48 protein-coding genes (1 of these 48 running past the window's edge) are annotated in these 57,671 nt (G+C 43.8%); 11 read left to right on the top strand and 37 right to left on the bottom strand.

Features of this window, described 5'->3' with window-relative positions; translation table 11 throughout:
* Both rne and AC4MRV_RS08000 read left to right on the top strand, forming a co-directional pair.
* A protein-coding gene (gene rne / locus AC4MRV_RS08005; protein ID WP_491186907.1) for a ribonuclease E crosses the window boundary here: on the top strand, positions 1–14 show its 3' end. Its footprint begins 2,959 nt before the window's first position; only the last 14 of its 2,973 coding nucleotides appear in the window; the start codon falls outside the window, past its left edge; the stop codon is at positions 12–14.
* 307 nt (positions 15–321) lie between these two features.
* On the top strand, positions 322–1,878 hold the full coding sequence (locus AC4MRV_RS08000; protein WP_491186906.1) for a SulP family inorganic anion transporter: 1,557 nt from the start codon (positions 322–324) through the stop codon (positions 1,876–1,878).
* A 59-nt stretch (positions 1,879–1,937) separates the two neighbouring features.
* On the opposite strand, the gene AC4MRV_RS07995 is transcribed toward AC4MRV_RS08000, so the two are convergent.
* The 14 genes from AC4MRV_RS07995 to AC4MRV_RS07930 all read right to left on the bottom strand — a co-directional run bounded on the left by AC4MRV_RS07995 (position 1,938) and on the right by AC4MRV_RS07930 (position 18,845).
* Complete coding sequence (locus tag AC4MRV_RS07995; RefSeq protein WP_491186905.1) at positions 1,938–3,017, bottom strand: ABC transporter ATP-binding protein; 1,080 nt, start codon at positions 3,015–3,017, stop codon at positions 1,938–1,940.
* Between the two features lie 15 nt (positions 3,018–3,032).
* Positions 3,033–4,781, bottom strand: coding sequence for an ABC transporter permease (locus AC4MRV_RS07990; RefSeq protein WP_491186904.1), 1,749 nt, complete (start codon positions 4,779–4,781; stop codon positions 3,033–3,035).
* An 83-nt stretch (positions 4,782–4,864) separates the two neighbouring features.
* Entirely contained in the window at positions 4,865–6,205 is a 1,341-nt protein-coding gene (locus AC4MRV_RS07985) for an ABC transporter substrate-binding protein (RefSeq protein ID WP_491186903.1), read from the bottom strand.
* Between the two features lie 178 nt (positions 6,206–6,383).
* Complete coding sequence (locus tag AC4MRV_RS07980) at positions 6,384–7,736, bottom strand: sigma-54-dependent transcriptional regulator (protein WP_491186902.1); 1,353 nt, start codon at positions 7,734–7,736, stop codon at positions 6,384–6,386.
* Positions 7,715–9,712: an ATP-binding protein gene (locus tag AC4MRV_RS07975; RefSeq protein ID WP_491186901.1), complete on the bottom strand. Its 1,998-nt coding sequence runs from the start codon at positions 9,710–9,712 to the stop codon at positions 7,715–7,717. Before AC4MRV_RS07975 ends, AC4MRV_RS07980 begins: the two co-directional genes overlap by 22 nt.
* Positions 9,709–10,908, bottom strand: coding sequence for an ABC transporter substrate-binding protein (locus AC4MRV_RS07970; RefSeq protein ID WP_491186900.1), 1,200 nt, complete (start codon positions 10,906–10,908; stop codon positions 9,709–9,711). Before AC4MRV_RS07970 ends, AC4MRV_RS07975 begins: the two co-directional genes overlap by 4 nt.
* A gap of 138 nt (positions 10,909–11,046) precedes the next feature.
* On the bottom strand, positions 11,047–12,162 hold the full coding sequence (rnd, locus tag AC4MRV_RS07965; protein ID WP_491186899.1) for a ribonuclease D: 1,116 nt from the start codon (positions 12,160–12,162) through the stop codon (positions 11,047–11,049).
* A 154-nt stretch (positions 12,163–12,316) separates the two neighbouring features.
* Positions 12,317–14,011, bottom strand: a complete 1,695-nt coding sequence (fadD, locus tag AC4MRV_RS07960; protein ID WP_491186898.1) for a long-chain-fatty-acid--CoA ligase FadD — start codon at positions 14,009–14,011, stop codon at positions 12,317–12,319.
* 111 nt (positions 14,012–14,122) lie between these two features.
* On the bottom strand, positions 14,123–14,980 hold the full coding sequence (locus AC4MRV_RS07955) for an alpha/beta fold hydrolase (protein WP_491186897.1): 858 nt from the start codon (positions 14,978–14,980) through the stop codon (positions 14,123–14,125).
* Complete coding sequence (locus AC4MRV_RS07950) at positions 14,977–15,531, bottom strand: Slp family lipoprotein (RefSeq protein WP_491186896.1); 555 nt, start codon at positions 15,529–15,531, stop codon at positions 14,977–14,979. The genes AC4MRV_RS07955 and AC4MRV_RS07950 overlap by 4 nt, the downstream gene beginning before the upstream one ends.
* 21 nt (positions 15,532–15,552) lie before the next feature.
* Positions 15,553–15,855 carry a chromosome partitioning protein ParA gene (locus AC4MRV_RS07945; RefSeq protein WP_491186895.1) on the bottom strand — a complete coding sequence of 101 codons (303 nt, stop codon included), beginning with the start codon at positions 15,853–15,855 and terminating at the stop codon, positions 15,553–15,555.
* A 37-nt stretch (positions 15,856–15,892) separates the two neighbouring features.
* The gene (tsaB, locus tag AC4MRV_RS07940) at positions 15,893–16,594 is read right to left on the bottom strand and encodes a tRNA (adenosine(37)-N6)-threonylcarbamoyltransferase complex dimerization subunit type 1 TsaB (RefSeq protein ID WP_491186894.1); all 702 of its coding nucleotides are present in this window, start codon (positions 16,592–16,594) and stop codon (positions 15,893–15,895) included.
* A 12-nt stretch (positions 16,595–16,606) separates the two neighbouring features.
* Entirely contained in the window at positions 16,607–18,535 is a 1,929-nt protein-coding gene (yoaA, locus tag AC4MRV_RS07935) for a DNA repair helicase YoaA (protein ID WP_491186893.1), read from the bottom strand.
* Positions 18,536–18,644: 109 nt separating this feature from the next.
* Positions 18,645–18,845, bottom strand: coding sequence for a hypothetical protein (locus AC4MRV_RS07930; RefSeq protein WP_491186892.1), 201 nt, complete (start codon positions 18,843–18,845; stop codon positions 18,645–18,647).
* Between the two features lie 253 nt (positions 18,846–19,098).
* Here AC4MRV_RS07930 and purU point away from each other — a divergent pair, with 253 nt between their 5' ends.
* The gene (gene purU / locus AC4MRV_RS07925; RefSeq protein ID WP_491186891.1) at positions 19,099–19,932 is read left to right on the top strand and encodes a formyltetrahydrofolate deformylase; all 834 of its coding nucleotides are present in this window, start codon (positions 19,099–19,101) and stop codon (positions 19,930–19,932) included.
* A gap of 53 nt (positions 19,933–19,985) precedes the next feature.
* Here the strand turns inward: purU and AC4MRV_RS07920 are convergent, their stop codons facing one another.
* The gene (locus AC4MRV_RS07920; RefSeq protein WP_491186890.1) at positions 19,986–21,998 is read right to left on the bottom strand and encodes an FAD-dependent oxidoreductase; all 2,013 of its coding nucleotides are present in this window, start codon (positions 21,996–21,998) and stop codon (positions 19,986–19,988) included.
* Between the two features lie 197 nt (positions 21,999–22,195).
* On the opposite strand from AC4MRV_RS07920, the gene sppA reads away from it, so the two are divergent.
* The 4 genes from sppA (at position 22,196) to AC4MRV_RS07900 (ending at position 27,569) form a co-directional block, all read left to right on the top strand.
* Positions 22,196–24,046, top strand: a complete 1,851-nt coding sequence (gene sppA / locus AC4MRV_RS07915; protein WP_491186889.1) for a signal peptide peptidase SppA — start codon at positions 22,196–22,198, stop codon at positions 24,044–24,046.
* Positions 24,047–24,203: 157 nt separating this feature from the next.
* A complete protein-coding gene (gene ansA / locus AC4MRV_RS07910) occupies positions 24,204–25,220 on the top strand; it encodes an asparaginase (RefSeq protein WP_491186888.1) in 1,017 nt (338 codons plus the stop codon).
* Between the two features lie 232 nt (positions 25,221–25,452).
* On the top strand, positions 25,453–27,120 hold the full coding sequence (locus AC4MRV_RS07905) for an LruC domain-containing protein (RefSeq protein ID WP_491186957.1): 1,668 nt from the start codon (positions 25,453–25,455) through the stop codon (positions 27,118–27,120).
* Positions 27,121–27,131: 11 nt separating this feature from the next.
* Positions 27,132–27,569, top strand: a complete 438-nt coding sequence (locus AC4MRV_RS07900) for a hypothetical protein (RefSeq protein WP_491186887.1) — start codon at positions 27,132–27,134, stop codon at positions 27,567–27,569.
* A gap of 60 nt (positions 27,570–27,629) precedes the next feature.
* On the opposite strand, the gene serS is transcribed toward AC4MRV_RS07900, so the two are convergent.
* The 4 genes from serS to AC4MRV_RS07880 all read right to left on the bottom strand — a co-directional run bounded on the left by serS (position 27,630) and on the right by AC4MRV_RS07880 (position 31,817).
* Complete coding sequence (serS, locus tag AC4MRV_RS07895; protein WP_491186886.1) at positions 27,630–28,937, bottom strand: serine--tRNA ligase; 1,308 nt, start codon at positions 28,935–28,937, stop codon at positions 27,630–27,632.
* A gap of 235 nt (positions 28,938–29,172) precedes the next feature.
* On the bottom strand, positions 29,173–30,519 hold the full coding sequence (locus tag AC4MRV_RS07890) for a replication-associated recombination protein A (RefSeq protein ID WP_491186885.1): 1,347 nt from the start codon (positions 30,517–30,519) through the stop codon (positions 29,173–29,175).
* A 2-nt stretch (positions 30,520–30,521) separates the two neighbouring features.
* A complete protein-coding gene (gene lolA, locus AC4MRV_RS07885) occupies positions 30,522–31,118 on the bottom strand; it encodes an outer membrane lipoprotein periplasmic chaperone LolA (protein ID WP_491186884.1) in 597 nt (198 codons plus the stop codon).
* Between the two features lie 84 nt (positions 31,119–31,202).
* Positions 31,203–31,817 carry an SEC-C metal-binding domain-containing protein gene (locus AC4MRV_RS07880; protein WP_491186883.1) on the bottom strand — a complete coding sequence of 205 codons (615 nt, stop codon included), beginning with the start codon at positions 31,815–31,817 and terminating at the stop codon, positions 31,203–31,205.
* Positions 31,818–32,101: 284 nt separating this feature from the next.
* On the opposite strand from AC4MRV_RS07880, the gene AC4MRV_RS07875 reads away from it, so the two are divergent.
* On the top strand, positions 32,102–32,641 hold the full coding sequence (locus tag AC4MRV_RS07875) for a prepilin-type N-terminal cleavage/methylation domain-containing protein (RefSeq protein WP_491186882.1): 540 nt from the start codon (positions 32,102–32,104) through the stop codon (positions 32,639–32,641).
* An 81-nt stretch (positions 32,642–32,722) separates the two neighbouring features.
* Positions 32,723–33,676, top strand: coding sequence for a tRNA dihydrouridine(16) synthase DusC (gene dusC / locus AC4MRV_RS07870; RefSeq protein ID WP_491186881.1), 954 nt, complete (start codon positions 32,723–32,725; stop codon positions 33,674–33,676).
* Here the strand turns inward: dusC and AC4MRV_RS07865 are convergent.
* The 6 genes from AC4MRV_RS07865 to cysB form a co-directional block, all read right to left on the bottom strand.
* Positions 33,673–35,133, bottom strand: coding sequence for a sensor domain-containing diguanylate cyclase (locus tag AC4MRV_RS07865; protein WP_491186880.1), 1,461 nt, complete (start codon positions 35,131–35,133; stop codon positions 33,673–33,675). The two genes, dusC and AC4MRV_RS07865, sit on opposite strands and share 4 nt — an antisense overlap.
* Before the next feature lie 133 nt (positions 35,134–35,266).
* Positions 35,267–36,061, bottom strand: coding sequence for an ABC transporter ATP-binding protein (locus AC4MRV_RS07860; protein ID WP_491186879.1), 795 nt, complete (start codon positions 36,059–36,061; stop codon positions 35,267–35,269).
* A complete protein-coding gene (locus AC4MRV_RS07855) occupies positions 36,058–37,002 on the bottom strand; it encodes an ABC transporter permease (RefSeq protein ID WP_491186878.1) in 945 nt (314 codons plus the stop codon). Before AC4MRV_RS07855 ends, AC4MRV_RS07860 begins: the two co-directional genes overlap by 4 nt.
* Before the next feature lie 62 nt (positions 37,003–37,064).
* A complete protein-coding gene (locus AC4MRV_RS07850) occupies positions 37,065–38,030 on the bottom strand; it encodes an ABC transporter substrate-binding protein (protein ID WP_491186877.1) in 966 nt (321 codons plus the stop codon).
* A gap of 166 nt (positions 38,031–38,196) precedes the next feature.
* A complete protein-coding gene (locus AC4MRV_RS07845; protein WP_491186876.1) occupies positions 38,197–39,390 on the bottom strand; it encodes a methyltransferase in 1,194 nt (397 codons plus the stop codon).
* A gap of 55 nt (positions 39,391–39,445) precedes the next feature.
* On the bottom strand, positions 39,446–40,420 hold the full coding sequence (cysB, locus tag AC4MRV_RS07840; protein WP_491186875.1) for an HTH-type transcriptional regulator CysB: 975 nt from the start codon (positions 40,418–40,420) through the stop codon (positions 39,446–39,448).
* A gap of 298 nt (positions 40,421–40,718) precedes the next feature.
* On the opposite strand from cysB, the gene AC4MRV_RS07835 reads away from it, so the two are divergent.
* Both AC4MRV_RS07835 and miaE read left to right on the top strand, forming a co-directional pair.
* Positions 40,719–41,483 (top strand): DNA repair protein, encoded by a 765-nt coding sequence (locus AC4MRV_RS07835; protein WP_491186874.1) that lies wholly within the window; start codon positions 40,719–40,721, stop codon positions 41,481–41,483.
* A 63-nt stretch (positions 41,484–41,546) separates the two neighbouring features.
* On the top strand, positions 41,547–42,320 hold the full coding sequence (gene miaE, locus AC4MRV_RS07830) for a tRNA isopentenyl-2-thiomethyl-A-37 hydroxylase MiaE (protein WP_491186873.1): 774 nt from the start codon (positions 41,547–41,549) through the stop codon (positions 42,318–42,320).
* An 82-nt stretch (positions 42,321–42,402) separates the two neighbouring features.
* On the opposite strand, the gene AC4MRV_RS07825 is transcribed toward miaE, so the two are convergent.
* The 12 genes from AC4MRV_RS07825 to rpsA form a co-directional block, all read right to left on the bottom strand.
* The gene (locus AC4MRV_RS07825) at positions 42,403–46,515 is read right to left on the bottom strand and encodes a zinc-dependent metalloprotease (protein WP_491186872.1); all 4,113 of its coding nucleotides are present in this window, start codon (positions 46,513–46,515) and stop codon (positions 42,403–42,405) included.
* A 22-nt stretch (positions 46,516–46,537) separates the two neighbouring features.
* Positions 46,538–47,371: a hypothetical protein gene (locus tag AC4MRV_RS07820; RefSeq protein ID WP_491186871.1), complete on the bottom strand. Its 834-nt coding sequence runs from the start codon at positions 47,369–47,371 to the stop codon at positions 46,538–46,540.
* A gap of 151 nt (positions 47,372–47,522) precedes the next feature.
* Positions 47,523–48,329, bottom strand: a complete 807-nt coding sequence (locus AC4MRV_RS07815; protein WP_491186870.1) for an ABC transporter ATP-binding protein — start codon at positions 48,327–48,329, stop codon at positions 47,523–47,525.
* Positions 48,330–48,338: 9 nt separating this feature from the next.
* Entirely contained in the window at positions 48,339–49,199 is an 861-nt protein-coding gene (locus tag AC4MRV_RS07810) for an ABC transporter ATP-binding protein (RefSeq protein ID WP_491186869.1), read from the bottom strand.
* A gap of 12 nt (positions 49,200–49,211) precedes the next feature.
* Positions 49,212–51,050, bottom strand: a complete 1,839-nt coding sequence (locus AC4MRV_RS07805) for an extracellular solute-binding protein (protein WP_491186868.1) — start codon at positions 51,048–51,050, stop codon at positions 49,212–49,214.
* Between the two features lie 26 nt (positions 51,051–51,076).
* Positions 51,077–52,120: an ABC transporter permease gene (locus tag AC4MRV_RS07800; protein ID WP_491186867.1), complete on the bottom strand. Its 1,044-nt coding sequence runs from the start codon at positions 52,118–52,120 to the stop codon at positions 51,077–51,079.
* Entirely contained in the window at positions 52,117–53,139 is a 1,023-nt protein-coding gene (locus tag AC4MRV_RS07795; protein WP_491186866.1) for an ABC transporter permease subunit, read from the bottom strand. The genes AC4MRV_RS07800 and AC4MRV_RS07795 overlap by 4 nt, the downstream gene beginning before the upstream one ends.
* 390 nt (positions 53,140–53,529) lie before the next feature.
* Positions 53,530–54,234 (bottom strand): orotidine-5'-phosphate decarboxylase, encoded by a 705-nt coding sequence (pyrF, locus tag AC4MRV_RS07790; protein WP_491186865.1) that lies wholly within the window; start codon positions 54,232–54,234, stop codon positions 53,530–53,532.
* 86 nt (positions 54,235–54,320) lie between these two features.
* Positions 54,321–55,490 (bottom strand): lipopolysaccharide assembly protein LapB, encoded by a 1,170-nt coding sequence (gene lapB, locus AC4MRV_RS07785; RefSeq protein ID WP_491186864.1) that lies wholly within the window; start codon positions 55,488–55,490, stop codon positions 54,321–54,323.
* A gap of 24 nt (positions 55,491–55,514) precedes the next feature.
* A complete protein-coding gene (locus AC4MRV_RS07780; RefSeq protein WP_491186863.1) occupies positions 55,515–55,796 on the bottom strand; it encodes a LapA family protein in 282 nt (93 codons plus the stop codon).
* A 138-nt stretch (positions 55,797–55,934) separates the two neighbouring features.
* Positions 55,935–56,216, bottom strand: a complete 282-nt coding sequence (ihfB, locus tag AC4MRV_RS07775) for an integration host factor subunit beta (protein ID WP_008078046.1) — start codon at positions 56,214–56,216, stop codon at positions 55,935–55,937.
* A gap of 211 nt (positions 56,217–56,427) precedes the next feature.
* Positions 56,428–57,671: 30S ribosomal protein S1 (rpsA, locus tag AC4MRV_RS07770; protein WP_491186862.1), on the bottom strand; the 1,244-nt coding region annotated here is incomplete at its 5' end.

Here is a 57,671-nt window from a genome sequence, read left to right as displayed (position 1 = left end):
CTCAAGGTTACTAACTAGTACTTGAATTGAAACAGCTCCTATTTAGGAGCTGTTTTTTTATGTCTCAAGATATCTTCTGGATTCGCATCTGTTATTTATCACAAATATTGGTCAATATATGGTTCATTCTTGAACTTAATCACACTTTTCGGTAGCATTCGCCGACTCGAACTGAATTCCGCTCAAACGGCTATTTTTTGTAGCTGCGACTATCGCTGAGCAATAGCTTTATACACTCTGCTCTTTTACATTGCATTTTACCTAGTGCTAACTAAAGCTTAATTCAGACTCCATCTAAATACTTAGCAAAACTGAGCAAGCATGTTTGAATTCCCACAATTTTCTAAGCACTCTGTAAAAAATGATGTGCTCTCTGGTCTAACAGTGGCCTTAGCACTGGTTCCTGAAGCCGTTGCATTTGCATTTGTTGCAGGCGTAGACCCAATGGTAGGCCTCTACGCTGCATTTATCGTTGGCTTAATCACTTCGATCTTTGGTGGTCGTCCAGGCATGATCTCTGGTGCAACAGGCGCCATGGCTGTTGTGATGGTATCTCTGGTTGCAACGCACGGCGTTCAGTACTTATTTGCAGCAATCTTGCTTGCTGGTATCCTTCAAGTTACAGCTGGATTATTCAAGCTTGGTAAGTTCATCCGAATTGTTCCACACCCGGTAATGATTGGTTTCGTAAACGGCTTGGCTATCGTTATTTTCCTTGCTCAGTTGGGCCAGTTTAAAGCACCAGATCTTACAGGCGCGTTAACGTGGCTACCATCCGACCAAATGATTCTAATGCTCGGTCTTGTGGCTTTAACAATGGCGATTATCCATTTCTTGCCTAAGTTCACAACTGCAGTACCTTCATCTCTAGTGGCTATTGTTACCGTAACCGCACTGGTTGTAGGTTTAGATCTTGAAACACGTACTGTTGTCGATTTCCTACGCACGATGTCAGGTGATGAAGCGGCAACACTTGCAGGCTCTCTACCAACCTTCTCGATCCCAGCAGTTCCGTTCACGTTCGAAACTCTGCAAATCATTCTTCCTTACGCAATCATTTTGGCGGCGATTGGTTTGATTGAGTCTCTACTGACACTCACCGTTCTTGATGAAATGACTAACACTCGTGGTCAATCTAATCGCGAATGTATCGGTCAAGGCATGGCAAACATGACCTGTTCAGTATTTGGCGCTATGGGTGGTTGTGCGATGATTGGTCAATCAATGATCAACGTAAACTCAGGTGGCCGCGGCCGTCTGTCTGGTATCGTAGCCGCCGTAGCATTACTCATGTTTATCTTGTTCGCATCTGCACTCATTGAGATGATCCCACTAGCAGCGCTGGTTGGTGTTATGTTTATGGTAGTGATCGGCACATTCGAATGGGCAACGTTCAAGCTAGCGCGTCGTGTACCAAAACAAGATTTCTTTGTCATCGTTCTAGTAACTGTTGTTACCGTACTAACTGACTTAGCTGTTGCTGTTTTCGTTGGCGTTATTGCCTCAGCACTTATGTTTGCTTGGCAACATGCAAAACACATTTACGCCGATACTTGTATCAATGAAGAAGGCTCTAAAGAGTACAAGATTCATGGTCCAGTATTCTTCGGCTCTGTCGCGAATTTCCTAGAGATCTTCGACGCCCATAATGACCCAGTAGATGTTATCGTTGATTTTGCGGACTCTCGCGTTACCGACCACTCAGCAATTGAAGCCATTGAAACGCTTGCTGAGCGCTACTCTGCTCAAGGTAAAACGTTACACCTTCGTCACCTGAGCCCAGACTGCCGTAAGCTTTTAGACAAAGCTGGTAGCCTAGTAGAGATCAATGTGAAAGAAGACCCTAGCTACAAAGTCGCAACGGACGTACTCGCTTAACAGAGAAAAAACTTTAAAGGGCTTCCGATTGGAAGCCCTTTTTGTATGTTGTCCGCAGATCAATGTGATAACGCCACAATCTCATCTGGCTTTAATGCAACACGAATCGTCGTACCGTTGGTTAAATGCTTAGCGCCTCGTAAATGTGGATCATCAACCATCAGCACTTCCCCCCCGACATCAATACCGTATCGAATCAGATGGCCTAAGAACTCTCGGTGAAGCACTTTACCCTCTAACTGAATCATTCCCTCCGCTACGCTACCGTGGCAGATCCCCAAGCTTTGAGGTCTGAAAATGAGTGATAAGTCTTGTTGAGGCTCAGCAGAATAAGGGAAATAGATACCGTTACTCGACACAAAATGACTTCCAGTTGGACTCTCCTCAACGTGTCCATGCAGCACATTGGCCGTGCCCAAAAAGTCGGCAACAAACTTATTCGATGGATTATCATAGAGATCCATTGGGGCTCCTACTTGCTGAATGACACCCTGATCTAAAACCGCGATTCGATCTGAGATAGTATTTGCCTCCTCTTGATCGTGAGTGACGAAAATGGTCGTTAAACCTAATTGGCGTTGTAACTCCAACAAGTCGCGGCGCATTTGCTCTCGTAGATTCGCATCTAGGTTAGACAGAGGCTCATCCAGCAATAGCACTCTTGGTTCAACCACTACAGTTCTTGCTATTGCAACCCGTTGCTGCTGACCACCAGACAGCTGCGATGGCCGACGGTCAGCCAAATGATGCAAACCAACTAAATTGAGAGCATCATCAACACGTCGTTTGATCTCAGCTTTTGCAACCTTACGCTCTTCTAAACCGTAGGCCACATTTTGCCTTACCGTCATATGTGGCCATAGAGCATAACTTTGGAAAACCATACCTACATTTCGCTTCCATGGTGGCTGTTCAATGACGTTCTCGTCACCCAACAGTATTTCACCTTGAGGAACAGGTCCAAACCCCGCAATTGCACGCAGTAGAGTCGATTTTCCAGATCCGGAAGGGCCAAGAAAAGCAAAGAACTCTCCCGGCTCAATTTGCAAATTAACTCCCTTCAATACCTCGGTTTCACCAAACGATAAAGTGAGATCTTTAATTGAAATACCAACTTGTTTTGTATTACCTAAACTCATGTTCAAATCCTTTTGTTAGTGGCCCTTCATACCATGTGCCTGTCGTGTACGTTCGACGATGGTGTGTGAGATGTATGTAGCCAATCCGACGATCAATACGGCAATAACACCAAGAGCGGCACCAGGCCCCCGACCAGCTGCACTTTGCATAAATAGATAAAGACCGTAAGCGAGAGGAGCATCAGACTCTTGCGAAACCAGCATGATGGTGGCGGATAACTCCACCGCTGCCGTAGCAAAAGCCGTGACAAAGCCGGCCAATATCCCTGCTGCCATTAGTGGCACGACAATGCGTCGGATGGTTGTGGCTCTGGTGGCACCAAGGTTTTCAGACGCCTCTTCTAAAGATGGGCTCACTTGCTGCAGTGCCGCCACACACGAACGCAACGCATAAGGTAATCTACGAACCGCTAGAGCAATGACTATGATGCCCCACCAAGTCGCCATAGAAGACCCGACAAAAGGCATATCTACATCGTAAAATGTTCTTAGGTAACCAATACCTAGTACGACGCCAGGCACTGCTAGAGCGGCCATTGCACCAAAATCTAACCATTTTCGGCCAACCATTTTTGTCCGCCATACTAGATATGCGATTGCAGTCCCCAGCACAATGTCTATCAACCCAGCCAACCCTGCATAAAGCAACGTGTTGGTGATAAAGTCCGAAGCTTGCGTAATTGCGGTCGAATAGTGATCCAATGTATAAGCATCCGGTAATGGGCTAAAAGACCAGATCGTGCCAAAAGACAGCAGCAATAATGCGAAGTGTGGTGCTAAGACGAGCATCAAGATGACACCTATCACGGCATAGCAACCCAATTTTTCCATTGGGCGAAGTTCTCTTTTCGATAAACCACCACCGCCTTTTTGTGTTGTTGAGTAATCCTTTCCACGCAAAGCTAAGAACGAAACCCATAACGCAAATACAGAGAACGCGACAAGAATAACCGAGATAACGTACCCCATAGGATCTGAAATGCCGACAGATGAAATCCGTAAATAAGCTTGAGGGGCAAGCATATTATTCACGTTTAGCAGCAACGGTGTTCCCAAGTCATCAAAGACTTTCACAAACACCAGAGAGGCTCCGGCCACATATCCAGGCATTGCTAGCGGGAACACAATACGACGAAACAGCTTAAGCCCTGATGAGCCTAATGATTGAGCGGACTCCTCCATCGAACGATCAATATTTTGTAGAGCTGCAGAAAGGTTGATCAATATGAAAGGAAAATAGTGGACACTTTGGACAAAAATAACCCCATTTAGACCTTCCATAATTGGAATTGTGAATCCTAAGTATTCATCCAGAATTAGATTCATTGTGCCATTTTCGCCGAACAACAATTGCATGGCTACTGCACCAATAAAAGGCGGCATGATCAAAGGGACAATTCCTAGAGTCTGGATTAGGACCGTTCCTTTAAACTGAAAACGACTGGTAAAGTAGGCCAATGGCATTGCAATAATCGAAGCAACCACCACAGACATAAACGCAACGTAAAACGAGTTAAAGAATGATTCTCGGAACAAACTCGAATTAAAGAAGTCTTGGAAATTAACCAATGAAAAACTGCCGTCACTGCCCTGAAAGGCAACAAATATGACTTTAATAACTGGTATAAAAAGGAACACCAATATAAACAGGCCAATGATGATAGCACTCAAATAGAGTCCCCAATCCTCACGGACTTTTTTCATCAAGCCACTATTTTCCTTTTTCTCGCTATTACTCGTTCGAGATAGAGATGCACTACTCATTTGAGTCTCCATTACTTGAATAAAAAGCCCCCCAGACACCGCAGGTAAGAGGTGTCTTCCTATGACGGGGGGAAACAGGAGGGTTAAAGAATATCTAGCGCTTTCTCGGCTAGTTGAGTTGCTTGCTCATAATTCGCCACGACTTTACTGTCCCAATCTTGCTCAATTTCAGCTTGACGAGCTCCAACCTTATCGGTCTGTTTTTTGCGTTTTTTGGTGAAAATCGCAGCAAATTCTGGATCACTAGCCTGCTCAGCGGTGATTGGCATCTGGTTGATCAGCAGCTTCGCTTGCTCAACCAAATGTAACGCTTCAGTGTTATTGGCTTGTTTCGCTGCAGCTTCTGCTTTCTGAACGCTTTTCGTTGCTTCTCGAAGTTCATCGAGTCGGTAGGTAATCATCACATCAAAGAGGCTGTTTACGACGTTGTAACGCGATTTAGAGAGTGAAAGGTCAAAATCAACACTACCTAATTGCTGTCCAGTAAACGGGTTGGGGAAACCTTCCGGTGTGCTGGCATATACTGCTGGATTAACAGGCAATCGCTGAATCTTTTTGTTCAACAGCAGTTGCTGACCTTGTTCAGACAAGAGGAAATCAATAAACGCGCTTGCAGCTTCTGAGTTAGGCGAATTCTTAATTTTACCAACATTCGCCGGCACAAGCGCGGTGACCGTAGGGTAATGGAAATCAACAGGGAAGCCCGTTGCTTTTGATGATAAACCGAAAAAGTCTATAACAATACCGACGCCAAAAGAGCCACTATTGACACCATCAGGCACACCAAAGCTACGTTCTGTCACTGTTTTAAAGTTACCGGATATCGCTTTAAGTGTCGTCCACCCCTGCTGCCATCCTTTACCTTGCAATATCGCTTCTACCGTTAAATGAGTCGTTCCCGATCGTGACGGCGCTGACATACCCACATGCTTGTGATAAACCGGATTAGAAAGGTCTTCCCATTCTTTAGGTACCGGTAACTTTTTCGCTTTCATATAGCGCTCATTCCACATCATACCATAGCCGGAAAGAGCAAACCCTTTGTAGAAGCCATCAGGATCATTGATCGGAAATGAACCGACCGACTCAGGTATGCCTTCAACCGAAGAACTGTATTTTTCTAAGAGCTGATTATCTTTGAGCACTTCAAAAGCGTCAGGGGCTGATGCCCAGAAAATATCAGACTTATTGTTTGAAGAGGTTTCTTGAAGATATTTTATCCCTGCGGTTGTTTTCTTAGATAAAATTTCGACTTTAACTTCAGGATATTTTTTTTCGAATGCGGTCTTGTAGACATCGGTAACATCGGTAGGGAAAGACGTTACGATAACTAGATTTTTATCAGACATTGCTAACGCAGAAAGCGGGCCCAGTGCAAAGCCAACAGCCATCGTCAAAGCAAGTACTTTAGTTCCATTTTTCATATTGCACTCCATGATTATTTATAGGGTAAAGAGACCAAGCTCTTCCCTATATAAGTCAAATGGCGTGCCAATGTTGCAAAAATGTAAAATTATGTATATTCAGTGAGTTATAGATTCACCTCGAACCACGATAGGTCGTTTCTCGGATATAAAGTAAAATTTGTAGGTCAAAAACAACCTACTCAGTGACACCTCCTTCAACCGTATAATCTTCGCGCTTCAAACCGTACTTCTTCATTCTCAAATATAAGTTCTTTCTGGGTATGTCTAGGTACTCAGCCGTATCACCAATATGGCCATTATGCTGTGTGAGCGCATGATGCAAAGTCCGAAGTTCAAATTGCGCGAGTTGATGTGAGAGACTAGTACACTCTGCTTTATGCTGTTGGGTAATAAGATCTGAAATACCCAGAACTATTCTATCGGCTTCATTCATTAGCTCTCGTACATTCCCAGGCCAATCATGACTAATCAACTGTTGGAAATGTACTGGGCTCAAAGGCTGTGCTTTTTTCTTCAAACGCTTTTCGGATTGGTGAATAAAGTGACTCAATAGTAACGGGATATCATCTTTTCTATCGCGCAAGGGAGGGATATCTAGTGCTGCCACATTTAAGCGATAGTAAAGATCTTGTCTAAACTCTCCAACCTGAGAGAGTTGCAATAAGTCTTCCTTAGACGCGGATAAAATCTTTAAATCCACTTTGACAGGTACATTGCTACCCACCCTCTCAAGTTCCCCTTCTTGAACCACGCGAAGTAAACGAATCTGCGCACTCAATGGCATGCTTTCTATCTCATCTAGAAATAAAGTACCACCGGATGCAAACTCAATTTTGCCAACCCTTTTTTTGCTCGCCCCAGTAAAACTTCCCTGTTCATGACCAAAAAGTTCAGACTCGATTAAGTTCTCAGGCATGGCGCCACAGTTGATTGCAACAAAAGGCGCATTTTTCCTTTCAGACTGAGTATGAAGCATCCGCGCAATCATCTCTTTACCGCTGCCTGTTTCGCCATTAATAACAATATTGACGTCAGCATTAGCAAGCGTCATCAAACGTTGCTTGAGTTTTATCATTGCCTCTGAGCGCCCAAGCAGAACTTCATCTAAAGATATTTGCCGCTGGTTATCCTGCTTCAAACGGCGGTTTTCCAGGATCAGTTGCCTATGTTGGATAGCCTTGGTGACCAGTCCAACTAAATGCTCAGGCCTAAGTGGCTTTTCAACAAAATCAAAAGCACCGTTTTTTATGCAAAGCAGGGCTGTCTCTATATCAGCATGACCAGAAATTAAAATGACCGGGATCTGAGGGTCAACTTGCTGGATATGTTCCATAAACGCTAACCCGTCCATTGAAGGCATTCTAATGTCAGACACGACAGCCAAACTGCAACCATAGGTAATACAAGGCAACGCTTTATCCGCTAACGAGAATGCACTAACCGTAAAGCCGTTCAACTCTAAAATCTCTGTTAAGCTTTCCCTAAGCTCTTTATCATCCTCGACAACTAATACGTGGTTTTGAGACATAACGTCACCTCCGTTCCTTGGTTAAGTGTTGATGTTAGTTGGATGCTGCCTCCAAAATCATGAATAATGTTGTGCGTGATAGACATCCCCAAGCCAAGCCCCTTGCCCACCTCTTTGGTGGTAAAGAATGGCTCAAACACTCTTTTAATTTGAGCATCACTCATACCGCACCCGTTATCACTAAGAACAACATAGGCATATTTACCTTGCTCTATTGCGCAAACCTTGATGAAAGGTGAGCGTCCATCATCAATCTTCTCCAATGCATCAATACTGTTGCTGATAAGATTGACGAACACTTGCTCTAAGCGAATATCATTCGCCATCACTCTCATATTTGTAGGTACATCAATATTGATAAACTCACGTGGCAAAGTTTCGCTAAACAAATCTAAAGCATTGTATATGGCAGATGTTAGACAGATAGACTGACAGTAATCGTCACTTTTTCTTGCAAAAGATTTTAAGTGTTGGCAAAGCTTGGTCGCTCGATCCGTCACCGCATTAATTTTGTCTATCTTGAGCTTTGCTTTTTCGTTCTCACCTGTCATCAAGTACTGCTCGGCCAGGTAAGTATTAGAGCGAATGGCAGCTAAAGGTTGACTAAACTCATGCACGATTCCGGTCGTTAGTTGACCTAACACCGCTAACTTCCCTGCTTGGATCAACTCTTCTTGGGTCTCTTTCAGTTCTTCTTCTGTGCGTTTTCTTTGCTGGACTTCTACCACCAACTGCTCATTTGTCTGTTCCAAAGATTGGGTGTAATCACGCAGTTGCTGAGATTGGTGATAGAACACATTGGTAGCGTCTGCCAACAAGGCTACTTCATCTTTCCCAGGCACATGAATCATCTGTTGAGGCTTGCCCTCTGCCAAATGACGCATGCTTTTTAATACATAAGCGAGCCGATTCAAAATATGTTTTTTTAAGAACCATGCCATTACCAAAGTCATTGCCAGGATAGCTGACAGAGCCATATTAAGTTGTTGCTTACTTTGATTAATTGTCTCTGTGAGGTCTTGCGTCATGGCCGTATTGACCCTTTCCGCATCTTCAATCGCTTGATCGATTATGACTTTAATTCTCAAGATCAAATCACGATTTTCTTCTAGCAGTGTTTCGTTTTGTTCATTTAACACCAATACTCTTAGGCTACGCTCGACAACGCTATTCGAACCATCAATGTGACGTTTCAAACCTTCCGCCATTTGCCGTAATGTGATGGTACTAGGTATTGCTCGTAACACTTCAATTTGTTGATCTATCGTGTGCAAGTTTTCATCGACCATGCTTTGCGCTGAAAGCACATCATTGCGTGAAGGTAATAATGGGATTCTCTGCAGTAGGTCGAGAACTAAGTTCACATCTGCTTCAAACTTCAATAACTGAGCTTGGACATACACCTCACTATTAAGTCGTTCCATTTCAGGATCAGATAAGCGCTGAGTCTGCTTAAGCGCGGCAACAAGTTGACTGAGATTGTATTGACTCTCTGTCGCCAAAGGCTCAACTTCATCAACAAAATCGACTTGCAACCAGTGAAGCTGCTGACTGATTTGGTTTTGTATTGCTCTAAGACGCAACTTCTCTTGGCTATTAACAAAGATCTTAGTGATATTGAGCTCAAGAGCGTTCACTAATGCGAGTAACTCAACCTGTCGCTGAGAAACAAGCCCTACATCAGCCAATTGGATTAATACAGGTAAACTCGCTTCGAGGTTGCGCTCTGCTTGAATTAACGACGCTACCGAGTCTGATGATGCGAGCTTGGAAGACTCTGTAATAATCATCCCGCCGGTGTGTGCAATCTTTGCCGCTGAAATCAGAGTGGGAAGTTGGCCATGAATAGTCGTTTCTACACTGTCTGCGACTTGCCTGAATGAGTAAAAATTGGTGAGGACAGCGGTACTCGCAATCCCACCAACAAGCGCAAATATCGCAAAGATTCGGGTAGCAATACTATGACGTTTTTTCATTCCACCCCACCCTGCTCTACGTGTAGAGCCAATAGCTCTAACTGTCGAGTTGCCTCAGAGAGTGTCGTAGCTAAATCTTTCTGCCAAGATGCTGTCAGACGCTTATAGAAATTCTCATAGCGATTAACTGGGCTTAGCTTTGAGTTCAAGACGGGGTCGATGGCTACCGACTCATCGATGGGTATAACTAATACTTTGCTTCGGATCTGATTCAGCTCTATGCGTTGCTCTTCCGAGAGCTGACTTAAGTTAGTCTTGTGCCAAAGCATCCAAAACGTTTGCCAATCGGCAAGGCGTTCCGTCACAAACAGGTCAAACATCCGATTGACTATATGGTATCGGGATGCCGACAACTGAGCATCAAACTGATAGGCCTGCTGAGACAGCTGCATCGCATTTCCTTGCTCCAGTGGAATACGATTTAGCAATGGAGAAGACAAAAGATCTTGTCCTGCCTTGCTCAACAGAAACTCAATAAATTGGGTTCCATCGTGGGTCGACTTTCCAGATACATAAGCAATTTGTGCCGGTATCAAAGGCGTATTAGGCAGAGGGCTAAACCCCACGTTATGACCGGATTCAAACGCATCTTTGTAGAAGAAGTCAACCACAGGGGCGACTGCAAAACGCTGTTTAATGATACCTTGTCGAACGCCAAAGCTCCGAGCTGTAATCGTTGAAAGGTTACCACTTAACTCAGCAATCAACTGCCAACCTTGTTGCCAGCCATGCTGCTGCAAAATCAGTTCAATCACTAAATGGTTGGTGCCAGATCGAGAAGGAGCACTCAATGCCACTTTTCTCGAATACTCAGGAGCCAGAAGAGACGACCATTGCGACGGTTTGTCGAGTGAATACCTTGTCAGCATATCGTTATGCCAGAAAAAACCAAACCTAGACCAAGCAAAAGTAATCGGCGTTTCGATGTAATCCATTTTCTGCATCAGAGCCATTGCATCTGAAGAGGAGATCCACACCAAGTCAGGCATAGGTTGCCTTTGCTGCATAATATGAGCAATAAGTGCAGGTGTTTTCTTATTCATGAATTGGAGTGTTGAATGGGGGTATTTTGCCTTGAATTCCTTTTCTATATGGGAGTAAAAGCTTTCAGGAAAGGAGGTAAGAATGACCGTCGCGGACTTTGCACTCAGTGGCGCAATCAGAATGAACAACACAACCAATATACGGATCAGCATGAGATCAGCCTCCTTAGAGTGAGCTGATAACATTATCCACAATTAACCAAATTGAAACATAACTGAAACATTCATTTGTGACGTCAGAGTTATCTCTGCCGCACAGAGAATAAAAAAGCTCCCGTAGGAGCTTTATCACTAAAGTAACTTGTTGAGCTTCTCGCCGACCAACTCTAAGCGCCAGCCCTGCATTGTATCAGGTAGCTTGGCCGGATCTCGATCTTTTTTCCACACCCAGCTAATCACTTGGTTAAGCTGCTTCTTTGATGCGATAAACTCGGTCGCTAAACCCGATGTCTGAGCTGCGTGTTTTACTTCATCTTTCAACACTTTGAACTTCTGTTTATATCCAGGCATATCCATCAAACGCTCGATTTTTTCAGGGTAATCTTCTGGAGATGTCCCACGAGCTGATTTCACGATTGAAATAATCCGCGTCGCATGGCGCTGGACTGAACGCAAGTCCATGCCTTCTTGCTCCATTCTCTGGCGATTCTGTAAGCCTAACCTTGCGACCGTTAACAGGTCATTTTCTTTAAAGATGAAGTTTAGTGCTAAATCACGACGAATTGCTTCTTTGTAGCGCCATGTCGCCAGTGGTTTTAAAACCGCTAACTCGCGTGGCTTAAGTTGCCAAGCACCTTTGACATCAAGGTAAGCCATTTCAGGATCAATATTTTTGATGCGCTTAGAGGCCAACAGATCACTCTCTTGCTGAGCGGCTTCCCACCAGCCGGCTTGTGTTACCGCATCCAGAAGATTTTCGTACAGAGGTAAAAGGTAGAATACGTCTGCCGCAGCGTAGTCCAACTGCTTGTCCGTTAGCGGCCGAGCCAACCAATCTGTGCGCGACTCACTCTTATCCAACTCTACCTGAAGGTAATGATCAACCAATGCAGCAAAGCCCGTTGATAAACCATGACCTAAGAAAGCAGCCATGATCTGAGTATCAACCATAGGGTAAGGTAAACAACCAAAACTGTTGTGGAATACTTCTAAGTCTTCCCCACAGGCATGCAGAACTTTGAGCACCGACGTATCTTTCAATAACTGTACAAACGACGTCATGTCATTGAGTTCAGTTGGGTCAATTAAAGACAGCTGTTCACCATCGAATAGTTGAATCAGTCCTAATTGAGGATAAAAAGTACGTGTGCGGACAAACTCAGTATCGAGCATCACCACGTCCGCTTCTCTTGCCTTTTGACACACTGTATCTAGTAATGCTTTATCGGTAACAATTTGGTAGTTCACTAACGTCTCACTATGGTTGATACCAATCTAGATAAACATTTTTCTTATAGATAAGTCTGAAAAGTGCTCATTTAGATTGGTATTAAAATCGGCAAATAAAAATGCCGACAGGTTAATGTCGGCATTCTATCATCAATCACTTAGCTCTGCTTGATTAGCTTTGCTCAGCCTTGGCTAGGTTCGCATCATTCTCTTCGCGCAGCACACGGCGAAGGATCTTACCTACGTTGGTTTTAGGTAGGTCATCCTTAAACTCAACCAGTTTAGGTACCTTATAGCCGGTTAGGTGCTGACGACAATGAGCGATCAACTCATCTTTCGTTAAGCTTGGATCGCGTTTCACAACATAGATCTTAACTAGCTCACCGGACACTTCATGCGGTTGACCTATCGCCGCGACTTCAAGCACTTTACCGTGAAGGGCAACGACATCTTCAATCTCGTTTGGATAAACGTTGAAGCCAGACACTAGAATCATATCTTTCTTACGGTCAACAATGTGGATGAGGCCTTCTTCATCAAACTTAACGATATCGCCGGTTGATAACCAACCATCTTCATTGATCACTTCTTTGGTCGCTTCAGGGCGCTGCCAGTAACCTTGCATAACCTGAGGTCCACGAACTTGTAGCTCACCCACTTCGGTATTTGGTAACGGATTACCTTCATCGTCGATGATACGTACTTCTGTAGATGGTACTGGTAAACCAATCGCACCAGTGTAGTCGGTCAGATCATAAGGGTTACCCGTTACAAGTGGTGAACACTCAGTCAAACCATACCCTTCAAGCAGGTGAATACCCGTGGTTTTCTTCCATTGGTCCGCAACTGCGCGTTGAACCGCCATGCCACCACCAACAGCCAGCTTTAAGTTACTAAAGTTAAGCTCATGGAAATCTTCGTTATTCACTAAGGCGTTGAACAAAGTATTAACACCCGTAACTGCAGTAAATGGGTATTTCTGGAGTTCTTTGACAAAACCCGGAATGTCACGTGGGTTAGTGATTAGTAGGTTTTGACCACCCATCTCAATGAACAGCAAACAGTTCACTGTCAGTGCGAAGACATGATATAGCGGCAGGGCTGTTACAACGAGCTCACGACCTTCAGATAAAACTGGTCCATACGCGCCTTTTGCTTGCATCACGTTAGCAATCATATTGCGATGGGTTAGGATTGCACCCTTTGCCACGCCAGTTGTACCACCGGTGTACTGCAAAAATGCAATATCATCACCCGACATAAATGGTTTCACATACTGAAGGCGACGTCCTTTGTGTAGCGCTTTGCGCATCGAGATCGCACCAGGTAGGTCGTACTTAGGTACCATTCCTTTCACGTATTTAACGACAAAGTCTACGATGGTACCCTTCGCGCGAGGTAGCATCTGACCAAGACTAGTCAGTACCACATGCTTCACTGGTGTGTTGTCAACAATTTGCTCTAACGTATTAGCAAAGTTAGACACAATCACAATTGCTTTCGCACCAGAGTCGTTCAGTTGATGCTCTAACTCACGAGGGGTATAAAGTGGGTTAACGTTAACCGCAATTAGACCTGCACGTAGCACACCAAACAAGGCAACAGGATATTGCAGCAAGTTAGGCATCATCAGAGCTACTCGGTCGCCTTTTTGCAGTTTTAAGTCATTTTGTAGATAAGCAGCAAAAGCACGGCTGCGCTCTTCCAGCTTACGGAAGGTCATTACCGAGCCCATATTGGTAAACGCTGGTTGATCCGCGTACTTCTGTACCGATTGCTCAAACATCTCAACCAGAGATGGATACTGATCTGGGTTAATGTGCTCTGGCACATCGCTTGGATAACGTGATAGCCAAGGTTTATCCACGGTAATACTCCTCGAAATAATCTGGCTGAAGCCGATGAAACTGTGTTGTTTTTATCATCCGCTATTACAGCACAGGCAAAGCGCTTGAGCACGAAACACTCAAACACTTGTTTAAATTTTGTTAACTAAGCCAAAAATTAGGTTAGCTACTCTAGAAGGGAGTTGCAGATGACAATGATGCCCACCTTCGATGATCTCAAATTGAATCATCTCGCTAGCATCTTGTTGAAAGATAGGCAAATGTGAAAATCCTTGATTGCCTAGCACCACCAGCTGCGGGCAAGTGATGTGTTGGCGAATGAATTGCGCATGTTCCAACGACATTCGATAAAGAGATTGGCTTTGCAGCTTCACATCGTGACGCCAAACCCATTGCGACCCCTGCTGCTCGATTCCTCGCTTTACCACCGGTGCAATCAAACTAGGGGCTATTTCGTTCACTTTGGAACGTCTTTCTATCGCGTCTTGCAGCGATGCTAATGCTCGCATCGGCTTTTTTCTGATCCGTTGGCGACTCGCAATACCCTCTCTTATTCTAATGAGCGTATTGTTTTCACTTTCAGCCAAAGGACCATACCCTTCTATTTGAACTAAGCCACTGACCTGTTCAGGAAAGGCGGCACTATAGCAACTTGCAATCAAAGCACCAAGCGAATGCCCTACCAACACGACTCTGTTTGGCGATAAGTTAACCAAAAGCTGGTAAACATCGTCTAAATAGTCATGAAATGGGTAGAAATTCGACCCTTTTTTATGGCTACTATGACCATGTCCAGGTAAATCGATTGCGCAAAGATGCAGGTTTGGCTCAAGCTGATTAAGTTCTTCCATCACTGAGCTAAAACTCGCTGCGTTATCTAACCAGCCATGCAAAAAAACGACCGATAGTTCGGCCGTTTTGGGTTCACCATACTCAAGGCTAGCTAAATTGATATCTTCAATCTGATATCGCCGTTCAACTGCATTCATTTTACTTCCTGAATGACTTTACCTTGACGAGTTCCGTAGCGGATGTCACGGCAGTACAAACTTCTGCAAGGATAAAGGTAACTATCCACTTCTTGGGTCCTAACTCGCTCTTCTATTCGCCAAAGATGAAAACCTTCAACTTGCATCACTGGGTAAGTATATTCGTGCTCACCGACGCTTCCTTTCTCACCTTCACGCCCTTCCCCGAGCAGGGTGATTAAACGCCCTTCAGCAAAAGAGACAGGCTCGACAAAACCATCAATATACCCAATAAAACGACCTTGAGGCTCTTGGCTGATATCGGGCTTACCATTGGAATTGATGGGCAGGTTTACAACTTCTACACGCGTTTTGTCTTTTAGGTTAGTTACTTTTGCAATGACGCCACCTAAGCGAACCTGAGGTTGACTTTGTTGCGCGGAAAGCCAAGTCGCGTAATTGGTAACCAGAAGCGGGTCTTCAGATTTAAGATTATCAGGAAGCGTGCTGCAAGCACTTAACAGTATTGCTGAACCGAAGATAATAAGAGAGCGCAGATAAGAAAAAGCCATAATAAATAAAAGCCTTTGACGTTAGATATAAATATCGACACCAAGCATTTGCGATAGTTCATCTCGCTTCGATTGATGCATAACATTCATATATTCTTCCATCGCTTTGCGGCTGCGGCCCTCAGGCAGATCATATTGAATCTGAGCTTTATGTACTTCGGATTCAGAGACGTGACGAATAGTATGCGCAACCGCATTGGCAACCTTAGTCGGCTGGCCTACGGGGTCTTTCTGCTGTGATTTTTTTACCTCATTCTTTTTATTCGCCTTATTGGCCTTATTTGGGCCTGGCAGTGAAGGAGGTAAACCATTAATCGAAACCATACTATTCGCCTATCGCTGAATAACAGCGACTCAACCGTTATTCACGTCCTGGAAGTTTTTTCCAAGCAACTGTGTCACGTAGGTAAGTCGGGCTTGCTGCTTCAGCATCAACAGTATTACCATTTTCCAGCTCAAATTTAGCTAGATAAACAATATCTTCAGCATCAGGGAACAAGACTTCACTCTCGACTCGTTGAAGTTGCAACGATTCAAGTTCAGCAGCATAAGCCTCCCACCCCGTACCAGCCATATGCCAAATATGTTCGTCTGATCTGCTATTTTCAGCAAGTACCGCTGGTGGTACAACGCATTCAGCGTCGACAGATAACCAAGAGCCATCTTCTTGACGCGTAAATCGTCCCCAGTAGACTTCACTCATTCGCGCATCAATTGCACATGCTACATGCTCTGAGCCGTGCTTACGGTAACAGCCTTGAGCCATAGCCTCGAGTGTCGATACACCAATCATTGGCAAATCTGCACCGAATGCTAAACCTTGTGCAATACCAATGCCAATACGAACACCAGTAAAGCTACCCGGCCCACGTCCAAACGCTAAAGCATCTAGGTCTGCTAACGCAACACCTGCTTCTTTTAATACTTCATCCACCATTGGCAGAATCTTTTTAGTGTGGTCTCTTGGTGCAACTTCACTTCTAACATACACCTTGTCATCAACTAAAAGCGCTACAGAACAGTTTTCTGTAGCCGTATCTAGGGCAAGAATCTTTGCGCTCATTGAAATCTCTAATTATTCGTTGGTTGTTTCTGAAATCTGTTCAAGAAAGTGTTCGACCAAGGACAAATCCCGAGTTCTAGGGATAGGTGGCAAACTGGATAAAAACACACCGCCATAGTCTCTGGTAACGAGACGATTATCGCATATGATCAGTGCACCTTTATCTCTCTTATCTCGAATAAGTCTCCCGACACCCTGCTTCAACGTAATGACTGCATCAGGTATTTGAACCTGGGCAAAAGGATCTCCACCTTTTAGTTGGCAATCTTCAATACGTGCTTTCAGCAATGGATCATCAGGGGCTGTAAACGGTAATTTATCGATGATAACACAGCTGAGCGTGTCACCTCTAACATCAATCCCTTCCCAAAAAGCTCCTGTTGCGACTAAGAGTGCGTTGCCCAGCTCCATAAACTCAGCCAATGTTTTCTGTTTGCTGGTTTCGCCTTGCATTAATACCGGAACAGAAAGCTGCTCTCTAAAACGCTCCCCGAGTTCTCTCATCATGCTATGCGAAGTACACAAAAAGAAGCATCGCCCGCGGTTTTTCTCAATCACGGGGCTAAGCATTCTAACTAACTTGTCTGCAAGCCCTGGGCTGTTCGGCTCTGGCAAATATCTTGGAACACAAAGCTTTGCTTGGCTTTGATAGTCAAATGGACTTGGAAGAGAGAACTGCTTTTCTGGCTTTAGACCTAAGCGAGAAGTGAAATGCCCAAAATCATCATTGACCGCGAGAGTCGCTGAAGTAAATATCCACGCCCCCTGCTTGATTTCAATTTGTTCATGAAACTTATCAGCGACGGACAGCGGTGTTATGTGTAAACTAAAGTGTCTCGGTGTGGTGTCAAACCAGTAAGAGTAGCCGGTAATTGACACTTCACAGACTCGAGTAAGCCGCGCTTGAAGTGTATTCGCTCGCTCAAAAGCGCTATCGAGTAACTGGCTGCGTCCTAATGCTAACTTCAATACCTCTAATACAAAATCAAGTGCTTCACGAAGGCGTTCCATTTCCCTAGCAATGTTTGGAGATTGGATGGCTTCTCGCCAATTTCCGCGAAACCCTGGTTCTCCGAGAATGATGCGTAAGTCCATTGCAGTTTGGAGAAGCTTCTCTCCAGCTTTTTGCAATTGGCGCATATCTTTAGCTTCGGTGCGATAGCCAATTTCGATATCTTTACATAATTCTTGGATTTGGCGACTCGATAATGACTGACCGAAGTATTGACTTGCAATGTCTGGTAACTGATGCGCTTCATCAAACACAAATACATCAGCCTCAGGAATTAACTCTCCAAACCCTGTCTCTTTGATTGCTAAATCGGCTAAGAACAGATGATGGTTAACCACGACTACATCAGCATCCATTGCCTTTTTTCGTGCCTTGAGAACAAAACAATCTTGATAACTTGGGCAATCTTTACCTAAACAGTTGTCGTTAGTTGATGTTATTGAAGGAATAATTGGGCTATCTTCAGCGATGGCATCGCAATCACCTAGGTCACCAGTTTTTGTTTCACTTACCCAAGAGCGCACTTTGACGAGTTGGCTGAGCAATGTCGGGTCAGCGGTATTGGTATGGCTTTCAACCATCTGACGACTCAACCGGTCCAAGCAGAGGTAATTTGATCTGCCCTTTAGCAGGGCGACCTGGCCATAAAAACCCAGTGCACTCACCATTAAAGGCAAATCGCGATGATAAAGCTGCTCTTGTAGATTTTTCGAACCTGTACTGATGATCACTTTTTTCCCACTAAGTAGAGCCGGAACAAGATAGGCAAATGTTTTACCTGTACCCGTACCCGCTTCTACAACCAATTGACCATCAGTTTTTATAGCGTTGAATACTGCTTCTGCCATATCAAGCTGTGCTTGGCGTGGCTGAAAGCCAGGTATCGCTTTGCCAAGCGCACCGTCAGAAGAAAATGTTTTTGCGATCATCGATTCAATTATTCGTATGGAAAAATCGTTGGGGAGAGGATTATGGCAGCTTTCAAAGCAAGGCGCGAATCCGATTGGATCCGCGCACTAAATTAACAGGATGAAACGACTAACGTCGATTGAGGTATCGTGATAACCATGCAGGTCCAGAAAACTCGTTTTGTTCTTCCAGCATAGCTTTAGCTGCTTCTGTTGGTGACGCTTTGTTCTCCCACATTTGTTCTAACAACTCTTCATCAAGATCTTTATCACCCACTAAGGAGCTGACTCTTTCAGAATATAACTTACGGGCTAGAAGCTCTTTATCCATAAACACCACCTTAAGACACTCAAATGAGGAAAGAACATTCAACACAAACCTGAGCCTTTAGAACCAATACGATGACGAACTCTCCTTTCAATACGCGCGTTATAGGCAAGCCAAACGATTTACTCAGATTATTTGTTGAAACCATCTTGATATTAGTTTAATTGTAGCTTTTATATTGCGGGTTACTTCACCGTTCGAAGCCCTGTATAAATTTCAGAATACAAAAAAAATAATTCACGGAAGTACCAACTAAATGGAAAAGAAAACACTACTTACGCACTGTACAGATGCCCCAGGCCTGATCTCAAAGATCACCAACATCTGTTACAAGCATCAACTAAATATCGTTCACAACAATGAGTTCGTTGATAACACTAGCGGCCACTTCTTCATGCGTACGGAGCTAGAAGGCTATTTCAATGATGAAACTTTCTTGGCTGATCTTGACCAAGCACTTCCACAGGGTGCCAAGCGTAAACTTATTGGTTCTAACCGTAAGCGCATCGTGATCCTCGTGACCAAAGAAGCGCACTGTATTGGTGACATTCTAATGAAAAACTACGATGGCAGCTTAGATGTAGAAATCGCTGCTGTTGTAGGCAACTACGATACGTTACAAAACTTAACGGAAAAATTTGATATACCTTATCATCATGTTTCGCACGAAGGTTTGAATCGTGAAGAACACGAACAGAAGATGCTCGAAGTCATCGATCAATACCAAGCAGATTACTTAGTACTAGCAAAATATATGCGTGTCCTGACGCCTTCATTTGTTGAAAAGTATCACCATAAAATCATCAATATCCACCACAGCTTCCTACCCGCTTTTATTGGGGCAAAACCATACCAGCAAGCTTATGAGCGTGGGGTGAAGATCATCGGCGCAACGGCCCACTTTGTGACTAATGACCTAGATGAAGGCCCAATCATCAAGCAAGATGTCATCCCTGTTGATCATAACTTTAGTGCTCAAGACATGGCGCAAGCAGGGCGAGACGTTGAAAAGAACGTACTCAGTAAAGCACTAAACAAAGTGCTCAACGATCACGTGTTCGTCTACGGCAACAAAACCGTCATTTTGTAATACTGAGCGTTAAAAAAAGACCTCCGAATGGAGGTCTTTATTGTACTTACCGATTATAACTTCACCGCCAGTTCGACACCTTGGCGAATAGCCCGCACTGCGTCGAGTTCGCCCGCGTAATCCGCGCCACCAATAATATGCAGCTTGTCACCGAGTAAGTGCCACTTATCTTCAAATGGCCGCACTGACTCTTGACCAGCACAAATAATAACCTTATCGGCTTCCAGTAATTTGGATTCACCATTCGCATTGATGTGAAGGCCTTTATCATCGATTTTCTCGTAGCTCACTCCACCCAATAGATTCACACCACGTTTTTCTAGAGTACGCTTGTGAATCCACCCTGTGGTCTTACCTGGCCCCTTACCAACGCGCCCTTGGCGTCGCTGCAGAACCCAAACTTCTTTATCACTCAGTGAATCAGGATAAGGGTACAAACCTCCTGGATGGGCAATGTCTTTATCAATCCCCCACTCGTGCAACCAGTCATCTAGATTATGACCATTTGGCTCTGTCAGCATTGTGGCAACATCAACCCCAATACCACCAGCTCCAACAATGGCCACTTTATTACCTACAAAAGTCTTATCACGAATCAAGGTTTGATAGTCGACCACTTTCTCAGGGTTATCAATTCCGTCAATCTTCACTTTACGTGGCTCAACACCCGAGGCCATGATCACTTCATCATATTCATTGAGTAGATCAAAATTGGCTTCTGTTTCTAGGTGAAGTTTCACACCCGTTTCATCAATTTGGTTGGCAAAGTAACGGATAGTTTCTCGGAATTCTTCTTTACCTGGAATCTGCATTGCAAGACGGAATTGACCTCCAATGCGATCATTACGTTCAAACAGATCCACTTGATGCCCGCGTTTAGCAAGAGTTGTCGCACACGACAAGCCAGCAGGTCCTGCGCCCACAACGGCAATATTCTTTGGCTTATCGGTCGGAGTAATGACAAGTTCATCTTCACGGCAGGCGAGTGGATTCACTAAGCAGCTAGCTCGTTTACCTTTGAACACATTGTCCAAACACGCTTGGTTACAACCGATACAGGTATTAATCAACTGTGATTGATTGTTTTCTGCCTTAATGACGAAGTGAGGATCGGCCAAGAAAGGACGCGCCATCGAGACCATGTCTGCATGACCGCTTGATAAAATTCTTTCTGCTTCTTCCGGTGTGTTTATTCGGTTACACGTCACGATTGGCACACTCACGTGAGGGCGTACTTTTTCCGTTACCCAAGTAAATGCTCCACGAGGAACTTGAGTCGCAATGGTTGGAATACGGGCTTCATGCCAGCCAATACCGGTATTGATGATCGTCACACCCGCTTTTTCGAGCTCTTTAGCGAGCGTCACTACTTCATCAAACGTACTTCCCTCTTCGACCAAATCGAGCATCGATAGACGGAAGATAATTATAAATTCATCACCGACAGCTTTGCGGATTGATTTAACCACCTCTAACGGAAAGCGCATGCGATTTTCATAGCTGCCACCCCACTCGTCATAACGCATGTTGGTACGTTTACAGATGAATTGGTTAATCAAATAACCTTCAGAGCCCATCACTTCGACACCATCGTAGCCTGCAAGCTGAGCAAGAGATGCGCTGTTGGCAAACGCATCAATGGTTTTTTTAATTTGACGAGGGCTCATCTCACTAGGAGCAAACTTCGCAATCGGAGCTTTAATCGACGAAGCACTTTGTGAGAAAGGATGCATCGCATAGCGACCAGCATGCAGCAATTGAAGAGCAATCTTCCCACCATGTTCATGGACGGCTTCGGTAACGACTTTGTGTGCTTTAGCGTGCTTTGGCTTGCTGAACTCCGCACTAAATGGATGTAATCGCCCACGCAGGTTAGGAGAAAACCCGCCTGTCACAATTAAACCTACCCCACCTTTCGCACGCTCGGCATAGAAAGCCGCGAGTTTACCTAGACCTTCTTTATGTTCTTCAAGTCCAGTATGCATTGAGCCCATCAAGACTCGGTTTTTGATTTGGGTGAATCCTAGGTCTAACGGCTGTAGTAGATTTGGGTACATAGCAGACATCACTTCCGTTTAATTATTCTGGTCTGACCAGAATAAACATCATCGCAATACAAATCAAACAAGTGTTTACATTTTTGTAACACCGATCAATCTTACGGTTGTTTGGGTAAACTAGTTTCAGTAGGATGTAACTTATCTAAAATTATAAGGTCTCATAGCAGATAAACCTTAACCTGCATCGATGCAGCGGAGATTAAATGAAGAAACTATTTAAGTTTATCGGTCTATTCTTCAAAGGGATTTGGAAACTGATCACCTTTGTCCGTTTAGCGCTTACCAATCTGTTTTTCATCGCCACTGTGGCCATTATCTATTTTGTCTACTTCCATGCAGAGAGCGAAGCGCCGACGGTACCAACAGAGTCCGCACTTATCCTCAATTTGTCAGGCCCAATCGTGGAGCAGCCGAATTACGTGAACCCAATGGATTCATTTACAGGTTCATTAATCGGCCAAGATCTACCGAAAGAAAATGTCCTGTTCGATATCGTCGAAACGCTTCGACATGCGAAAGACGATGAGAAAATCAGTGGGTTGGTGCTAGCTCTTGGAGACTTGCCTGAAACAAACCTCACTAAACTGAGATATGTGGCCAAAGCACTGAATGAGTTTAAAGCTTCTGGAAAACCGATTTATGCTGTGGGTGACTTTTACAATCAAAGCCAATACTACCTAGCGAGCTATGCGGATAAAGTTTATTTGGCTCCCGATGGTGCAGTACTGCTTAAAGGTTACAGCTCATACTCACTCTACTATAAAACATTGCTTGAGAAGCTGAACGTTAACACTCATGTTTTCCGTGTTGGTACCTACAAATCTGCAATTGAGCCATTTGTACGTGATGACATGTCTGATGAAGCAAAAGAGTCCGCATCGCGTTGGTTAAGCCAATTGTGGGGAGCATTCATCGATGACATCGCTGCTAACCGCCAGATTTCGCCAGAAGCACTCAATCTCAACATGGACCAATTCTTGGCCTTGCTGAAGAAAAATGATGGTGACCTAGCGGCACTCTCCAAAAACATTGGTTTAGTCGATCAATTAGCGACTCGTCAGCAAATGCGCGCGGAGCTAATCGAAGCTTTTGGCAGTAACGGTGAAGACAGCTATAACCACATAAGTTACTACGACTACCTGCCGACAATGACCCCTAAATTCAACGACAGCTCAGATGATATCGCCATCGTTGTGGCCAGCGGTGCAATTATGGATGGCACTCAGCCACGTGGCACTGTCGGAGGTGACACCGTTGCTTCATTACTTCGCCAAGCGCGCAATGATGATAAAGTCAAAGCCGTCGTTCTACGCGTTGATAGTCCGGGAGGTAGCGCTTTTGCTTCCGAGGTTATTCGTAACGAAATCGAGGCATTAAAAGAAGCGGGCAAACCAGTTGTTGCATCGATGTCGAGCTTAGCTGCATCTGGTGGTTACTGGATATCGATGAGCGCCGACCGCATTGTTGCACAGCCTACAACCTTAACTGGCTCGATCGGTATTTTCAGCGTTATTACTACGTTTGAGAAGGGACTGAATGAGCTCGGTGTTTATACCGATGGTGTGGGGACATCGCCATTCTCTGATGTCGGTATCACAACGGGACTTTCTGAAGGCGCAGCAGAAGCATTTCAGTTAGGTATTGAGCATGGCTACAAGCGATTTACTCAACTAGTAAGTGACAATCGTGATATTTCATTGACTCAACTCGACAACATCGCTCAAGGCCGTGTATGGACAGGTCAAGACGCATTGAAATTTGGTTTAGTCGATAATATCGGTGACTTCGATGACGCAATTAAACTCGCAGCTGACCTAGCAAACCTCGAAAGCTACAACACGTATTGGGTAGAAGAACCACTCAGCCCAGCGCAACAGTTCATTCAAGACCTTATGAACCAAGTTAAAGTGTCGGCCGGTATTGATATCTCAGCCTATGTACCACCAGCACTTCAACCTGTTGTAAAACAACTGGCTGCAGACGCAGATATGCTTCAGAGCTTTAATGACCCGAAAGGTCACTATGCGTTCTGTTTAAACTGCTTGGTGCAATAAATAATCAGATATTGACTGCAAGGTAGATACTTAACAGTACATTATCTTATCAAGCTATAATTAAGGGGTGTTCCTGTGGGGGATGCCCCTTTTTATTGGCCTCGATTAAGCTATAATCCCCCGCTCTGTTCCCCCTACAATCACTGGTTTCTAAACAATGGCAAGAAAACATATCTATATCGCTTATACAGGCGGCACCATTGGTATGCAGAAGTCGCATGATCACGGCTATGTTCCTGTCGCTGGCTTCATGGAAAAACAACTCGCAAGTATGCCTGAGTTCCACCGTCCTGAGATGCCTGAATTCACCATCCATGAATACGAGCCGCTCATTGACTCTTCAGACATGACGCCGAAAGACTGGCAGCAAATTGCAGACGATATCCGCGCTAACTATGACAAATATGATGGTTTTGTCATCTTGCACGGTACAGACACGATGGCTTACACCGCCTCAGCTTTATCATTTATGCTGGAAAACCTAGGTAAGCCAGTCATTGTAACAGGCTCGCAAATCCCACTCGCAGAGCTGCGCTCTGATGGTCAAGCAAACTTACTCAATGCTCTGCATATTGCAGCCAATTACCCAATCAACGAAGTGACCTTGTTTTTTAATAACAAGTTGATGCGCGGCAACCGTAGTACAAAATCACACGCTGACGGTTTTAACGCATTTACTTCGCCGAACCTGCCTCCACTATTGGAAGCGGGGATCAATATTCAAATCAGCAACGATGTGAAAGTCGGCGATGCTCCAGAAGGAGAATTCAAAGTACATGATATTACGCCACAGCCTATTGGCGTAATCACAATGTACCCAGGCATATCGCATGAAGTCATTCGTAATACATTACTGCAACCTGTAAACGCGATGATCTTACTGACTTTTGGCGTTGGTAATGCGCCTCAAAACCCTGAACTATTAGGTCATCTAAAAGAAGCCTCTGAACGTGGTGTTATTGTGGTTAACCTAACTCAATGTCTTGCTGGTAAAGTAAATATGGGCGGTTATGCGACTGGCTGTGCACTTGCCGAAGCAGGAGTGATCAGCGGTTACGATATGACCCCAGAAGCCGCGCTAGCAAAACTTCACTACCTCCTGAGCCAAGATCTATCATACGAACAAGTGAAGGTGAAAATGCAGCAAGTTCTGCGTGGTGAAATGAGTATTTAAAGCTAAATCGCCCCCTAAAAAACTCCACTTATAAGGTGGAGTTTTTTTGTATTTAAGCCCATGAAAATAACATCTATCACTTTCTCTCAATTCGCATTTCATTTTTCTTCTCAAAGTGGTCAAACCCGAAAGAGTCAACATAAACAATTGATAATAAAAGAAGTTTAAGATGGAATGCATTTTGCTTTTTCGCTTATAGTCTAAGAGGAGAAGCATGATGAATAACAATTTATTGCGACTAGCAACAGTGCTGACGCTGACAGGTATTCATTTTCAGAGCCAAGCACTGACAACTTCTGATATGCAATTCGAGTCAGGCAGCGATCCTAGCCAATACAGCTTTAAGGGCAAAGCGATTGATGTCTATTCAAGAGCGCAGCAGATGCCAACCGATACCCTAAACAACGTCTATAGCTTGTTACCTGAAGGACAAGAGGTGAACCCACAGTTCATCTCAACTGGCAAATACTCCAGCATTGATATTGATGACGAATTACAAGGTGCGCCTCATGCAACCGCTAAGGTCACCTTTCTTAATGAAGGGGCTGGCTACCGCAATAGTTTGGGCTATTTCGTCTACGAAACAAACTCACCTCCTACAGATAAAGATCTCATAGACAGCCATATAATCATCTTTCCTAATACTTCTAAAGCACCCGACGGTGAGATGTCTGAGGGGGATACGTTAGACCTAGATATCCAGCTTACAGCAGGCCAAACTTTAGCCTTCTTTATTATTCCTAATGGCTGGGGTTACAGCGGCAGTTACAATAACATCGCCAGCCTCGGGAACTGGAATACCCCTTTTTATAGCTACCCAGCCCTAAATCCAGAATCAACGGCGCTGAATCGAAGACATAATGTCGCGTTCTTAGACACAGTTAATGACTTCCTTGTATTGGCGTTTGAGGATATTTACCGCCCGAATGGGGATAATGACTTTAATGATTTGCTATTTACGGTAGAGGTGACCCCATTTACCGCCGTCGATGGCGTTAATACAGATGGCACCACCGATTCAAAGTATGAGATTTTAGTGCAAAACAGTGAAAGTGATGTAACAACTACGTCTGTTTATCCCTCTTCTGATTCTTATGCAACGTTGGCATTTGAAGATCGCTGGCCTTTACTTGGCGACTACGACTTCAACGATGTGGTTTGGAAGTATCGAATCACTGAAACGCTAAACAGCCAAAGGGAAGTCAAAGGATTTAGTGCAAGCTACTACCTTAAAGCAATGGGCGCTGGCTATCATAACGGCTTCGCATTACACCTTCCCGGAGTGGATCGCACCAACCTAGAGAGCGTCTCATTAACGCGTAATGGTGAAGCCGTCACTTATCAAGTCACGCAATTGTCAGAAAGTGAAGCAGTATTAGTTATTGAGCCCGATCTTAGAGAGACATTAACAAACAATGGCGTCTTAACAGAGGCCTGTAATTTCTATCGAACACAATCTTCCTGTACAGACCAAGCAGATGAAGCACTTGCTTATCAACTTGATGTCACGTTTACTAACCCTGTACCGAAAAATACCCTAGGGGACGCTCCGTACGACCCGTTCATTTTTGCTAGTACAAACCATTACCACGGTAGCTTTTTACCCACTCCCCCAGGAATTTCGTGGCAAACCCACCTTAAGACACACTCAGGCACTGAAAATATGAATAACAGCTTGTTCGGCCTCGAGGACGATAACAGTTACGGTAGCTTCTATTTCCTTACAAACAACCAAATGCCTTGGGCTCTTAACTTTTCAACAGAGTGGACTCACCCTCTTGAGCGTGTTGATATTTCTCATGCATATACTGATTTTCCTACTTGGGTTACCAGCAGCGGCGAATCAGGTACAACTTGGTATCAAAACCCTAAAGCCGGCAAAATTTTCTCAAACCAATAGGAGATGCGAAAATGAATACTCAACGAACTCTATCGATTTTTGCACTCTTCACATTAGCAGCCTGCGGCGGAGGTGGTGGCGGGAGTAACTCCTCTCCTAGCTCAGCGACCACTCAAACGGTAGACACTGAAAATATTGTTGCTGAGAGAGACTTTTTATTTCAGCTGGAACATAAGATCTCGTTAGATCTTATCCAATCTGGAAGTGACAAAGGCGTCATTCATATCTACACCCAGTTGGACGCTGAACTCGATGACGGCCGCCTCATAGCAAATCCGACATCCCACTTAACCAGTATTTATCCTCAAGCATCACCCAGTACAGATTTGATCGTTAACCGCAACTGGGTAGCGCTCTACTTACAGTGGACCCCAATGGGAAATGGAGAAGAAAAAACATTTCGGTTAAAGCTATCACCTGATCAATCCCAGTATTTGTTGCAGTTCTAGGCACAAAAAAGGCGACTCAGTGAGCCGCCTTTTCTCTAATTCATGTTTCGACCAATTCGATTAGCCGATGTGCGTTGCGCCAGCCATGTACTTCTGTAGTACTGCTGGAATGGCGATACGACCATCCGCTTCTTGGTTGTTCTCAAGGATTGCAACCATAGTACGGCCAACCGCTAGACCGGAACCATTTAGCGTGTGTACTAGCTCAGGCTTCTTCTCGCCTTTACGACGGAAACGAGCTCGCATACGACGTGCCTGGAAGTCCCACATGTTTGAACAAGATGAGATTTCACGGTAAGTCTCTTGTGCAGGAACCCATACTTCTAGGTCGTAAGTCTTACGAGCACCGAAGCCCATGTCACCAGTACATAGAACAACTTTACGGTAAGGTAGTTCTAGTAGCTGTAGAACTTTCTCAGCGTGACCAGTTAACTCTTCTAGCGCATCCATTGAGTCTTCTGGACGAGTGATCTGAACTAGCTCCACTTTGTCGAATTGGTGCATACGGATTAAACCACGAGTATCACGGCCGTAAGAACCCGCTTCAGAACGGAAACATGGCGTATGAGCTGTCATCTTAAGCGGTAGATCAGCTTCGTCAGAAATCGTGTCACGAACCATGTTCGTTACCGGTACTTCTGCCGTTGGGATCAGAGACAGTTTACGTGGCTCTTCGTCGTTCACTTTCTCTTCTAGTGGTTCAGTATGGAACAGGTCTTTACCAAATTTAGGTAGCTGACCAGTACCAAATAGGCTGTCTGAGTTCACTAGGTACGGTACGTACATTTCTGAGTAGCCGTGCTCTTCAGTGTGAAGGTCTAGCATGAACTGAGCAATTGCACGGTGTAGACGAGCAAATTGACCTTTCATCACAATGAAACGTGCGCCAGTGATTTTAGTCGCGCTTGCGAAATCAAGACCGCCACCCATTTCACCAAGATCAACGTGATCTTTTAGCTCGAAGTCGTAAGTTTTTGGCTCACCCCAACGAGAAATCTCTACGTTGTCATCTTCATCTTTACCATCTGGCACATCGTCAGCTGGTAGGTTCGGAACAGATAGCGTGATCTCTTCAAGTTGTGCCATTACTGCATCAAGTTCAACTTTTTTAGCATCAAGATCGCTACCTAGAGTACCGATTTGCTTCTTGATCTCTTCAGCGCCTTCTTTGTCACCAGCTGCCATTTTTTGGCCGATTTGCTTAGAGATGGAGTTACGCGTGGATTGTAAATTTTCAACTTCTACTTGAATCGACTTACGTTGCTCTTCAAGTGTACGGATTGTTTCTACGTCTAGCTTAAAGCCACGACGCGCTAGTTTTGCAGCTGTTTCATCCAGCTCTGTACGAAGTAATTTAGAATCCAGCATTGTTAATCCTATGCTTTTTTAGTTGTGAAATCGCGCTTAAGCATCGTGCTCAAGCGCTAATAAATAGTTCCCCAAATAATTGGAGTTGCAGCGAGGAAACAAACCAATTCATCCCTATGAACATAGGTGCTCTATGTGATTAGGGCGGCCGTCGTTCCGGGGAATTGGTGCAGTTAACAAAGCTGCGGCTTCAAGTATGAAGGGATAATTGGATAAATGTATCTAAAATGCTCGCTTATTCATAGCGCTTTTGTGGGCTTTTTGCGTCTAAACTAGCCAAGTAATCTAACTTTTCACCAATTTTGGTTTCTAAGCCTCGGTTAGTTGGCTGGTAATAGCGAGTATCTGCCATTTCTGGTGGTAAGTATCTCTCGCCTGCGGCATACGCTCCAGGCTCATCATGGGCATAGCGATACTCTTCTCCGTAGCCAAGATCTTTCATTAAGGACGTTGGCGCATTACGTAAATGCACAGGCACTTCGTACTCTGGTAGGTTGTGTGCATCTCGAAGTGCTTGTTTCCAAGCCGTGTACACCGCATTACTCTTTGGCGCACAAGCTAAATAAACAATCGCTTGTGCTATCGCTCGTTCACCTTCCGCTGGGCCAACGCGAGTAAAGCAATCCCATGCGGACAATGCGACTTGCATAGCTCGTGGATCGGCATTGCCTACGTCTTCCGACGCAATAGCCAATAAGCGTCTAGCGATATACAAAGGATCACAACCTGCCGCAATCATTCGCGCCGACCAATACAGCGCTGCATCAGGGTTAGAACCGCGAATCGATTTATGAACGGCAGAGATAAGGTCATACCAAATATCGCCTTTATTGTCGAAACGCGAGACTTTTTCACCGGCAACCTCAGCAAGTAATGGCAGGGTAATGACCTTAACACCTTGAGAATCGTCTTCAGCCATATCGTAGAGTAGCTCAAGGTAGTTAAGCGACATCCGCGCGTCACCGTTCACTAACTCCGAAAGTCTATCTAGAACCCCTTCGTCAAAAGATGCTTCGACTTTGCCCAAACCACGTTGTTCATCATTGATCGCTTGCTGCAAAGCTAATCCAATATCTTGCTGAGAAAGCGAGGTTAGCTTGTAGACACGTGCACGTGACAATAATGCGTTGTTAAGCTCAAATGATGGGTTTTCCGTTGTGGCACCGATGAAGGTCACCGTGCCATCTTCAATGTGCGGCAAAAATGCATCTTGTTGCGACTTATTGAAGCGATGCACCTCGTCAACGAACAAGATTGTGCGTCTTCCAGCCAGTTTGTTCTCACGCGCTCTTTCAATGGCCGCGCGGATTTCTTTCACACCGGAAGTGACCGCTGAGACTCGCTCCACTTCGGCATTGGCATAATTTGCCGCCACTTCAGCAAGCGTTGTCTTACCTGTACCCGGCGGTCCCCACAAAATCATGGAGTGGATATGACCCGCTTCCAACGCGCGACGCAGGGGCTTTCCTGCACCCAAAATATGCTGCTGACCGATATATTGGTCGAGCGTTTCTGGACGCATTCTAGCAGCAAGGGGACGAAAATCTTCGTCCCCAGAAAAATCAAACGAGAGATTACTCACTTCTAATTCCTTTGGTCATCTACCTCGACACCTTGTGGAATGGTAAAGGTAAAACGCTCAGCGTTAGGTTTGTTCAAATCAATGTTAGCGAACTTGAATGCGCTTTGCTGACCATCTTGCTCGATCACACTGAAACCTTTCACCGCGCCTTTTTCATCTATCTCTAATTTAAACTGACCTTGGTTTGAGTCTATCGCCGTTGGAACCAGTGTGAAAACATCGCCTTGCTGAGAGACTTTATAGTTATCCCAATCACTAGCGCGATTACGAGTCAATAAAACAAACGGCGTTTGCTCAGTCGCTTGTTCTTGCCAATAAATACTTACTTGCTCAATGAATGGGCTGTAATACCATAGGCTTTTACCATCTGAAACCAGCACATTTTCATCAGGCAATGTCGTCGTCCAACGGAATAGACTTGGGCGAGAAATCTCCACAGTACCCTCACCTTCCATAACAACGTCACCTTCAGGACTGGTGACTTGCTGAATGAAGTCGGCACTAAACCCCTCCGTTTGCTGGAGGCGTTGATTAAGCTCTTCTTTTGGCGCAGCCAGTACAGAAAAACTCATAAACAGTAATGCGGCTAATTTTTTCATTAATTTTTATTCCTATAGAGTCGCAATGACTATCTTTATAGCTTTGTTCGAGACTAGATTTGACCGAAGAAAGTTAACTTTGTTCTATTTTCCGCAGCATTGCTTAAACTTTTTGCCACTGCCACACAAGCAAAGATCGTTACGTCCCACTTGTTTATATGGGTTCACACTTTGTGATTTGGCGCCTACCATGGCTTCATCAGCCGCTTGAGCGACTTCAAGAATCATTAAATCAAGTTGCTCGATAAAGTCATGTAACGCTGGTGGTGTTTCAATCCCTGCCTCACGCATTTGCGCTTGAGTTTGCACTTCATCAATCGCCAACATAAAAGAAGTGAGTAGTGCCTGAAGCATACGAAGTGTACCATCTCCGACCGGCACGTCTTGCCACTGCTCTTCGATGGTCGGCCAAAGCGTCATAAAGCCTTCAGCAAGATCGGCGAGCTGTTCTTCCTTTAACGCCTCATCAAGTAGAGCCAATAAAGAGTATTCGTTCGCCTTTAAGTATGTATATTGCTGAGTAATATGCTCTTCAATAGGCTTTCTAACTTGTGGCGCATTGTCTGAAAAGACCGTTTCTAGCCAGCTTTCAGGAGCGAGAGGTTTGGTTGCAAAATTTGCTGCAAGCACCAAGCCTTCAAGGAAAAACGAGGATTCGATACTTAATGAGTCTGACAGTGTCAGTAATTGATACTTCATCATTCACTTCTAGTGTTTAACTGATAACACACGCATTATAACCCCATGCAAGGCTATAGGTCACTTCGAGACTTCCTCCCTGGCTCGGGAACCTTCTTCTTGTGATGTTTGACGAGTATGGTCGCGGCTAGTTATAAGGAGTTAGTAACTAGCCTTCTTCTTTCATTCATCGATTTAATACCACTCAATCAATAATCAAAAGCTCTTGGAAAATTGCTTTTTTAGGCGCACACTTCTCCCCTTCATCGTCCGCTAATCGCTGTACCTATACAGTGAGGTCAATTATGAAAAGATATCAGTTCAAGGGCTTCACATTGATCGAGCTGGTCATTGTGATAGTGATACTTGCCATTGTTAGTGTTGTTGCTTTACCGCGCTTTCTCAATGTCCAGCAAGATGCCCATGACAATCGTGCCCAAGCTGCGTTTGCGGCTTTTATCAATGCGTCTCAGATGTATCATTCTGTATGGTTAGTTGAAAATGAACCGAGTTCAGCTGCGGTGACTGGTTATGGTGACGGTAATATTTTTCCATCAACGAGTGGCTACCCGAGAAACGTCAATAGCTTTAATCCCAGTAAGCCCGATTGCCCAGAGTTGTGGGAGAACTTGCTACAAACCGACCTAAGTGTCGAAGTGCACAGTGACCCTATTTTAATCAACAACGCTGACGCCGATGTTGTGAGTTGGTATAGAGCAAATGGCGCCTGCTATTACTATTACAAATCAAACATTAATGACTACACCACAAATGTTTGGGCATTGGAGTACCAACCCCTAGATGGAACATTTCAAGTCAGCCATGATCGACCGCTTCCCAAATAAGCGTGCCCAGTTCTGAGCAAAGCAGTGACTTTTATATCACTTGCCACTAAAATCACGCCTCCATAAACAGAGGCGTTTTTTATGCGATTAGTTCTAGGCCCTATGGAGGGCGTGTTAGATCATTTGATGCGAGAGATCTTAACCGACATCAATGACTATGATTTGTGCGTAACTGAGTTTGTTCGAGTCGTCGATCAACTACTGCCAGATCATGTCTTCCATCGCCTTTGTCCTGAACTATTACAAGGTTCCCAAACTAAATCAGGCGTACCAGTACATGTTCAGTTACTCGGCCAAGACCCAATCTGGATGGCTGAAAACGCTATCAAAGCCGCAGACCTTGGTGCAAAAGGCATTGACCTAAACTTTGGTTGCCCAGCTAAATTGGTTAACAAGAGTAAAGGTGGCGCAGCTCTGTTACAGCACCCTGAGCTAATTCACAAAGTGGTTAGATCCTGTAGAGAAGCGGTACCTAATCACATTCCAGTAACTGCAAAAATTCGTTTAGGGTGGGATAACCCTGACGATTGCTTTGAAATTGTTGATGCCATTGAAACGGCTGGAGCAAATGAGCTAACCGTGCATGCTCGTACTAAAAGCGGTGGCTACAAAGCAAGTGAAATAAAATGGGAATACATCGGTCAAATTCGCCAACGATTTTCGATTCCTTTGATAGCTAATGGGGAAATCTGGAACCATGAAGACGGCCAAGCCTGTATGGAAACAACAGGTGTAGATTCGTTGATGGTATGTCGCGGTGCATTTAACGTCCCTAACCTAGGTAACGTGGTGAAACACAACCATAAGGTAATGCCTTGGTCAGAAGTCGTAGAGCTACTTTTGATTTACTCACAGTATGAAATGAAAGGTGATAAGGGGCTTTACTACCCTAACCGTGTGAAACAGTGGTTCTCCTACTTACGCCAGCAGTATCCTCAAGCTGCAGAGTTGTTCAGAGAAATTCGTACCTTTAATAAAGCGGCTCCAATTGTCGAACATATTACTCGCTACCGAGACACACTTAACGCCGCTTAGAATACTAGCTTATCCTTGCCTGATGTTTTGGCTTGATAGAGCTTTTCGTCAGCAGCTTTGAACAACTCATCAAAGTTGCTGGCTTTCTCCCCATCGACGATTTCCACTCCTCCAGAAATCGTAAATCCTGATGCTATAACTTCTTGAGAACGATCCCTTATCGCCTGTTGGACGCGTAGTAATGATTTTTCTAAAGATGCTGGATTCGTACCACTCATATATATAACAAACTCTTCACCACCAAAGCGCGCCGCTGCATCGCTTGAGCGAATACTATAAATAATCTGGTCAGCCATATAAGAAATCACGATATCACCAACATCGTGGCCAAACGTATCATTGATAGACTTGAAATCATCAATATCAAACACAGCAATGGCCACATACTTACCGTGTAAAGCGTTGGCTAAGAATGCTTGTAACCCACGGCGATTTAAGAGCCCAGTCATAGGATCTTTTGCGGCTAGCTCTTTGAAATAACCATGTTCAACACGCGTATTAATTAAAGATAGAACGATGACTGAAAAGAAATAGACAAAACCTACAACCAAAAGGCTGTAGCGTTCGAAATAGAAAAAATTGCCGATCTCTTTAGGCAAGTCAAAAATATAGTACAAATCATGTGAACCAAGGACGCCTTCAAGTTCAATTGGAGTAATTCGCATTGCCGTGTCAGGTAACGACAGCAGAGATGAGTCAATAATGCCAATCATACCCGCTAGTTTGCCGTGCGTATTTAATAGCTCATCATAAGCGATATCTAAAGAAAGCATTCCTTGATGCTCTCCAGCGGCATACACCGGCATCGTTAAACTCATCACGAGCTCACTCGTTGCCGCGACAGGAGCGGGGCCAGTGATGGTAATTGCGTCAGGATTTTGCGCCGTTTGTTGCCAAAATGGGCGAGCTTTAATCGTATCTAGTAATTCTGAGGTTATGGTCTTGGCATACGTATCAGGAGAAGACATGATATATCCTTCACGATCGATGTAGTGAACACCAAGTAACGAATTATCAATATCGTGCATAAATGAAAGGACGGGAGCCAGTGAGACTTGACCAGATACTCGTTGGTAAATGTCACTGTTAGGATCACACAACTCTGGGTTCCCAACCAACATATAGTTTATGTCGACCGCTGGCATATCATGACTGCGGCCATCAGCGAGCAGTAATGCGTCTATCGGCCACATCTGGCACACTCCATTCTTCAGCTGTCTGTTGTGCTCAAGCAGAAAAATGTATTGCGATTTAGAGTAATTGGTAAAACTATAGTCAATAGCAGTGATGACTTTCGCAGCTCGCGATAAGGCATTCTGAATTCGGCTGTACTCGTCACTAATGTCTCGATTAACAGAGTCATAGTAATTCTTAAGCGTCAAAGCAAATACAACCGCAGACAAAACCAAGGGCATTAGAAAAACAAACTTTAAACTAAAATGCCGCTTAACCTGCATTGACCGCCTCAGATAAGTAGAAATGAAAAAGCCTATCTATACTGTCATACAGTCGATAGGCCAAACTAATATTTTAATTCAGATTGTGTCACAGATTTGTATCAAAATCTGCCATCGAATTGTCAATAAAGTCCTAATTTAACAACAAACTATCGTCGGCTAACTCTTCTCCACGAACCTTGGTAAACATTTCCAAAAGGTCGGCAACCTGCATATTTGCTCTCTGCTCACCCTCGACATCTAGGACTATCTCACCTTGATGTAACATTACTGTACGATCGCCACAAGCTAGCGCATCTTTCATCGAGTGAGTCACCATCATGACCGTCAAGTTAAACTCTTGTACGATTTTTTTGGTCAAGTCGATAATGAATGCAGCCATCCTAGGGTCAAGCGCCGCTGTGTGCTCATCAAGCAACAGTAGCTTACTGTCTGATAGTGTCGCCATGACCAAGCTAACCGCCTGACGTTGACCACCAGAGAGCAGTCCAATGCTATCGCCTAAGCGGTCTTCCAAGCCTAAACCCAAAATACTGATTCGCTCTTGAAATAACTGCCTACGCTTATTCGACAGTGACAAGCTCCAGCCTCTTTTCTTACCACGCATATAAGCAAGAGCCATGTTTTCTTCTATCGTTAGGTCACCACAAGTTCCTGCTAATGGGTCTTGGAATACACGGGCACATTGCTGAGCTCGCTGATCTACACTTTGTTTAGTCACGTCGAGATCATCGATTACTACCCGACCACCAACCATTGGTGTCTCTCCAGTTACCGCACCGAGTAACGTCGACTTACCTGCGCCATTGGAACCAATCACCGTCAAAAATTGATGCTCTGGAACATCTAACGAAACTCCGCGTAGCGCTTTGTTTTCCAATATAGTGCCAGGATTAAAGGTAACTTGAATATTATCTAGATGGATCATGCTACTTCTCCTGATTTACTACCCTGCTTCTCCGCCTGCCCTCCAGCAGCAGACGAATTAGCCTTTTTTACCTTTAAGTTTCCTTTTAACTTTGGGGCTATGAGAGCAATCGCGACAAGAATCGCAGTAACAAGGTTAAGATCTGATGCCTGCAAACCAAACATGCCTGAGCTCAACGCAAACGCAACAGCCAAACGATAAAGCACGGAACCTAAAATAACCGCTACCACTGCAACCCATATTTTCTTACCCGGAATAAGGGTTTGCCCCAAAATAACGGCGGCTAGGCCAACAACGATGGTACCGACACCTGACGTGACATCAGCGAAGCTATTAGTTTGAGCAAACAACGCCCCAGAAAAGCCAACAAAGCCGTTCGATAAAGCAAGACAAAAGTAAGTATAAAACGCAGTACTCGCGCCTTGAGCCGAAACCATCCGCGCATTAACCCCGGTAGCGCGAAGCCCCAAACCAAAATCACTATTGAGTAGGCGAACAACAAACCAAGCCGAGATTAGAACCAACACACCAACGACTAAAGGCCGAATCCACATTGCATCTCCCATTGCTTCAAACGGCGTTAGAATAGTTTCCTCGCCAAGCAACGCGACATTCGGGCGGCCCATAATACGAATATTGATTGAGAAGGCAGCGATCATGGTAAGAATAGAGGCAAGCAAGTGGAGAATCCCACAGCGCACCGCCAAAAATGCGGTCACCCAACCTGTCGCGGCCCCGGCTATGATCGCCATGCCAGTAGCAATCCAAGGGTTGATACCTGAAACGATCGCCGTAGCAGCGACCGCTGCCCCCATTGGAAAGCTGCCATCAACACTTAGATCAGGAAAATCTAGAACACGGAACGTTAAGTAAACACCAAGAGCCACCAATCCATAGAGTAGCCCTATTTCTAACGCCCCAAAAAAAGCAAAAGCAGACATACAAACTCCCTTTTCTGCTTAATGACAAGAGAGTGCCTAGGCACTCTCTTCATTTGGGTATATTACTTAACGCTTGTCGCACGCTCTAATACTGAGGCAGGTACTGTAAGACCAAGCTTTTTCGCCACACTTGAGTTAACCACAAGATCAGAACCTTTTGCCACCTTGACATCAAGTGAACCTGGTTCTGAGCCTTCAAGAATAGCTGCGACGTAGTCAGCCGTTTGAACACCGACTTGGTAGTAATCGAAACCAAGACCGGCAATTGCGCCTTTTTCCACATATGACGTTGCACCGCCAAATACCGGAGTTTTGGCTTGATTCGCCGCCACAATCATACCTTCAATGGCACTGGCAACGGTGTTATCAGTAGGGGCATAAATCACATCTGATTTTTCCGCGATGGCTTGAGTCGCAGATTGAACATCCGCACTCTTCAAGGCTGTCGCTTCAACAACTTCAATCCCTTGAGCTTTAGCACTCTCTTTAAGCAGTTTAACCAGTGTTACTGCATTTGCTTCACCTGGATTAAACACAACACCAATCGATTTCACATTGGGAATCAGCTCTTTGATCAATTCAACATGCTGCGCTACTGGAGACAGATCTGAGAGCCCTGTTACGTTTTTACCTGGCTGCTTCATTTTTCCCACCAGCTTAGCACCGACAGGGTCAGTGACTGCAGTAAAGACGACCGGAATCGAACGCGTAGCTGAAACTAATGCTTGCGCTGTTGGAGTGGCAATACCCACTAAAACATCTGGTTTTTCACCGACATATTGGCGAGCAATTTGTACTGCAATAGCCGGGTTACCTTGCGCTGTTTTGTAGTCAAATTCTAAGTTCTTACCCTGCTCGTAGCCTTTCGCTTTGAGACCATCAATGAGTCCTTGTCTCGTCGCATCGAGTGCAGGGTGTTCAACTATTTGTGATACTGCAACCTTAGCCGTCTTGGCCATGATGCTCGTTGAAGAAAGAAGTGCTGCACCTGCTAACATGGCGACTGCCATAATGTTTCCTGCTTTCATCTCAGCTCCTTGATTTCAGCAATAATGATGTGATGTTGTGTTTTATCGTTATGATTCATTCTTAAAGTTGCACATTTTCTGTGCAATTTAACCATTATTACCAATAAGTTGTTTGAATGTGAAGCGGGATTTAACAAGTTTTCAACAAAACAAGAGCTAGATAACTTTAAGGTCTGAAAGCGTGAATTAGGATATTTCTCGGGGTCACTTCTTTTGCGCAAAACTCTCGAAGTGAAACTTGGTAACCTTGTTCCGTTAAGTACAGTGCCTTGTCCATCACTAACCAAAGCTCCAATCCACGACGAAATACTTGCTGTACTAAACTTAAACGCTCCATATGCCAATACCTTTGCTCTCCAAGCTGTTGGTATTGATTAAAATCTACTTCAGGCAACGTAATTTGCTTTTGCTCTGCAGCCCAATGACAGAATGCCTCGAAACCTTCTGATAGTTGGGATTTCTTAATGCTTGGAATTGGTATGTAAGTGTTCACTGCACATTGATTCCTCAACAGCAAATCAAACCCCAAACGATAGCTCATTTCTTGGAATCGATGGCGTTTGACGCGCTGGCCACCAGTCACCGTCTCTTGAAGAGGGATACGTAATTCTGTTTTTGAGAGGCGCAGTTCCGACTGTTTCGCAGCCTTTGACAACGGTTGATAACTATTACTTTGAATCAAATGATAGCAACAAGGAGCGATGGTCATGGCTGGTAACTGTTGATGCGCGCCTTTTTCAATCAAAGAAACATGTAAATCACCGCAAGCATGCAAAGCAACCGCATGCTGGTTGGGGTTTAGCACCGCTTCTGCAATATCCGAAAGCGCATCACCCTGAACAAACGTCATAGGTAAGTGACGCTTGTTCGCTTCAAGTTGTCCTGCATCACAAAGAGATTGCTGATACTCGAAGCTCGTTACCTTTTGATGGCTTTCGCTCGCAAGGACTCGACCTAGAAAGCCTTTACCAGAGCACCACTCTAGCCACTCTGTACCGTTGTGTTCATTTAGAGCGGCCTCCCCCATCGAAAGTATCTGCTCTAATTTTCTTCCAGGAACACCGCTTTCCATTCCTCGCTCTAATGAAAGCCCCTCTAGTGACATGCGCTCAATTAATGCGGTTTGGCTAAGATCATATACGCCAGGAATGTACTGGATGATGACCTCGTTTAGGTGTTCCGGATGCTCTTTAAGGTACTCTATTTCTTGATAATCTAGTGACTCTAGCCAAGCGCATAACTCGGGCGATTCACTTTTCCAGGGAAGGTCAGATAGGTAGCTTTGATAGAATGGTTCGACTCGCCAAAAGTTTTGGTGCGAAAGTAATAGAGAATTGAGTGTTTGAAATTGCTGATACATGCTTCCCCCTAAATGTCACAGTAGTTTAGAGGGAAGCGCGTCGTTTGAATAGAAATTAACGAACAGGCAGTTCGATATCTTTAAACATCTCTTCAATTTCGGCGTTAGATTTAAGCGACAGTGCTTGCTCAACCACAGGTCGGGTTAAGTGCGGAGCAAAACGTTCCATAAAGTCATACATGTAAGAGCGCAAGAATGTACCACGACGGAAGCCAATGCTAGTGGTGCTTGCTCCGAAAATATGGCTTGCATCAATCGCAACCAGATCAGTATCTTGCTCTTTATCAATCGCCATACTTGCAATGACGCCAACACCAATGCCCATACGGACATACGTTTTAATCACATCCGCATCTGTGGCGGTAAATACGACTCTTGGAGTTAAACCATGCTGATTGAATGCAGCATCCAACTCAGAACGACCAGTAAAGCCAAATACGTAAGTAACTAATGAGTAAGAAGCCAGATCTTGAATCGTCACTTGTTCTTTTTGCGCAAGTGGATGCGCTTTTGGCACTACAATTGAACGATTCCAGTGGTAACAAGGCAACATAATTGCGTCTTGGTACAAATGAAGAGCTTCAGTGGCAATGGCAAAGTTTGCGGTGCCTTTTGCAATGGCTTCAGACATTTGGCTTGGTGTGCCCTGATGCATATGCAGCGAAACTTTAGGATAACGAGCTGTGAACCCTTTGATCACATCCGGCAGGGCGTAACGGGCTTGAGTATGAGTTGTGGAAATGTTCAAAGTCCCCATTTCCGGATGCGTATGCTCGCCGGCGACCGCTTTAATACTCTCGACACGAGCCAGAATCTCTTGCGAAATACGAATAATATCTTCGCCTGCACTCGTTACCTGAGTCAGGTGTTTGCCGCTACGTTCAAAGATCTGAATGCCCAGTTCATCTTCAAGTAGACGGACTTGCTTACTAATACCGGGTTGTGAGGTATAGAGGCTTTCAGCGGTCGCTGAAACGTTTAAGTTGTGGTTGACGACCTCAACAATGTACTTCAATTGTTGTAATTTCATTCCTGAACCGTACTCCCTTATCGACGCACCACGATCATGCCATCATAGTTTATAATATTTAGTTATAACGCCTCTAAGTTGAAATTGATAGTCCAATTACTATTTACATTGCTTAAACTTAGAGCGAAGTAAACTTGTTCGGTTGTTTTGCAACCAATTACTCATAATAGATGGTTAAAACGCGTTTTTAATTACGAAATGCTAAGCATTGAGTAATAATAGAAAAATGAGTGCAGAGTGTAAGTATGATCGTGTATCCTTACCTGCTAGCCATCAAAAAACATAAGATACGGAATTTATGAATATTGGTTTAATCATAGCTTTAGTTGCCATCTTACTGGTCTTGGTTCTTGGCTATAACATCATGCTGCAATACAAAGTCAAAGCAGAAACAGCAAAGAAGCAAGAGAGCTCTCGCTATCTGCAAATCATTGATGCTACGGAAGAGCTCATTGGTCATGCTCACCATATGCCTTACAGTAAAGAATTATTGGTGTGTCTTAATACCCGTATTCTTGACGCCCTTCAGAACATGCACGAGCTTGATCCTAGAAATAAGCAACTTGAGCAACGTGTTGAAAATGTAAAAGCGCAAATTACTCAACTAGAAGAAAACCACAAAGGTGGCGAGAGCACCTCTTTTAAAGTGCCAAGCAGTGACAAGCAAGCGATTATGATGCTGAAACTTGTAAAGCGTTTAAGAGATACGATTCGTAGCGAACACAATAAAGGCCGTTTTGAAACACAAGCTTATGTCGCGGAAAACGCTCGACTTGAAACAATTCAAATCCGCATCAACATTGAAAATGTGATTAAACGCGCGAATGATGCAATTGTTCGCGGCCAACCTGGAACCGCAGTACAGCTTCTGCGTAAAGGCATTGATGCTCTTAGCACCAAAAACGATAACTACTCAAACCAAGCTCGTGAAAAGCTGCAAGCTATGTATGATGACTTAGAGCAAACTCGTCAAACACGCAATGCGGAAGAACTACACCAAATGGAAGAAAAAGAGCGTAAAGACGATATGGATGCACTCTTTGGTGAAAAGAAAAAATGGTAATATAATCTCTTCCAATCCGTTCCTAAAGGTCGCTGATGCGGCCTTTTTTATATGAAATACGTAATGATTGACCTAACAACTTACGACTCGCTCTTAGAGCCTATCAACAACTTTCTTCAATGCCCAACGCCTGACGAATGGGTAAATGAAGCGAAGAAGCCTGAACACCTTAAGACCATTCTCATTGATCACCTACTATGTGAGCTAAAAGCCGGACAATCGGCGATGTACTTGATTCGCAAATACGCGGTTGACCAAGAGAGCGCACATAGTTTGTTGGACTGGTTCAAACCTTACGAAGATTTTGCTTACCGAAAGACAGGTAACTTAGAATCTCTGAAAGGTAAGAGTAATATCTCCAAGGCTATCATGGCGAAATCTAATTCCCCGTACAGCCAAGACTTAATCGATAAAATGGTGTTACTTATTAAAGAAGAGCTGCACCACTTTTATCAAGTGCTAGAGATTATGGACGCGCGTGGTATCGATTATGAACCTGTGCAGGCCAGTCGTTATGCAAAAGGTCTACTGGCTGAAATGGCCACATATGAACCCCAGACCTTGATTGATAAGCTGATTATCGGAGCCTACATCGAGGCTCGTTCGTGTGAACGTTTTGCGAAGCTAGCGCCACACATGGATGATGATATCGCCAAGTTTTATGTGTCCCTACTTCGTTCAGAAGCCCGCCACTACCAAGATTATCTAACACTTGCCGAAGAGATCGCAGGGAAAGATATCTCTGAGCGCGTGGCGTTTTTTGGCAAGCTCGAAGCTGAATTGATCTCCTCTCCTGACAGAGACTTTAAGTTTCATAGTGGTGTGCCGAGTTTTTAGCCAACACATCAAATTTAAAACAAAGAAATAAAAAGGCCCTTGATATCATTCAAGGGCCTTTGTTCATTTTCCTAACAGTACATTAGTTAACGTGGTTAACTGGTAGTTTACGTAGGATTTGATACTCCTCGCCAATCATGCTCGCGTAGTCGCCTGTGCGGTACGAGTTGATTGAAGATAGAGGCAGTGTCCATGCGAACTTGTCGCTTTCCGCCGCATTCGTGTATCCATTGTACAGTGGGTATGCAGCTTGAAGCAGTACTGCATCAAGGTTCGCGTTAACATACGCGATAGTGTAATCGATGATAGACACGACATCGTTAATGTTATGTACCTTACCACCAGCATGAGTTACCGTGCCATTCGCACTATCGTACACTGTATCAGCTTGTGCTAATACCGCATTGATAGCAGCTTGGAACTCAGCATTAGACATTCCATCAGAAAGGTCTATACGTCCCTCAGATACTTCGGTCTTGTATACATTGATGATCGATTCTACGAATGGAGCATCAAGAGCAGCCGCTGGAGCATGGAATCGCTCAGTGAAACCTGCGATAGGAGCCCATGCCGCTACAACAGCATCAAGTGCATCACTTGAAGTACCGTCAAGAGCCGTTTTAGCAGAATATCCTTCAGAAGTTACCATACGAGATGCAAACTTATTAGCCAGTGTATTTTCTTTGGTAATAGTGTAAGTGCGACCTTCGATGACAACTTCAAGTGAATCACCTTGAATCATATCGTAACGGTCTAGCTGCTTACTTAAGCTGTTACGCTGCGCCAATGCTGTTTCAGCAAAAGTGACATCTTCTGTATTCATTCGGCGAGTACCCATTTCCAAGATCATTGTCGCAACGTCTTTTCTCGCCATTGAAGACAAATCATAGAAAGAGCTGATACCACGTGGTAAAGGAGGTAGAGATTCCATCAGCTGGGTCACATGTAGATTAACATCAAGTGTGTTTGGAACTACATAGTCATTACCTTCACTATCAACGAACTGAACACCGTTTGTAAGTGGTTCACCGGCAATTAAGTGCGCCATAATAGCATCGTATTCGGCTTTTACTCCTGGTAGATCTAGCAATGATGCAAACTGCTCTTCATCTGTGTAACGCAATGAATAACGGCGCGCTAACATGTAGCTTGCTAAGCCTTTATCTGGCCACATACCCAAAATAGATACCGCGTTTGAGTATGGATTAGATGGATCGTTAGAAGCAACCGAGTTCAAGTACTTGCCATTCACAGATTGTGCGTGGATCTCAGTTGCACCGTGAAGAGTCTGAAGAACATCTGTTCCTACTTCATCAAAACAGCTAGCATCCGTTAGATCGTAAGAAGCTGGAATCTTGTAAGAAACCGCATTAAGCGTTTCGCCTAGAGATACAGAAACCAACTCACTATTACGGTTAGTAATAATACATTGCGTCTCTGGTGTACGAAGAACGTCTAGGAAGAACTCTGCCGACTTTTCCGCACCATAAGCGTAATCACAGAACCAATCGTTACCTGCCATTTCCGCTGGATTATCAGAATATGTACAGTAACGAGGGTTGTCTGCTAGTAGATTTAAGAACTCCGTTGGCTTTTGAGATGGAGAAGCGTCACCAAAGGCATGGAAAATGCCATCGATACGCTCAGAGTCTTCAATCATGTCACGCATATCGTTCATCTCACGGAATCGACGAATAATGTACGATGGGTAATCAGAGTTATATAGGCCGTCTACATACAAACCAGCATTTCGACGATCGTAACTATCTAGATAGTTTTGCCACTTGTAACGTACAATCTCTTCGCGCGTTGTACCTTCATCAAAACGGTTACAGTCGCTATTAAGAGATACGTTACCATCTGTACAGAAATCGTATTTCTTACGAGAATCAATATCTAACACTGTTTCCAAGTAATAGAGGACACCATGCTCTGCATCTGGATGCCCCGCTTGTGCAGCTAGATCGAGTTTGCTGAAATCACAAGTATAGACTGACTCACCCGTTGGTTGACCTTGGTCGTCCGTTACTGGTTGAGTTTCTGTACATACCATAAGTGGCTCAGACTGACCTTGAGCAACAACTGGTGTTGGGCCATATTGACCAAAGAATGAAGCATCGTGAGCGGCCGCTCCTTCTGGTGTTGAAACATCTGCGACAGGTGATGGCATTACTAAATCTAGTTTACGCCCGTAACCAAATTTAAATGCCGCTACATCATATATACCCCAAGTAGGGATCTCATCTAGCATACTAGGCGCATAGTCCATCGTAGAACTGTACGCTGGAATATTTGCGATGCCTAATCTGTTTGCTTGCTCACGGGTCAAGAAGTTTTCTTTATCCATTGAGCCTTTAAAGTTATGGCGAAGACCAACGTTGTGACCAATCTCATGAACCAAAGTATTTCGATACGTTGTTTCTGTAATCGCGTCTGCCGCTACTTGTTTTAAGTTCTCAGGTAAACGGTACCAAGATTTCAACGTGCGTGTAACTTCCGCTCCATTGTCATCTCGAACAATGTCAAAGTATCCGTCATCAGTAAGAGGGAGGTTGTCGATAACAGCCTTACTACTTGACGAAACCCAGCTCGCTTCGATTGGATAAACATTGTTTTCACTCCAAAGCTGAAGTCGTTGCTCTTCTGCACGGACTACATCTTCAAGAGCAGTCTCATCCGTCACCTTAATCAAATCACTCGGACGCAATGTTGTGCGAATACTGCTCTGTTGTTCCAATACTGGCGCAATATCGTCTGCCGTAATGTTTGTGCTTACGTGAGAGTGATTTGTCATTAAGCTTGCAGCAGTTTCCGCTGTTTTACGGAAAGACTGTACACTCGAGCGCTGACTTACATCAGCAGAATCTGACTGTGCTGCTAGATTATTTTCTACAAGTTGGCCGCGATTGTATAGACGAGCCATGTTATCCCAATAGAATGGAACACCAGTTCGAGCTACACCAGAGTATTGGTTAACATGAGCTTTTAATATTTCACCAGTTTGAGGGTGAGCAATCGAAGGCCCGTAACCCAATAGTCCATTTTTTAGTGGCTCATCTACTAGCTGAATGACATTGTAGCGTAAGTCACCCGTGTGGATTCCAGTGGCTTCGGTTTTGTTAACAATCTTGATAAATGGTTTGCCGTTATCCGCGTCAATGACACTTAACGTTTCATTCATTTTATCGATGGTATCAATAGTGATATCCAGCAGTGATGCGTTCTTCTCTTCGAAGAAGTTATCAGATAGGTAGTACTCGATTGATTCAAGGTTCGGGTTGAAGCGATTCAAATAAGTTACATCGTTGTATTTATTTGTCACCGGATCAAGTTTTTTGGTCGTCGTAGCAAAGAAGCCAATGTCGTTTTCATCACCAACTGGGTAAATGACTGGCTGATAGTCTTTGCTCGCAACATTGTCTTCATGCACAAGTGAGTAGAAGAAGCGCGATTTAAACGAGCCTTTAGCTAGCTCTTCCTCTAGCGCGCCCCAATCCATGTAGCGAGAGATTTTATCGAAATCAACAGAGAACGTTTGTTCCAATTCAAAGTTAATAACACCTGTTTTAGGATCAAATTCCCAAGACAAAACATCTGGAGTTCCTACTGGGCTAATACCATCTTTCAGACCATATAGTTCGTCCCAGTTAATGTCGAGAGCTTTAGCTTCCGCAGGCTTAGGAGTGTAGTGAGTGTTAGTTCGGTAACCTTCTAAGGTCAGACCTGTATCAGGATCCACCTCTTCTACGTTAGTACAATCCCCGTAAGAGTCTTCTTTACATTGGTAACGAGCGAAGTCACCAGGGATAGTCATGATATGCGGAAACTCGACCTGATTGTCAGTATCCGTTAGGTTACCATTTGCATCATTTAGTGGAAGACAGTAGCCATTCGCGTCTTTAGGGTAAACATTTTCTGGGTGGTTTGAATCAAATCCAAACACTTCAAGACCATCTTTCGAAAAACACACCTCAACATAACGGCCCATACCTTGTAAGAAAGGAAACTGTGTAACTGCAAAACGAGGGGCTGCGCCTGTTGTTGGAGCATAAATCCAACGGCCTTCAGTTCGAAGGTCTTTAACTTGGATTTCATTTTCATTACGTTCTACGTAATCGTAATCTTGGTCATCTGCACCACAACCAGCCAAAATAGCGGTTACGGCAGAGGCAAGTGCTAATCTTTTAAATGCCATAATATGTCCTTATTATTTATTTCTAGAAAGAGAAAGTTACGGTCGCTCTGTACGAAGCATTATCTTGGTCGAATAAATCAATATTCCCCAAAGTGCCTCGTTCAGCGTCTTGGTAAACACCTGATGTTGATGCTGATAAAGATGCGGACCAGTTTTTGGAAATACTGTAAGAGCCAAACAATGAGCCCCCGTATGTCCAACTACTTCTCCTCGTTCCTTGATAGCTGATTGTATTACCGCCCAAAGCAGAAATACCTAGCGTAAAAGATTCCCATGATTTAGTAGCACTGCTTGAGAGTGAGTATGTCCACTCCGTAAGTGAACGGCCACCAATTGTTTTATATTCGTGAAAGTTCTTTCTTAACCTTGGTGTGATATTAAAGTTCACACCCCATGATTTGAAAGAAAATGGTGTTGCAACACGAAGCGCGGTATTTAATTCATCTTTACGCGATGCTTCTGACGTTGGGATAGTAAATTGAGCACTTGCGCCTATTTTACCTGTTTCACCAAACTCGTATAAATTCGAATAACTCAAACCAACAACTGAATCAGTCGCAAAGTCTCCAGTTTCGTTTTCATACGCACGATATCCACCTGTTGAGGCATAACCTCTAACTTGATCTGTGAATTTATAATTTAGCCCACCGCTCCAAGAAAGACTTCTAACTGAACGATGGTCATCGGGATGATATATATTGGTGTCATATGAAAGTGACAAACTCCCACCTATATCTGACCAAACAGAAACTTCTTCCTGTTCATCTTTATTTTCTTCCGCCCATACGGGAGAAGACAATAAAACAGATACAGCTAAGGCTATTGTCCTTCGCTTACACTTAATTGTGTTCTGCATATGTTAACTTCCATGAATATTTAATTCTTATTAAAGTTGTCCTTATATCATCTATAGAAAATTCCTTTTCTTGAGATGAATAAGTCCATCAGAATTACTTCAAATTCTGATTATCTATAACAAGCAAAAATACGTTTATCTGATTATTATTTTAGCCACGCTTTCGTTGGCTTGGATGCGTAATTGGAATCGCTGACAACAACGTTTTGGTATAATCGTTTCTTGGTGAATTATATATGTCTTGTGCATATCCATATTCAACAACTTTTCCGAAATACATTACTGCCACCTCATCAGAAACTTGCCTAACAACCGATAGGTCATGCGATATAAAAATCATCGCTAGGTTCATTTCTTTCTGAAGTGATAATAACAAGTTGATAATCTGTGCTTGCACTGATACATCCAATGCAGATACGGACTCATCACATATCAACAACTTCGGCTTTAACGCAATCGCTCTCGCGATACCAATACGCTGCCTTTGACCACCGGAAAACTCATGGGGATAACGATTTACGGCTTCTCTCGGTAATCCCACTTTATCCAATAGTTCCAATACCCATTGTTTTCTTTCTACCGATGTACCCATCTGATGAATAACAAACGGTTCTTCCAAGATCATTCCTATTGTGTGTCTCTGATTCAGTGACTCCATAGGATCTTGGAACACTATCTGCATTTCTTTGCGTAATGGTCGCATTTCCTTTGCAGATAGACGTGTAATATCCCTCCCTTCGAAATAAATACTCCCTTCAGTTGGCTCAAATAGCTTCAAAATTGTGCGACCTAAAGTGCTTTTTCCACAACCTGACTCTCCAACTAACCCTAACGTCTTGCCTCTTTCCAGAGAAAAAGAGACGCCATCGACGGCCTTGATCGTATACCCCTTTGAAAAAAGTCGCTTTCCAGAGATAAAGTGCTGCTTTAAGTTGTCGATTCTTAATACTTCCTGCATCACTCCCCCTTAATTACTCTGGAAAATACTTGGATCAATTGGCTGAATATCGATCATCTGTTTTGGCTTATGTTCTAGGCTTGGCATCAAACCTAGCAACCTTTTAGTGTATGGGTGTTGCGGGTTGTCGAATAGTTCAAAGACATCTGCTTTTTCGACAATTCGCCCGCCATACATCACAGCAACATCATCACAAATTTCGGCTACAACACCTAAATCGTGAGTGATAAAAACCATTGCCATGCCTGTTTCTTGCTGTAACTCCTGCATCAACTCTAAAATCGAAGCTTGAACAGTTACATCCAGAGCCGTTGTCGGCTCATCACAAATCAATACATCTGGTTTACATGCAAGTGCCATTGCTATCATTACGCGTTGGCGCATGCCACCAGAAAGGTTATGTGGATACTCGTCAATGCGCTTTTCAGGCAGTGGAATTTTGACTTTCTCCAGCATTTTTATTGCATAGGCGTAACGCTCTTGTTTCGCCAATTCCGGTCTGTGCAACTCAAGCACTTCCATGATTTGCTTGCCAATGGTATGGACTGGGTTAAGTGCCGTCATTGGATCTTGGAATATGATTGAGATTGCATCTCCGCGCATTTCGTACATACGCTTAGTTGGCAACCGCAGAAGATCCGTATCTTTATACAAGATTCGACCTTTTACTACTTGACCATAAGGCTTTGGTAACAAGCCCATGATCGACATGGAAGTAACACTCTTACCACACCCAGACTCGCCTACTAACCCTAACGTGCGTCCTTTTTGAACATCGAAACTAACACCGTGCAGGACCTTTACCTTTCCATCATCGGTCTGGAACTCAACCTCTAAGTCTTCGACTGTTAACACCGTTTCGCGATTCATAGTCACCTCGGGTTACAGCTTAAACTTATCGTCAATGATGCTAACCGTTGGATAGGTTTTCCCTTTCTTCATTGCATCTTGAGTTTCTTTTTTAACTTCTTTGCTAAGCCAGAAGTTGGCAATATCCATTGGATGGAAAATAGACTCTGTTTTCTTTGTCATTGGGTTTTCCGGGTATTGAATCCAACGCCAATGGACAGCTCGTGAGTAAGGCACCATATAACCAGGAACAATAATGTTCGCATCTGTTACGTAGTCTTGAATTTGGTGGGACAACGTATAACGTTTCTGTTGGTCGAACTCAGCATCATATTGCTCTATCAACTTATCTAACTCAGGGCTGCTGTAATTAGTATGAGCGTTAGTTTGCGGCTTGTTCGCATTGTCTGAGTGTAGATATTCCCAGTACGCAGGGATCTCTCCTGAACCCATGTTTAAGAATGCAAGTTCATGCTTTTTCTCAAGGATGTATTTGAACGCTGAAGAACCGTCAACTAAGTTCAATGTAAACTCGAGGCCCGCGAGTTTTGCCTGCTCCTTTAAGTAAGCAATTCTTGGAGTCCAAGTGTTGTAACCATATGTGATAGCGAACGAAAGTCTTTGCCCATCAGCATTTACCCTAACCCCATCTGGACCAATTTGATCAAAGCCTGCTTTTATGAAAAATTCAGCGGCTTTGCCTGGATTAAATTCCGGCGCTTTGTTTTCCGCTTTGTCATATTGACCGTGGCCAAAGCCCAGGCCATGAGGTTTTCTTGAATAATCGCCTCGCATGATATTAGCGATCATACCGTCATAGTCTGTCGCAAACATAATGCCTTTACGCAAATTGATGTCATCAAGCAATGGCTGAGCAGTGTTCATCCATAAACCACCAGCACCTTGAGGAACTTGGTTAAATCCCCAGAACTTTTGTATATATCCATCTTTGGCGGCTTCTGAATCTGACTTACCATGCCAGTATTCAGGTAGAACCATATCGAAATAATCGAGCTTACCTTTCTCAAAGTGCTTTAGCGCAATATCGAAGTCACGAATGACAGTAATGCGGATTTTGTCTACGTTATAACGATTTTGATAGTATCGGTTTGAATAACCCCACCAGTCGTCACCGACGTGTTTAAATGTAACACTCTTGCCTTTCTTAACATTATCTAAGTAGTAAGGCCCAGCTGTAGGTTCACTCTTGAAGTTATACTTTCGTACAAAGTTATCCACCATACCATCGCTATTCTCGTCCTTCTCACCTTTAAAAAAGTGCTCTGGTCGAGGCTGAAAACCATTACTTGGCATGTTAATTAATACCATTAATGCGTCTTGGCTTTGCTCTACTTCTGTCTCTACCGCAATTGTGTACTCATCAATTTTCTTAACATCTACAATCGAATTGCTAAAGAAGTCGTTGTACCAAGGATCAACGATGTCTTTAGAACGGTAATACTTAAGCATAAACAGATAATCGTCAGCGGTAATTTTTTCACCATCAGACCATTTCGCATTTTTGTCTAGCTTGAAGTAAACCGTCTTGTTGTCCTCTGAAAAAGCCCATGATTCAGCCAGTTGAGGAATCCACTTACCTGTATTGGGGTGGCGCTGGGCAAGCTTTGGCGCACCATCCATGAAGTAATGACGCAATCCGGAGTTCGCGTCCGGACCAACGCTACGCAGCGTTTGAGGAAAGCTAATCATGAACGTACGCAAAGTACCTCCACGAACAGCCTCAGAAGAAGCGAAAAGTGGCTCGTCGTTATTCGATACCCAATTGACATCTGTAGGCAACGACTGAGCATGTACAGCGAAGCTCATCCCTGATAAAGCAGCAATAGCTGATAATGTAGTTAACTTATTCATTATTATTACTTCCTGTAAATCTTTGACTATTCGTAGCGAGTAAACTTTTTAGGATCAAATGCACTTCGTATTGCTTCACCAATAAAAGTCACCATGACGAGTACAGCAACAATTGATGTAACCACAGAGATTACGATCCAAGGCGCATCCAGGTTTGATTTTCCTTGTTGTAACAACTCCCCCCAACTTGGTGTTGGTGGCATTAGACCCAGCCCTAGGTAGTCCAGAGCGGTCAGCGCGGTGATATTAGCGGCAATTGTAAAAGGAGCTAATGTCACGATCATAACCATTGTGTTTGGTAAAATATGGTTAAGAAGAATTCGTCTAGTTGATGCTCCAAGAGCTCGTGCTGCCATCACATACTCTCGTGCAGATTCCTTGTATGTCATGGTTCGCATATACCAAGTGATCCCCATCCACCCAAACAACACATTGATTGCGACAAACAATACAAACGTAGGTTGTGTAATTGAAACCAGAATCATGATCACGTAAAGGAAAGGGACCATTGACCAAACTTCGATAAGCCTTTGAACAAACAAGTCAAACTTACCTCCGAAGAAACCCATCGAACAACCGACTACAGTGCCAATTGCATAAGAAATTGCCATTGTCATTAAGGCAAATCCCATCGCAATACGAAAGCCATACACCAAACGAGCTAAAATATCGCGACCAATAACGTCAGTGCCCAAATAGTGCTGTGTTTCTAGGCTAGGAGCTAATGGAGGAAAATCTCCGCTAAAGTCCTGCTCGTAAGGATTCCAAGGAACAACAGGCATAATCACGAAGTTGCCACTGCCCTCAAGTTCAAATTGAGCTTGCAGTTGACGGTAATCAGTTTCACTCGCGTAGTCCAAGCCAAACTCTGTACCTGATTTAACGTCACTAAATACAGGGAAAGACCACTCACCGTTATACTTAACAACAAGAGCTTTACTGTTTACCAGAACCTCCGCAAATATTGAAAGTGTCAGTAGGCTACCCAATATAATGAGTGACCAGTAACCACGCTTGATCTCTTTAAAGTGATTAATCTTTTTTTGTGTAAGGGGCGTTAGTTTAATCATGAGCCAAACCTCACTCTAGGATCTGCGACAGCGACACATAGATCAGAAAGAATATTACCGATCATCAACATGACAGCGTTGATAGCGACAATTCCCATAACGACAGGGTAGTCGCGTTCGACAATAGATTCATACCCAAGCAAACCTATACCGTCAATATTGAATATAACTTCGATTAAAAATGAGCCAGTCATGAAAAACAGCAGTGAGTTACCAAAATGGCTAGCAATCGGTATTAGACTATTTTGTAAAGCATGTTTTTTAACCGCTTTCTTAAAAGGTAAACCTTTAGCGATTGCCGTACGAATATAATCTGCTGAAATATTCTCCATGAGGTTATTTTTCATCGTCATTGTTAACGTCGCAAAATCGCCAATTAAATAACAGATAAGAGGTAAAATTGCGTGCCACATAATATCTTTGAATTGTTCATAGAAAGTTTCATAGTCTTCGAAATCATCTCCGACGAAACCTCCCATAGGAAACCAATCTAAATTATATGCAAATACAGTAATTAGAAATACACCGACAACATAACCGGGTAACGCGTAGCCAACAAATATTAAAATTGAAGATGCGGAATCAAACACGGATCCGTGTTTAATAGCCTTATAGTAACCAAGGGGAATAGATATAAAATAACTTATAAAGAAAGTCATTCCACCATAAAATAGCGAAACGGGTAAACGCTCGGCGATCATATCACTTACAGGCTCGTAATAACGAGTAGACTCACCGAAGTCTAATACAACTATTTTTGATAGCCATTCAATATACGCTTCAAATACAGGTTTATCTAACCCATAAAACGCATTTAAGTCGGCTATTTGTTCTTCAGATAATGCTGAACTATTACCCGCTACGCTTACAGAAGCACTATCAGTTCCTGAGTGCATACTGGCAAGCATTCTTTCGACAGGCCCACCAGGAACAAAACGTGTAATAGCAAAGATTAAAATCGTAATACCCAAAAAGGTAGGAACGACTAATAATAATCGTCGTAAAATATATGCTAACAATTGGAAATACTCCGTACCAATTACTATTTAGTATCGTCACATCCTGTGACTTATTAGAATATACAACTGGTATAACCAGTTTCTGTGAACTTATTAAGTTGACAATAATCGATATACTCGAATCTTTAAAATCAATTTAACAATTTTGTCGAGTTTTAGCGACTTATGTCATACTTTTGACAAAGTAACGGCTACAAAGTAACAGAATCTTTGCGTTGCACTTCAGAATACTGAATTTTAGAGAATAATTGATTAGGGACTAGTAAAATAAGATATCAGATTAGGTTATATAGAAGGATAAATTAGAATTTTATTCTGACATAAAAAAGCCTAAACGTTTGCGCCATTAGTTTGACTTGTTTAGGCTTAATCATTCAGCAGATTTATTGGTTATTTAACTTGTAACAAATCATTGTTGATGGAAGTGAGTACTTCCGCAGGATTTTTAGCTTGGGTGATAGGTCGACCGATGACAAGATAATCAGAGCCTGATTCGATAGCTTTCGTTGGCGTCATAATTCGCTTCTGATCGCCCACATCCGCTCCGACCGGTCGAATGCCTGGAGTAACAAGTTTAAATGACTGACCAAGTTCCTGTTTCAGCATCGAAGCCTCTTGAGCTGAGCACACTACACCATCAAGACCAGAGTTTTTAGTCAAGCTAGCCAATTTTACAACTTGCTCTTGTGGCGCAACATCTAGCCCAATCCCAGCTAAATCTTGTTGTTCCATACTGGTTAATACCGTAACTCCTATCAGTAAAGGACGGTCTTTACCATATGGCTCAATAATTTCACGAGATGCGGTCATCATACGCTCGCCACCGCTTGCGTGTACATTCACCATCCATACACCAAGTTCGGCAGCCGCTCTTACTGCTTTAGAACATGTGTTTGGAATATCGTGAAACTTCAAATCCAAAAATACAGAGAAGCCACGTTTGTGTAGCTCTTTAACGAAATCAGGACCAAAGAGTGTAAACATTTCTTTGCCAACTTTCAGTCGACATGAGTTCGGGTCAATTCGATCGACAAAGGCTAGTGCATCTGTCTGGTTATCATAATCCAACGCAACAATAACTTTTTGGTCTATCATTTCATCTCCTAACAATTAATTACATGCCTAAAAAAAGCAGCGGGATCACCGCTGCTCATCAATGATTGGCTAACCAACCAATATAATTACTCACCATCCAACCCTCTAATGGGCTTAATAGTCCCCCAGCCTTTACATGAAGGGCAATGCCAATACATCGAGTGAGTAGAAAAACCGCACTTTCGACAACGATAATGTGGTTTCACTTTCATTTGCTCGCCTACGAGTTTCTGCAATGTAGCTAAGCTAGCCTTAGCTCGCCCCTCTTCGGCTTCAACCAAATGGTAATCTATCAATCTATAGAAACCCTTCATCGTTGGGTTTTTCACAAGTTGACGGGTTAATAGCTCTTGAGCTGACCCCGCTCCCTCGTGCTGGGCCACCATCTGCGCAAGCATGAGCTCCGCTGACGCCCCAGCTTTATTAACGATACATTGACGAAGGAACTCTAACAATTCGTCTTCGTGCCCCAGTTGGTGATAGCAGTCAGCCAACGTAGGTAACACTTCACTGACGAAATCGCTGTCTTGATCCAACACCATTTCGAAATACTTAATGGCGCTGTGGTAATCAGCGTCTTCAAGATAAATTTTACCGAGAGAAATGCTTGCTCTTACGCATTTAGGGTCTTCAACTAGGGCTTTCTTAAAGTTTTGTAGCGACTTGTTATGGTTGCCGTCAGCTTTTTCTTGCATCGCAAGCTCACACCAAAAATGTGCAATGCTGCTACGCATTCGTTTTCGGCCAAGTTTAACAAGTAAAGTCGCATATTGAATCGCTTTCGACCATTCTCGAGTCTGTTGATAAATCGCCACTAATTGTTGTAGAGCAGCCTCTCGGTGGTCTGGCTCTTCAACGAGTTGCTCAAATATCTTTTCAGCCCGATCTAAAAAACCTGATGCCATATAATCTTTAGCAAGCTGTTGGAGAGCGATGTTTTTTTGATCAATGGTTAAACCCGAACGGGAAATCAGGTTTTGGTGAATTCGAATGGCACGATCAACTTCCCCCCTAGAACGAAACAGGTTACCCAACGCTAAGTGCGTATCAATCGTTTCGTTGTCGACTTGGAGGAGCTCAATAAAGTGGTCAACCGCTTTATCTGACTGATCAGAAAGAAGTAAGTTTAGACCCGTGACGTATTGACGGGAAATTTGATTGGAGTGTTTCTGCTTATCTTGCTGTGCACTACGATTACCCATATACCAACCATAGGCTGCGGCAATGGGTAGCAACAAGAAGAGTATTTCTAACATCGAGTAGAGAGCCTACCTTTTACTTTAAGAGGCTTTAGCCTGAGTAGGTTCTTCGGTTGTCGGTGAGAGCTTTTTCACTTGCTTTCTTAACTTGCGAACTTGAAGCTGAGACTTAAGGTGCAAGCTGCCAAATATTGCCCAAGATATTACAAAGCCACTAACAAACACGACACCTAGCAACGTCGATAGGTGGAACTCACCCTGAGCTAATAGGTAATTAAAATTTACGATGGCTTGATTCTGAGAGCCTAATGCTAGAGCAATTAAAAACAGAGCCAGTACGATAACGATCTTTATAATTTTCATAGTCCATCACCTAAGCAAAATTCTGCCGTTACGATTATGCAGTAAAACCAAGAAACAAACCATGCTTATCTCAGGATCAGCCCTAATAAAAAAGCGGCATAATTAAGTATGCCGCTTTTTAATAACAATTTATCGTATCTAGCCGATGTTCACGCGTTCGCGTAGCTCTTTGCCTGGCTTAAAGTGAGGAACGTATTTGCCTTCCAGCTCCACCTTATCACCAGTTTTTGGGTTACGGCCAACACGAGGCTCACGGAAGTGAAGAGAGAAACTACCGAAACCACGAATCTCGATTCTGTCTCCACTTTCTAGTGTCGAAGCCATATGCTCTAAGATATCTTTTACAGCATCTTCAATCTCTTTAGCTGAAAGATGAGTTTGCTCAGCACAGAGTCTCTCGATTAACTCAGACTTAGTCATAGTTTCCCTCATAGAGTAATTTATCACTTATTATAGTAAGTAATACCAATTCCAACAAACACTTGCTTCCAATTTTAGACAAAGTTTAACCACTTTGCACAACAGAAAACTCAACTTAATTGAATAGCTTGTACAGATTGGTATTACCACTCATGGAACAACAAGCATAAAAAAGGAGCCTTGCGGCCCCTTTTTCTTAAAAACGAGTAAATTACTCGCCTTTAGCTGCTTTGAATGCGTCAGCCATAGCGTTACCGAACGAAGCTTCATCAGCTTTGTTCAGAGAAGCCATTGCTTCTTGCTCTTCTGCTTCATCTTTAGCTTTGATAGATAGGTTGATTACGCGGTTCTTACGGTCTACACCTGTGAACTTAGCTTCAACGCTGTCACCAACGCTTAGGATTAGAGAAGCATCTTCAACGCGATCGCGTGAAGCTTCAGAAGCGCGGATGTAACCTTCAACGCCTTCTACTAGCTCGATAGTTGCACCTTTAGCGTCTACTGCAGTAACAGTACCGTTAACTAGTGCACCTTTCTTGTTCTCTGCAACGTAAGCATTGAATGGGTCATTTTCCATTTGCTTAACGCCTAGAGAGATACGCTCACGCTCAGCATCTACAGCTAGAACTACAGCAGAGATCTCGTCGCCTTTCTTGTACTCACGTACAGCTTCTTCACCAGCAACATTCCAAGAAATGTCAGATAGGTGAACTAGACCGTCGATGCCGCCTTCTAGACCGATGAAGATACCGAAGTCAGTGATAGACTTGATCTTACCAGTAACTTTGTCGCCTTTAGCTTGCGCTTCAGCGAATGACTGCCATGGGTTAGCTTTACACTGTTTCAGACCTAGAGAGATACGACGACGTTCTTCGTCGATATCAAGAACCATAACCTCAACTTCGTCGCCAACATTAACAACTTTAGATGGGTGGATGTTCTTGTTAGTCCAATCCATTTCAGAAACGTGTACTAGACCTTCAACGCCTTCTTCGATTTCAACGAAGCAGCCGTAGTCAGTTAGGTTAGTAACACGACCAGAAAGCTTGTGACCTTCTGGGTAACGCTTAGCGATTGCTACCCATGGATCTTCGCCTAGTTGCTTAAGACCTAGTGATACGCGAGTACGCTCACGGTCGAACTTAAGAACTTTAACTTGGATCTCGTCACCAACGTTAACGATCTCAGAAGGGTGCTTAACGCGCTTCCAAGCCATGTCAGTGATGTGTAGTAGGCCGTCAACGCCACCTAGGTCTACGAATGCACCGTAGTCAGTAAGGTTCTTAACGATACCTTTAACTTCTGCGCCTTCTTGTAGAGTTTCTAGAAGCTCATCACGCTCAACGCTGTTCTCAGACTCGATTACCGCACGACGAGAAACAACTACGTTGTTACGCTTCTGGTCAAGTTTGATAACTTTGAACTCTAGCTCTTTGTTTTCTAGGTGAGCAGTGT

This window comes from Vibrio sp. (genome assembly GCF_984391705.1).
This window is presented reverse-complemented; position numbering and strand designations above follow the sequence as displayed.

Bases quoted from the DNA above. Each gene is read 5' to 3' on its own strand.
- AC4MRV_RS07990 (WP_491186904.1), bottom strand. From the start codon at position 4,781: ATGAGTAGTGCATCTCTATCTCGAACGAGTAATAGCGAGAAAAAGGAA.
- AC4MRV_RS07815 (WP_491186870.1), bottom strand. From the start codon at position 48,329: ATGCAGGAAGTATTAAGAATCGACAACTTAAAGCAGCACTTTATCTCT.
- AC4MRV_RS07845 (WP_491186876.1), bottom strand. From the start codon at position 39,390: ATGTATCAGCAATTTCAAACACTCAATTCTCTATTACTTTCGCACCAA.
- miaE (WP_491186873.1), top strand. From the start codon at position 41,547: ATGATTGACCTAACAACTTACGACTCGCTCTTAGAGCCTATCAACAAC.
- AC4MRV_RS07875 (WP_491186882.1), top strand. From the start codon at position 32,102: ATGAAAAGATATCAGTTCAAGGGCTTCACATTGATCGAGCTGGTCATT.
- AC4MRV_RS07980 (WP_491186902.1), bottom strand. From the start codon at position 7,736: ATGTCTCAAAACCACGTATTAGTTGTCGAGGATGATAAAGAGCTTAGG.
- AC4MRV_RS07900 (WP_491186887.1), top strand. From the start codon at position 27,132: ATGAATACTCAACGAACTCTATCGATTTTTGCACTCTTCACATTAGCA.
- yoaA (WP_491186893.1), bottom strand. From the start codon at position 18,535: ATGATCGCAAAAACATTTTCTTCTGACGGTGCGCTTGGCAAAGCGATA.
- AC4MRV_RS07930 (WP_491186892.1), bottom strand. From the start codon at position 18,845: ATGGATAAAGAGCTTCTAGCCCGTAAGTTATATTCTGAAAGAGTCAGC.
- AC4MRV_RS07995 (WP_491186905.1), bottom strand. From the start codon at position 3,017: ATGAGTTTAGGTAATACAAAACAAGTTGGTATTTCAATTAAAGATCTC.
- ihfB (WP_008078046.1), bottom strand. From the start codon at position 56,216: ATGACTAAGTCTGAGTTAATCGAGAGACTCTGTGCTGAGCAAACTCAT.
- AC4MRV_RS07880 (WP_491186883.1), bottom strand. From the start codon at position 31,817: ATGAAGTATCAATTACTGACACTGTCAGACTCATTAAGTATCGAATCC.
- purU (WP_491186891.1), top strand. From the start codon at position 19,099: ATGGAAAAGAAAACACTACTTACGCACTGTACAGATGCCCCAGGCCTG.
- AC4MRV_RS07850 (WP_491186877.1), bottom strand. From the start codon at position 38,030: ATGAAAGCAGGAAACATTATGGCAGTCGCCATGTTAGCAGGTGCAGCA.
- serS (WP_491186886.1), bottom strand. From the start codon at position 28,937: ATGCTGGATTCTAAATTACTTCGTACAGAGCTGGATGAAACAGCTGCA.
- AC4MRV_RS07920 (WP_491186890.1), bottom strand. From the start codon at position 21,998: ATGTCTGCTATGTACCCAAATCTACTACAGCCGTTAGACCTAGGATTC.
- lapB (WP_491186864.1), bottom strand. From the start codon at position 55,490: ATGTTAGAAATACTCTTCTTGTTGCTACCCATTGCCGCAGCCTATGGT.
- tsaB (WP_491186894.1), bottom strand. From the start codon at position 16,594: ATGAGCGCAAAGATTCTTGCCCTAGATACGGCTACAGAAAACTGTTCT.
- AC4MRV_RS07985 (WP_491186903.1), bottom strand. From the start codon at position 6,205: ATGAAAAATGGAACTAAAGTACTTGCTTTGACGATGGCTGTTGGCTTT.
- lolA (WP_491186884.1), bottom strand. From the start codon at position 31,118: ATGAAAAAATTAGCCGCATTACTGTTTATGAGTTTTTCTGTACTGGCT.
- AC4MRV_RS07855 (WP_491186878.1), bottom strand. From the start codon at position 37,002: ATGTCTGCTTTTGCTTTTTTTGGGGCGTTAGAAATAGGGCTACTCTAT.
- AC4MRV_RS07970 (WP_491186900.1), bottom strand. From the start codon at position 10,908: ATGCTGATCCGTATATTGGTTGTGTTGTTCATTCTGATTGCGCCACTG.
- AC4MRV_RS08000 (WP_491186906.1), top strand. From the start codon at position 322: ATGTTTGAATTCCCACAATTTTCTAAGCACTCTGTAAAAAATGATGTG.
- AC4MRV_RS07860 (WP_491186879.1), bottom strand. From the start codon at position 36,061: ATGATCCATCTAGATAATATTCAAGTTACCTTTAATCCTGGCACTATA.
- AC4MRV_RS07820 (WP_491186871.1), bottom strand. From the start codon at position 47,371: ATGCAGAACACAATTAAGTGTAAGCGAAGGACAATAGCCTTAGCTGTA.
- AC4MRV_RS07950 (WP_491186896.1), bottom strand. From the start codon at position 15,531: ATGGCTTTTTCTTATCTGCGCTCTCTTATTATCTTCGGTTCAGCAATA.
- pyrF (WP_491186865.1), bottom strand. From the start codon at position 54,234: ATGATAGACCAAAAAGTTATTGTTGCGTTGGATTATGATAACCAGACA.
- dusC (WP_491186881.1), top strand. From the start codon at position 32,723: ATGCGATTAGTTCTAGGCCCTATGGAGGGCGTGTTAGATCATTTGATG.
- AC4MRV_RS07800 (WP_491186867.1), bottom strand. From the start codon at position 52,120: ATGATTAAACTAACGCCCCTTACACAAAAAAAGATTAATCACTTTAAA.
- AC4MRV_RS07945 (WP_491186895.1), bottom strand. From the start codon at position 15,855: ATGGTTTCGATTAATGGTTTACCTCCTTCACTGCCAGGCCCAAATAAG.
- AC4MRV_RS07975 (WP_491186901.1), bottom strand. From the start codon at position 9,712: ATGAAAAAACGTCATAGTATTGCTACCCGAATCTTTGCGATATTTGCG.
- AC4MRV_RS07835 (WP_491186874.1), top strand. From the start codon at position 40,719: ATGAATATTGGTTTAATCATAGCTTTAGTTGCCATCTTACTGGTCTTG.
- AC4MRV_RS07865 (WP_491186880.1), bottom strand. From the start codon at position 35,133: ATGCAGGTTAAGCGGCATTTTAGTTTAAAGTTTGTTTTTCTAATGCCC.
- cysB (WP_491186875.1), bottom strand. From the start codon at position 40,420: ATGAAATTACAACAATTGAAGTACATTGTTGAGGTCGTCAACCACAAC.
- AC4MRV_RS07955 (WP_491186897.1), bottom strand. From the start codon at position 14,980: ATGAATGCAGTTGAACGGCGATATCAGATTGAAGATATCAATTTAGCT.
- sppA (WP_491186889.1), top strand. From the start codon at position 22,196: ATGAAGAAACTATTTAAGTTTATCGGTCTATTCTTCAAAGGGATTTGG.
- AC4MRV_RS07810 (WP_491186869.1), bottom strand. From the start codon at position 49,199: ATGAATCGCGAAACGGTGTTAACAGTCGAAGACTTAGAGGTTGAGTTC.
- ansA (WP_491186888.1), top strand. From the start codon at position 24,204: ATGGCAAGAAAACATATCTATATCGCTTATACAGGCGGCACCATTGGT.
- AC4MRV_RS07825 (WP_491186872.1), bottom strand. From the start codon at position 46,515: ATGGCATTTAAAAGATTAGCACTTGCCTCTGCCGTAACCGCTATTTTG.
- AC4MRV_RS07805 (WP_491186868.1), bottom strand. From the start codon at position 51,050: ATGAATAAGTTAACTACATTATCAGCTATTGCTGCTTTATCAGGGATG.
- AC4MRV_RS07780 (WP_491186863.1), bottom strand. From the start codon at position 55,796: ATGAAAATTATAAAGATCGTTATCGTACTGGCTCTGTTTTTAATTGCT.